A 56,753-nucleotide genomic window follows, 5' to 3' on the forward strand; every position below is an offset into this window, starting at 1 on the left:
GGGGGGGGCGCGCGCCTGTCGGGGCGCGCTTCTCTCGGCTCCTAGATGTGTGGTGTGGGTCCCCGATTGTGTGGCGTGGGGGGGGGGGGGGGGGGGGGGGGTCACCACCCCCCCCCCCCCGAGCCTCCCATGTTCGCAACGTCGCCCGGCTGGCCGAGGCCGGCCGGGCCGAACTGGTGGCGGTCGCCGACCCGCGCGGCGCCGCCGACCTGCCCGCGGACGTCCAGGTCTTCGATGGCCTGGACGAACTGCTGGCTGCTACCGCGGTCGACGTGGTGGTGATCTGTACGCCGATCCAGACCCACGTGCCACTGGCCGAACTGGCGATGCGCGCGGGAGCCGACGTACTGCTGGAGAAGCCGCCGACCGCGTCGCTGGCCGAGTTCGAGCAGCTGTCGGCCGTGGTGGCGGAGACCGGGCGGGCGTGCCAGGTCGGCTTCCAGGCGCAGGGGTCGGAGGCCACGCTGACGCTGGCCTCGATGATCGCCGACGGCCAGCTCGGTGAGATCCGTGGGATCAGCGCGACCGGGAAATGGGTGCGGAAAGCGCAGTACTTCCAGCGCGCCCGGTGGTCCGGCCGGCGGCGGCTCGACGGAATCGACGTGGTCGACGGCGCCGTCACGAACCCGCTCGCGCACGCGACCGCGGCGGCCCTGCTGCTGGACGGGTCGACCGGCGTCGACGACATCCGGTCGATCGAGACCGAGCTGTACCGCGCGAACCCGATCGAGTCCGACGACACCTCCTCGGTCCGGATCACCACCAGCCGCGGTACGCCGATCTTGATTGCGGTCACGTTGTGCGCGACGGAACACCTCGAGGCGTCGGTGATCGTGCACGGGTCCGAGGGGCGGGCGGTACTGACGTACCAGTCGGATCTGATCGGCGACACGAAGTACGGGCGGGCGGATCTGCTGGAGAACCTGCTCGCGCATCGCGCGGATCCCGCCGTACCGCTGTATGTGCCGTTGCAGGCGACCGGTGGGTTCACCCGGGTCGTCGAGGCGGTGCGGACGGCGGCCGACCCGCTGCCGATCCCGGGGGAGCTGGTGCGCTGGGAAGGGGAGGGGCTAGAACGCCGGCCGATTCTTCTCGACGTGGAGAAGTGGATCGACCGGGCCTCGGACGAGCTGGCCTTGTTCAGCGAGATCGGGGCGCCCTGGAGTACGCAAACAACACTGGAGAGCTGATGACGCAGAACCTCGGCTGTAACCATGCTGTCGGCCGGTCGATCCAGGTCACGGCGGGTGACGGCGAGTTGTTCACCTATGTCTACAACGCGGACGACCCGCAGTACGAGTCGCCGCGACCCTACTTCCACCCGATCCGGACGCTGACCGGCGATCTGGTCAGCGTGTACCGGCCGTGGGATCACTTGTGGCACAAGGGTCTCGCCTGGTCATTGCCGCACTTCGGCGCGGACAACTTCTGGGGCGGGCCGACGTACGCGAGGGAGGACGGCTACCAGCCGCGCGACAACAACGGCTCGCAGGACCACGACCGCGTCGACGCGCTCGACGTGTCGGACGACGAGGTCCGGTTCGCACACCACTTGTCCTGGCACACCCAGGGCGGCAAGCATGTGGTGGACGAGTCGCGGACGATCACGACACGACTGACCGACGACGGATGGGTGCTCGTCTACGAGACCGCGATGACGAACGTCTCGGGAGCCACCGTCCAGATCGGCAGCCCGACCACGGCCGGCCGTCCGAACGCGGGGTACGGCGGTCTGTTCTGGCGCGGACCGCGGTGCTTCACGAACGGCACGATCCTCGCCCCGCAAGGCAAGGGCCGTGACGAGCTGATGGGGCAGCGCGCGCCGTGGATGGGCTTCACCGCCCGTCAGGACGAGACCGACACGGCCTCCACCCTGATCGTCGCCGACGCGACCGACAACGTCCGGCACCCACCGGAGTGGTTCGTCCGCTCCTCGAACTTCGCCGCCGTCTGCCCGGCCCCGTGGTTCTCCGAGGAACTCCCGGTGGAAGCCGGCGCGACCCTGCGCCTGCGGTACGCCGTCCTGATCGCCGACGGCCTGTCCGACGACGACCGAGCCGCCACCCTCGCCGCCCAGGCCACGAAGGCCCTCGCGAGCTGAACCCCGGACCCCCACGCCATCACAATCCACCCGCCGACGCCCGGCCCCGCCTGGCGGGCGCCGCAAGCGGTGATTGTGATGGCCTGGGGGTTCGCCGCCACGCGCTGACCCAGCAACCAAGGGTTACCTAACCTAGGGTTGAGGGCATGAGCGAGCCCGTGCTGCAGATCCCGTTCGACGATGCGTTCCGGTTCGATCCGTCGCCGACCTTCGCGGAGCTCCGGGAGGGGCGGCCGGTGGCGCGGGTGCGGACGCTGGCCGGCGCCGAGGTCTGGCTGGTGACGCGGTACGACGACGTGAAACTGGTGCTCGCCGATCCCAGGTTCTCGCGGGCCGCCGTGGTGAAGCAGGGAGCGCCGCGGGTCGCGCTCGCGAAGCCGATGCCGAACAGCCTGACCACCACCGACCCGCCCGAGCACACCCGCCTCCGAAGGTTGGTGGTGCCAACGTTCGCGCACCGCAAGATCGAGCGGACCCGGCCATGGGTCGCCGAGTTGTCCGCGCAGCTCGCCGAGGACGTCGCGCGGGCCGGTGACGGCGCCGACATCCGGCAGCTGGTCGCGTTGCCGTTGCCGATCCAGGTGATCTGCCAACTGCTCGGCGTCCCGTACGCGGACCGCGCCCAGTTCCGCGAGTGGACCGAGCTCGGGTACAGCATGAAGATGGCCGAGAAGGACCTGGTCGAGGACGCGATGACCAACCTGACGGCGTACATCGAGGACCTGGTTACGAAGAAGCTGGCGAACACCTCGGCGCCGGCGGAAGACCTGCTCGACGAACTCGTCCGCGCTCGGGAGGAAGGGGATCGGCTCAGTCAGGAGGAGCTGATCGCGTTCGGGGTGAACCTGCTCGTCGCCGGTCACGAGACCTCGGCGAACCAGATCTCGAGCTGTGTCGCGACGTTGCTGCGCTGGCCGGAGAACTGGTCGCGGCTCGTGGACGACAACAGCTTGATCCCGTCGGCGATCGAGGAGCTGCTGCGCTTCAACCGGTTCAGCGAGGTCGGTCAGCTGCGCGTCGCGCTCGAGGACATCGAGTTGCACGGCGTACAGATCAAGGCCGGTGAAGGCGTGATGGCGGCGCTCAACTCGGCGAACCGGGACCCGCGGGCCTACGACGCCCCGGACGAGCTGCGGATCGATCGGAAGGACAACAAGCACATGTCCTTCGGCTTCGGACCGCACTTCTGTCTGGGCGCGCAGCTCGCGCGGATCGAGCTGCAGGAGTCCCTGCTGGCGTTGGTACGTCGCTTCCCGCGGATGAGTCTCGCGAAGCCGGCCGAAGAGCTCGAGTGGCGGCGCGTCCTGGTCAGCGGTCTCGCGGAACTGCCGGTGAACCTCAACCTCTGAGGTCCACCGGCAGCCGGTAGATCAGTTCTGCGAGACGAGCACGACGCCGTGCTCGGACTGGTACTGCTCGATGTACCTGCTCGCCATCGGCTCGCTGCACGCGATCGCATCGGCGATCTTCTTCGGGGTGAGCTCACCACGCTCCGGCGACCAGTCGGACAGCAGCGCCCAGGCACGTTGGCGCTTCTTTTCCAGAGGACTCAGTTCTTCCTCGTCCGTGGTCGTCGACTCCTCGACCACGGACTCCGGGTCGGGCAGGACCGGCTCGACCTTCGGCGTGGTGATCAGCGCGGGCGGCTGCGGGTCCGTCGGGCCGGCGAACGGCGACGGCGGCTTCGGCTTCTCCACCAGCGGTTCGGCCTTCGGCTGCGGGGCGAACGGCTTCAGCGAACCGTTGACGACGTGCTGCGGCTCGCTCTCGTCCTCGACGACGACCGCCTCGGACACGTTGCCGCTGTCGGTCGGGTCCGGGTCGACGATCGCCATCAGCTCGCCGGTCCAGGCGTCCTCGTCGCGCAGCGACATCCCGCCGTCCGCACGCCGCGGCTGCCCGCCTTCCAGCACCCACACGGCGGCCGGTACGGCGGGGCCGCCCTCGGGCTGCTCCGGCGGCGGCGAGATCGCCTTGGTCAGCTTGTTGGTGATGACCTCGTAGTTGATCCGTTCCTCGAGCATCCCGGCCAATCGGTCCGGGTCGTACGTCGTCTCGGCGATCTTCGCCAGCCGCTCGTCCTGGTGCTCGGAGCGGATGTACTCCGCGACGGTGCCGGCGATCGCCTCGCGGCGGCTCCGGTTGCGGATCTGGTGGTGCGCCGCCCGGAGGCTTTCGTACAAGGTGTAGCCGTGCTCGATCGCCAGCGAGCGCGCGAGCCAGGTGACGCGCGGCTCCCGGGCCCACTGGACGATGCCGTACACCGGGCCGGTGTCGCGCATCTGGCCGGCCTTGCGGAGTGCGTCGCGCCGACGGGCCGAGCTGTGGATCAGCCAGAGCACGTAGGCGAACGCGGACAGACCGCCGAAGCCGAAGGCGAGGAACCGCTCTTCCGGCCGCCAGTGGCCGACCACGTTGAAGACGACGGCGACGAGTGCCGCGAAGAACGACATCGCGCGATAGGCGTAGGCCTGCTCGCCCTTGCGCCGGCGCAGGTCGGCGAGCGCCGCGGTGGCGACACCACCGAGCTCGAGCACCGCGACCGCGGGGGTGACGAGGACGATCTTGAGCAGCGTCGAGAACCCGCTGTCCGGCCAGGGGATATGGGTCACGCCGGCCCAGACCTGGCCGACCAGAGCCGCGGCAGCCGCGGTCGCGTAGAAAGCGTAAGCGACTTTGTCCGCACCGGTGAGGGGTACGTTGACCAGTTCGCCAGTACTGGTTGTGCTGGTGTTCTCCTGCAAGACGTGCTCTCCTGACCGGTTTGGGCTCTCCGGCAGTTTCGTCGGGTGGGTGTACGGCGGCCCCCATAGCGCGCTGCACGAGGCTACCGGTTTCCGGCCCCATAAGGGGAGGCGAATCCGGAAACGTCTCGAACCTCCCCACTACCATCGGGGTTCACACACCCGAATTTCAAACGACCAATAGTGTCGGGGCATGATCCCGACGCTGCGATCGTTGCCCGACCCGTCCGCGCTGGCCGCCCACCTCGGGTCGGCGTACGGCCTGCGCTTCACCGGTTGCTCGTTGCTCCGGTCGCTGGTCAACGACGTCTACGTGCTGGCCACCGATGACGCTCGCTACGTGCTCAAGCTGTACCGCCGCGACTGGCGTGATCCGGACGAGATCCGTTGGGAGACAGGGCTTTCGGCGCATCTGCTCGCCGCCGGCGTCCTCGTCCCACGGCTCCGGTCGTTGCCGGACGGTGACACCGTCGGACTGCTCGAGACACCCGAGGGACCCCGGCCGTTCACCCTGTCCGAGCACGTCGAGGGCACCAAGCTCTACCCGCCTTTCACCGACGAGTTGTACGTCGCCTTCGGGGCCCAGCTCGCTGCTTTTCACGATGCCGCCGACAACTACACTTCGCCGTACTTTCGCCGACCGGTCGAGGCGGCGCAACGGCTCGACGAAGCGCTCGCGGACATTCTCGCCGTCGACGACGCGGAGGAAAACCTGCTCCGGTCACTCGCCGACGCAGTACGGAACAACGTCGCGCAGTACTCGAAGGCAGGAACCTGCCATGGTGATGCCTCGATGGACAATGTTTTGTTGACGGAACAGGGACTTCTGCTACTTGATTTCGATCTCGCCGCGGTCGGTCCACCGGCGGCGGATTTCTGCGGCGTCGCGACGACCCCGCACTGGGAGGCGTTCAAGGCGGGGTACCGCACCCGCCGGCCGATCGACGCCGAGGACGAGGCGATGATCCCGTACCTGCAGGTCGTCGGGCGGATGTTCAACCTGCGATTCCATCTCGTCGACAAGCCGCTGTTCCGCGGGGACGAGTCACGGGACGAGGGCTGGGCGGCCGGGGAGTACGACGGGTTGCGCGCGGCAGCCGCCGTACTGCTCTGAGGTTCCTCTGGGGTTCACAGCAAGGTCCCAGGGAACGTGGAGCGAGCTCGCGGGCAGGCTGCGCATCCTGAGGGTGTGAAGGTTGCGGCGCGGTCTCTGAGTGTGCGGGTCGCGGCGGCGATGGTGGTGCTGGTCGCGGTGGTGAGTGTCGTGATCGGTGGGCTGACGACCGCCGCGATCAGCTCGTACCTGACCAGCCAGCTCGACGGCAAGGTGACCGCGGCGCAGGGCCGGGCGATCGGCGCGCTGCAGAACGGCGGGCCGCCGCCGGACTCGCCGCACGGGCAGGACGCCGGCACGGTGACGGTCTATGCGGGGTCGTCGACCGCGGTCGGCAAGGTGATCACTAACGACGGGAAGCTCGCCGATCTCTCCGACGCGGCGATCGGTGTGCTCGACGATCTGCCGACCGGTGCGAACAGGACCGTCACGCTGCCCGGGCTCGGGAAGTACCGCGTGCGTGCGACGAACATCGGGCAGATCACCGTCGTCGCGGGTCTGCCGACGAAGGACATCCAGAACACGGTGAACAGTCTGATCGGCTGGGAAGCGTTGTTCGGCGGGATCGGCGTACTGACCGCCGGCGGTGTCGCGGTCTTCGTCGTACGGCGTCAGCTGCGGCCACTGCGGCGGGTCGCGCAGACCGCCCGTGAGGTAGCCGGTCTGCCGCTCGACACGGGCGAGATCGGGGTGACCGCCCGGGTGCCTGAGCAGCTGACCGACGAACGTACCGAGGTCGGTCGGGTCGGCGTCGCGCTGAACACGCTGTTGGGACACATGGAGGACGCGCTCGACGCGCGGCACCGCAGCGAGCAGCAGGTCCGGCAGTTCGTCGCCGACGCGTCGCACGAACTCCGGACGCCGCTCACCACGATCCACGGCTACGCGCAGCTGAGTCTGCACCAGCGCGATCCCGAGCTGTACACGCACGCGATGGGCAAGGTGATGATCGAGGCGACGCGGATGGCCTCGCTGGTCGAGGACCTGCTGCTGCTCGCCCGGCTGGACGCGGGCCGCCCGTTGGACAGCCGCCCGGTCGACCTGTCCCGGCTCGGCCGCGACTCGGTCGCCGACGCCGAGATCGTTGCTGCCAGCCACCATTGGGAGCTGGACCTGCCGACCGAGCCGATCGTGGTGATCGGCGACGAGCAACGGCTGCACCAGGTCCTCACCAACCTGCTCACCAACGCCCGCCGCCACACGCCACCCGGCACCACCGTGACGGTGGCCGCTCGCATCGCCGACCGGTTCGCGGTCCTCACCATTCACGACGACGGACCCGGGATCCCCGCCGAACTCCAGCCCGACGTGTTCCGCCGCTTCACCCGCGCGGACACCGCCCGTACCAGAACCAACGCGGGAACCGGCCTCGGTCTGTCCCTCGCCCAGTCGATCGCCCACGCCCACGACGGCACCCTGACGGTCCTCTCCGCGCCGGGCAGCACCACTTTTACGCTGGCGTTGCCTAGGCTCGTCACGTGACTGTGGAAACAGACGTGCCGATGCCCGATGGGCGAACCCTGCACACCTACGACACCGGCGGCGACGGTTTTCCGGTCCTGTGGAACCACGGGACCCCGAACGTCGGCGCGCCACCCGAGCCGCTCTTCGCCGCGGCCGACCGGCTGGGGCTGCGCTGGGTCTCGTTCGACCGTCCCGGGTACGGCGGTTCCACGATGCACCGCGGACGCACGGTCGCCTCGGTCGCCACCGACGCGGCCGCGGTCGCGGACTCGCTCGGGATCGACCGGTTCGCGGTCGCCGGGTACTCCGGCGGCGGAACCTTCGCCCTCGGCACGGCGGCTGTCCTGGGCGACCGGGTCAGCGCAGCGCTCACGCTGGCCGCGATCGCGCCGTATGGCGCCGAGGGGCTGAGTTGGTTCGACGGGATGGTGCCGTCGTCGATCGCCGCACTCGCGAGCGCGGCCGCCGGGCCCGAGGTCCGCGAGGTGCTGCACAACTCCGGCTTCGACTACGACGCGGGATTCACCGACGACGACCTGGCGATGTTCGGCGGGCCGTGGGGCTGGCTCGGCAAGGTCGCGGGACCTGGCCTCGACGCCGGCCCGTACGGGCAGATCGACGACGACGCGGCGTACACCCGGCCGTGGGGTTGCGATCCGGGAGCGATCACCGCGCCGGTCCTGCTGCTGCACGGCACCGCGGACCGCATCATCCCGGTGAGCCACGGGCGATGGCTCGCGGAGAACTGCCCGACCGCGACGCTGCAGGAGTCTGCGGGCGCGTCCCACTTCACGATCGTCGAGCACGCCGAGCCGGCGCTGGAGTGGCTCGCGGCGACGTGCCGCCGTACCGGCTGAAGCCTGGGTACGGCGGCCCGCGCGGCTGCTACTTGGTGCCGAAGCTGTAGATGGTGGTCGACTTGTAGGTCTCGCTGGGGCGCAGCACCGTCGACGGGAAGTTGGCGTGGTTGGGCGAGTCGGGGAAGTGCTGGGTCTCGAAGGCGAACGCGTCGCCCTGCCGGTAGGCCTTGTTCCCGATGCCGAGGAAGGTGCCGTCGAGGAAGTTGCCGCTGTAGAACTGGACCCCCGGCTGGTCGGTGCGCACCTCGATGGTGCGGCCGTGGTCGGGCTCCCAGAAGCGGCCCGCCAGCCGGAGACCGTCGTGGTCCGGCTGGCCACCGATCACGAAGTTGTGGTCGTACCCACGGCCGTAGATCAGCTGCTGGTGGTCGCCGCGCAGCCGCTTGCCGATCGCGGTCGGCTTACCGAAGTCGAACGGCGTACCGGCCACCGGGGCGATCTCGCCGGTCGGGATCAGCGTCGCGTCGACCGGCGTGTACTTCGGCGCGTTCAGCTCGAGCACGTGGTCGTAGATCGTGCCGTTGCCTTCGCCGAGCAGGTTGAAGTACACGTGGTTGGTCAGGTTGACGATGGTCGCCTTGCCCGCCACGGTCGCGTGGTAGTCGATCCGCAGGTTGTCGCGCTTGTCCAGCGTGTAGGTGACGGTGCTGGTGAGCTCACCGGGAAAACCCATCTCGCCGTCCGGGCTGACGTAGGTGAACGCGACGCCGACCGCCTGGTCGGTCTGCACGACCTTCGCCTTCCAGACCTTCTTGTCGAAGCCGATGGTCCCGCCGTGCAACGCGTTCTCGCCGTTGTTGACCGGGATCTGGTACGCCGTCCCGTCCAGCGTGAACTTGCCCTTGGCGATCCGGTTGCCGTAGCGGCCGATGGTGGCGCCGAAGTACGGGCTGAGCGCCGCGTAGTCCGGCAGGTTGTCGAAGCCGAGGCTGATGTTCTCGGTGTGACCGCGCCGGTCCGGGGCCTCGACCCGCTGGATGGTGGCCCCCCAGGTCAGCATCGAGATCGTCACCGCGCCGTTGGTGAACGTGTAGACGTCCACCTGCTGACCGTCGGGCGTGGTGCCGAACTTGTCCTTGTGGATCTCCAGCTTGCCGTGGTGTGCACCCATGCCGGTCAACTTATCCGGCGTACCAGCGCCGGAACTGGTTTGGGTACTGGCGTCGGCGGTGCTGCTGAGAGCGCCCGCGGCGGCGGCACCGAGGCCCAATGCGCCGGCGGTCCGGAGGACCTGACGGCGGGGCAGATGATCGGGCATCGCAATCCCCTCAATCGTTGTAGAGACGGACCTTCGCACGATAAGCGCGCCAGACCAGTGTTTGGAACAGTTCGGAACGGTGTGAATTCGTCCGATCTCTCCGGGGTTCACACAGGGTCTTCTGGATGGTGACCAGATCGGTCCGCTCTACGCCCCGATCGAGTCTTCAGTGGTACGCCGTTTGCGAGGCACGATGAGGTCATGAGCCGAACCGCACTGATCGTGATCGACGTCCAGGAATCGTTCCGGGTCCGCCCGAACTGGCAGCTGGTGAACCACCCCGACATCGCCGAGCGGGTCGACCGCCTGGTGCGTGCGACGCGCGCGAACGGCGACCTCGTGTTCTGGGTGCTGCACACCGAGCCGGGGACAGGCGGCGCCTTCGATCCGGCCGAGGGTCACGTCCGACTGATCGACGGACTGGAGCCGTTGCCCGGCGAGCCGATCCTCACCAAGACGTCGCACAACGCCTTCACCACAACGAATCTGCAGCAGTTGCTGACGCAGCAGGGCGTCGATCAGATCGTTGTCTGCGGCATCCGTACCGAGCAGTGCTGCGAGACCACGGCCCGGGTCGGCTCCGACCTCGGGTACGACGTCGTGTTCGTCACCGAGGCGACCGCGACGATGGCGCTCGCGCACTGGACGATCCGCGAGGAGGCGAGCGTCGAGGAGATCCTGGCCGACCCGCGGACCCTCACCGCGGAGCAGGTCGCCGAGCGGACGGAATACGTGCTGGCCGGTCGGTTCGCCACGATCCGGACCCTGGACGAGCTGACCGGCGTACCCGTGTCATCCTGACCGGATGCGCCCTACTCGTGTGGTCTTCGTACTGGTGCCGAAGGTGCATTTGCTGGATTTGGCCGGGCCCGCCCAGGTGTTCACCACGGCGAATGACCTGGGGTATGCGTATTCCGTCAGTTATGTGGCCGAATCCGAGGAGGTCATGACGGCTCAGGGGGTGCCGTTGCGGACCCAGATCGAGTGGCCCGAGGTCGGTCCGGAGGACCTGATCCTGGTCCCGGGCTGGCGGTCCCCACGGTTGTCGCCGGTGCCGCCGATCGGGCCCGGGACGAGGCAGCGCCTGCGCGAACATCACGCCGGCGGTGGGTCGGTAGCGAGCGTTTGTTCCGGGGCGGACGCGCTCGGCTGGGCGGGTCTGCTCGACGGCCGGCGCTTCACCACCCACCACGATCTGACCGAGGAGCTCGCCGCCCGGTACCCGCGAGCGACGATCGTGCGCGACGTCCTGTACGTCGAGGACGACCGGATCATCACGTCCGCCGGGATCGCCAGCGGGATCGATCTCGCACTCCACCTCGTCGCCATCGCCCGCGGCGCCGAGGCCGCCGCCCGAGTCGCCCGCGAAATGGTCGTCTACGCCCGCCGCAACGGCGACGAACTCCAGGACTCCGCGATGCTGCGGCATCGCGGCCATCTGAGCGACGTGGTGCACCGCGTCCAGGACGTCATCGATTCCCGGTACGCCGACAAGCTGCCACTCGCCGATCTGGCCGGTCAGGTCGGCGTCAGCGAGCGCACCCTGACCCGCGTCTTCAGCACCGCGACGGGTCTCACGCCGTTGCGCTACCAACAGGTCCTTCGCCTCGAACGCGCCGAACACCTGATCGGGCATGGCGCGACGGTCGAGTCGGCCGCGCGCAGGGTGGGCTTCGAAGACGCCCGGATGCTCCGCAGGCTGCGCTCCCGCCCAACTGTCTAGACCAGTACGAACTTTTTTCGAGAACCCCGCGTCTACTCGTGCACAACCACGAACGAGGGGGACGCACGATGAAGGTTGCTGGGGGCAAGTTGCGGGCGCTGGTCGCGGCCGGGGTGGCCGTTGGAGCGGCTGCCGCGGGGGTCGGCGTGGTGGGGATGCAAGGAGCGGATGCCGCGACGTCGAGCAGCGCGGCGGTGACCTCGCTGAGCCGGACGCAGCTGCTGACGGTCGGCGAGGTGAAGAAGGCGGACGCGCGACGGAACTGGTTCCGGCAGGTTGACAGGGGAATCCTGCCCAGGACGTACTGCGGTCCGGCGTCTACCGAGGGCAAGCACGTGTCGGCGCGGATGGCGCGCGGGTTCACCGACGAGATGGACGCGTACGGCGCGCAGTACGTCAGCCAGTACGCGAACGCGGCCACCGCGCGGGCGGCGTACAACTCGGTCATCGCGACGCTGAAGAGCTGCACGTACAGCAAGCCGGCGCCGACGCATGCCCGCAAGATCACCGAGAACCGGATGGTGAAGGGTGCCTCCGGCGACCGCACCCAGGTGATCCGCTGGTACGACTACCCGAAGCCCAATGACCCGGGCAGCGAGGCCGGCGGCTTCCCATACGCCGTCACGCTGAAGGGCCGGAACGTCTCGGTGCTGGCGTTCAGCGAGATGGGGCCGGGCGTGCCCGCGCCGAACTTCGACAAGCTCGCGCGGCAGGCAGCGGCCAAGGTCAGCCGCTGAGCGGGAGGTGACGGCCGGGGCTCCGGCCGCCACCGCTCGTTTCGCATGTCAGGGCAGCTTCGACGCCGCGGTCAGTTTGGTGATCGCGGCGCTCGGCTGTCCGCTGAGGAGGGCATGATCAGCGTCCGAGATCAGCTTGGACGCCGGCTCGGTGAGGTTCTGCCCGATGTGGTTCTGCGCGATCCAGCGAGCGACCCCGACGACCGCATCGTCCTCGCCGAACGTATCGGCCTTCGTGCGCTCGAGGAGCTTGGCCGACTGGGCCGCCGCGGCGAGGGCGATCGGTGCCTGCGGACCCGACCAGTCGCGAACCTGCAGTGCGGCACTCGCCGCGACCCCGGCGGCCACGGCGTACGGATCGTGCTTGCGCAGCAGGGTGTCGCGCGCCGCCATCAGCGCCTGCCGGGCGGCTGCTTGCGTGCTGAGACCCCAACCGAACGGGTACTGCGGGTTGTAGTTGGCGTCACCAACGTTCAGCGGCTGCTGGTCCTCCGCGCGCGGCCAGCTGACCGGGAGCCGGCCGGAGAAGGGCCGCTTGCCGAACAGTACGTCGGCGACGCCGGCGCCCTCGGTGCCGGGCAACCACGACGCCACCAGCGCGTTGATCTCGCCGAGCTGGTCCGCGATCACCTGCGGGCGTCCGGAGACGATGAGGACGACGCACTTCATCGCGCCGCAGACCTTGTCCACCGCAGCCTGGTCGGCGTCGGACAGTCGCAGGTCGTGACCGTTGCCGACGTCACCGATTCCTTCGGCGTACGGGCGTTCGCCGACCACGACAACGCCGACGTCATGACCTGCCATTGGAGCGGATGCATCGGCGCTGAACGTCGCCGAGGGTACGACCTGCTTGATGCCGTCGAGGATCGTCGTCCCGGTCGTGGTCGCACCCGAACCGCCCTGCCAGCTGATGCTCCAGCCACCCATCTGGTTGCCCAGGTCGTTCGCGTTGCTACCGGCGACGTACACCTTCGCGGTCGATGCCAGGGGCAACAGGTTGCCGTCGTTCTTCAGCAGCACCTGGGACTTCGCGGCCGCCTCCCGGCCGACTGCGCGGTGCGCCGCCGACCCGATCGTCGGGATGTTGGTGGTGTCGGCATACGGGTGCTCGAACAGGCCGAGCTTGAACTTCTCGGTCAGGATCCGCCGGACCGCGTCGTCGATCCTGGTCATCGGGATCCGGCCCGCGGTGACCTCGTCGGTCAGGCCCTGGGTGAAGCCCTGGTAGTTCGTCGGCACCATGATCATGTCCAGCCCGGCGTTGACCGAGGTCCGGATGTCGCTCGCGTAGTCGCCGGGCAGCTGGTCGATCGCCTGCCAGTCGCTGATCACGAACCCGTCGAAGCCCATCCGCTGCTTCAGCACACCGTTGATCAACTCGCCGTTGCCGTGCATCTTCACCGGCGCCGCGCCGTCGATCGCCACACTGGAGTACGACGGCATGACGGTGCCGATCCCGAGATCCACCGCGGTCTGGAACGGCGCGAGGTGCAGAGTTTCCAGCTGTTCCCGGGTCACCTGCGTGATGCCCTGGTCGATCTTGTACGAGCCGGTCGTCGAGGTCCCGTACGTCGTGCCGCCGTCGCCGACGAAGTGTTTGGCGGTCGCCAGCACGTGGTTGTTGCTTGCGAGCTGGCTGCCGTCCGGCTTGCCTTGCAGTCCGGTGATCACGGTCGCCATCGACTGCACGAGCGCCGGATCCTCGCCGTACCCCTCGTAGGCGCGTCCCCAGCGGTCGTCGCGGACCACGCACACGCACGGCGCGAAGTCCCACGGGATGCCGGTCGCGCGCACCTCGGTCGCGGTCACTTCACCGGTGCGTCGGGCCAGGTCCGGATCGCGGGTGGCGCCGATCGCGATGTTGTGCGGCAGGATCGTCGCGCCGACCACGTTGTTGTGGCCGTGCACCGCGTCGACGCCGTAGATCAACGGGATCTGCAGCCGGGTCGCCTGCGCGTTGAGCTGGAAGGTGTCGGTCATCGCCGCCCACGCCGCCGGGGTGTTCGGCGTCGGCACCGACCCGCCGCCGGACAGCAATGAGCCGAGCGCGTACGACGCGATGTCGGAACGGGAGCGCAGCGCGTTCCGTTCCGCCTGCGTCATCTGGCCGACCTTTTCCGCCAGGTTCATCCGGGCGAGCAGGTCGTCGACGCGCTTCCGGAGCGGCAGTTTCGGGTTCAGGTACGGCAGGGCGTGGGCGTCGATGACCACGACGGGCTGGGTCTGCGGTGGCTTCGCGCCGGTGACGGTGAGCTCCAGCGGAATGGTTTCCGCAGTTTCCGCGGAACGGTCTTTCCGGGTCGTGACGGAAACTCTCTGCGCGGTTCCGGAAACTGTTCCGGCCGGGAACGTCAGTGTTCCGGAAACGGGCGTGTAGTCGTCGGCGCCGGCCGTTCCGTTCCCGGTCCGGTAGTCGACGGTCACCGGCGCCTCGAGCGGCGCGCCGTCGGTGGTCGCCACGGAAACCTTCACCTGCGCCGTTCCGCCCTCCGCGACCGGATACACGCCGGCGTCGGTCAGCACGCTCGCCTTCAGCGCCGGGTCGGCCTTGCCGTAGACCTCGACCTGGTCGATCGCGAACTCACCCGGCGACCCGACCGGCATCGTGAACGCGTACCCCCACATGTGCGTCAGGTTCAGCACCTGGTCGATCCCGCCCACCGGCTGGTAGTCGCCGCGGTACACGAGCTGGCTGAACGGGATCTCGACCAGATGCCAGCCCTGCCAGTCGTCGGTGAAGCTGGCGTTCCACAACTCGGAGGCCTCGGCGTTCGCGCCGCCGTCCTTGATCTCGAAGAAGATCCGCTTCCCCGACCCGGGCGGCAACGGCGCGGTGTTCTGCCCGTACCACCAGAACCGGATCCCCCTGTACGCCGACCAGTCGCCGGGGTTCACGTCGTACGTGATGTCGTGACTGAAACCGCCCCAGCCGCTGATGTCGTACGTCCCGTGCAGCACCTTGTCGCCGGCCGGAGCGTCGGCGCGGGTCTGCAGCTCCAGCGTCGGCGGGTCGTCGGCGTCGCTGCCCCAGGTGAAGATCCCCGGGTTCGGCGGCGCCGCGAACGGCTCCCCACCTTCGAACGCCGCGAGCGTGATCGGCGCCGGATCGTCGGCCGCCGCGGGCACTTCCGCGAGCAACCCCGCCAACAGGGCGGTCACCGCGACCGCGGCAGCCGTACCCCTCCGACGCTTCCGCAGCGCAGAACCGGTCCACCTGAGCATGGGCGACTCCTCACGGGACACAACACGGGGGACGGCCCGTGTTGCGCCTGACTCTCAGTCCTCCTCAGACCCGGGTCAAGAGCTCGCCGGTTCCGGAACTAGAGCGCTCTCACGGAGCCGTCCATCACCACCGGCCCCATGTACGGCCGCGGCCCGGCCCTGTACTCGGACCGGACCAGCTCCGGAGCGTCGATCGCGACCTCCCCCAGCGAGGTGTTCCGATGAGCCGCCACCCACTCGATCAAGGCGGCAGGCGCCGGGATGTCGCCGGTGAAATGCAGCAGGTTGAGGTACCAGATGTCGCGCCGCTCGGTTTCCCACCACGCGTCCGGCCCGAGCTCGGCGGTCAGCAGATCGCTGAAGCGGTCGGCGCTGCCGTCGAGCGACTCGGCGCAGGCCATCACCGTGCCCGGCGTGAGCGTGAGCCCGGTGACGCGAAACCCGACCGGCCAGCTGCTTCCGGCGGCCGCGCGGTCGAGGGCAGCGTGGTAGCGGGCGATCGTCGGATCGCTCGGCGGGATGACGTCACGCCGGGGCTCCAGAGCGCGGACGGTCAGGTGCGCCGAACCGAGCTGCCCGGTCTCCCAGTGGCCCGGACCCGCCAACTCGGCCGCCTCCCGCGTGACGGCGTCGAGAGTGCGCGCCAGCTCGGTCCCGGACGAGGGCCGCAGTACGACGCTCACCGGCCAGCGCCCACCGTCGCGCGGAAGCTCGTCGCGAGCGTGGGTTCCGGCGGTGATCCGCGGTACGGCGGTGCTGAACAGTTGGTCGAACTTCGTCGAGTCGATGATCCTGCCTCCTTGGCAGGTACGACGCGAACTCCGGTCACTTGGTTGGAGGTCCTGAACGCGGTGATTCAGAAGCAGTAGTGGTCCGATTGAGAACGAATTCAGTACTCGTAGTCATGGACCCTGGCCGTCCCGGCCGGAAAGGATGGGGGCATGACTACACGATTCGGCGTCTTCGTACCGCAGGGCTGGAAGATGGATCTGGCGCAGATCGCCGATCCGATCGAGCAGTGGGAGGCGATGACGGATGTCGCCAAGCGGGCCGACGAGCAGTCCTGGGACTCGATCTGGCTCTTCGACCACTTCCACACCGTGCCGGAGCCGAGCGACAACACCACCTTCGAGTGCTGGAGCGCGACCGCGGCGCTCGCCCGCGACACCCAGCGGGTGAACATCGGCCAGATGGTCGGCTGCAACGGGTACCGCAACCCCTCGCTGTACGCCAAGATCGCGTCCACCGTCGACGTCGCCAGCCACGGCCGCCTGTACGCCGGGATCGGCGCGGGCTGGTACGAGCACGAGTGGAAGGCGTACGGCTACGAGTGGACCGACATCCCGCAGCGGATGGCGGCGTTCCGGGAAGCGACCGAGATCATCTACAAGATGTGGACCGAGGACAAGCCGGTCTACAACGGCAAGTACTACTCGATCGACGCCCCGATCAACGAGCCGAAGGGCGTCCGCAAGCCGCACCCGAGCTTCTGGATCGGCGGTGGCGGCCCGAAGGTCACGCTGAAGCTGGTCGCGCAGTACGCCGACGCGGCGAACATCGGCGGCGGCAGCCCGGAGACCTTCAAGGAGAAGGCGGACATCCTCCGCGGTCACTGCCAGAAGGTCGGCCGGGACTACGACGAGATCATCAAGTCGACGAACTTCAACGTGTTCCCGATCGACAAGGGTGACGACCCGACCAAGGCGACCGAGAAGGCGCTCGGCCCGATGAACCGCGAGCGGTTCGACCGGGACAACCTGATCGGCACCGAGGACGAGATCGCGGACAAGGTCGAGGCGGTCCTCGAGGCCGGCGCCGACTACGTGATCTTCTACGTGCCGGGTGTCGCCTACGACCTCGACCTGCTGGAGCGCGTCGAGCGGGTCACCAAGCGCTTCGCCTGACCGCCTCTCCGGCCGCTGGGTGACCGGCGGCCGGTCCTGACCATTACCGGTCATGGCGGGTGTACGTCAGCTCGATCGGTGGACCCGCGCTGACGGCAACTGTCAGGCTCCCGGCGACGGCCTCGCATGGGTCGGGGCGTCGGGAGGTGTCCACCTGTGTTGTCCCGAACGACCCGGACCGCGGCCGGCCTGCTGGCCGCGGTGGTCGCCGGTCCCCTGCTGCTGGCGACCACCACGGCCTCGGCCGGTCCACCTGACGGGCCGGCCGGTCCGGCCGCAGCGACACCGACGGCGGCGAATCCGACGCCCGGTGCGAGCAGCAAGCGGATCACGCTCGTCACCGGCGACGTCGCCGAGCTGACCACCAGCTCCAACGGCCAGGTCTCGGCCCGCCTGCTCGACGACGAGCCGTACTACTTCGGCACCTTCGACGGCGACCTCACCCTGGTCCCGGCCGACGCGTACCCGCTGCTGTCCGCGGGGCGCCTCGACAAGCGGCTCTTCAACCTGACCGAGCTCGCGGCCCAGGGGTACGACGACGCGAGCAGCGACCAACTGCCGCTGCTGGTCACCGCGCCGGAAACTGCCCGCGGAATCCGGAGTACACCGAGTACGCCGGCCGCCGCGAGTTTCCGGCGTACCCTGCCGAGCGTCGGCAGCACGGCGGTCAGCGTCCGGAAATCCGATGCGGAAACTTTCTGGAACGGAATCAGCGGACCGACCACGTTCAAGTCCAGCCAGGTCGGCAAGATCTGGCTCGACGGCCGCACGCACGCCACCCTCGACCGCTCGACGCAGCAGATCGGCGCCCCGACCGCCTGGAAGGCCGGGTACGACGGGCACGGCGTCAAGGTGGCCGTCCTGGACACCGGGTACGACGCCGGTCACCCGGACCTCGCCAAGCAGGTCGTCGCGGCGGAGAGTTTCGTCCCCGACCAGGCCGTGCAGGACCTGCACGGCCACGGCACCCACACCGCCTCGATCGTCGCCGGCCTCGGTACGGCGTCAGCCGGCAAGCGCAAGGGTGTGGCGCCGGGCGCCGAACTGCTGATCGGCAAGGTGCTCGACAACAGCGGCGGCGGGTACGACTCCGAGGCGATCGCCGGCATGGAGTGGGCGGTCCAGCAAGGCGCGAAGGTCGTCAGCATGAGCCTCGGCGGTCTGCCGTCCGACGGCACCGACCCGATGAGCGAGGCCGTCGACCGGCTGTCGAAGTCGAGCGGCGCCCTCTTCGTGATCGCGGCCGGCAACTCCGGCGCCGAGGAGACCGTCGGTGCTCCGGGCGCGGCGTCCGAGGCACTGACCGTCGGCGCCGTCGACCGGGACGACAGCCTGGCGAACTTCTCCAGCCGCGGTCCGCGTCTGGGCGACGGCGCGCTGAAGCCCGAGGTGACCGCGCCCGGCGTGGAGATCGCCGCCGCCCGGGCCGCCGGCACCGAGCAGGGCCACATCCTCGGTCAGTACTACACGCAGCTGAGCGGCACCTCGATGGCCACGCCGCATGTGGCCGGCGCCGCCGCGATCCTCGCCCAGCGCCACCCCGACTGGACCGGCCCGCAGCTCAAGGCTGCGCTGGCCTCGACGGCCGTCCCGTCCGCGGGCGCCCGCACCGACCAGCAGGGCCTCGGCCGGATCGACATCCCGAACGCGCTCGACCCCAAGGTTCTCCCCGACACCGCCAACCTGTTCCTCGGCGACCTCTCCTGGACCGGGCCGACCACCCCCGCGCCGGTCACCCGTACGGTTGCCTACCGCAATAACTCGACCCGTCCGGTGACGCTGAACCTCTCCGTCGACGCGCAGTCCCCGGCGAAGGTGCAGGCCGGTGTCACGGTCAGCCCGGCCCGTCTCACCATTCCGGCCGGCGGTACGGCTTCCGCGACCGTGACCGTGGATCTCGCGAAGACCGAGCCTGCCAAGTACGCCGGCGTACTGACCGCACGCACCGGCAACACGTCGTACCGGACCGGCGTCGGGTTCGCGGCCGGTGGGCGACTGAACCAGGTGACCGTGAAGGCAATCGGCCGCGACGGCAAGCCGGCGACCGTCAAGACCGGCTCGAGCGGTGTGCAGTTGTGGAACCAGGACACCGGCGACGTCAAGGCGATCGCCTTCGACGACACCGGCAGCCGGACCCTCGACGTGCCGACCGGGCGTTACAGCGTGATGGCGTTCGCGATGGGCGGCGACGAAGCAGACTGGACGAACTCGATCACCTTGCTCGGCGAACCGGACGCCTGGATCGACGGTGACCGGACGTTTGTCTTCGACGCCCGCAAGGCACACAAGGTCACGGTCACGACACCGCAGCGGGCTGACCCGGAGAGCGTCAAGATCGCCTGGCACCGCAAGGTCGGCAGCCGGGATGCGGTGTCCGGCTGGGCGTTCGACGGCGGGGTGGCCGGCGGTGTCTACGCACAGAGCTTCGAAAAGGTTGCCAAAGGCACCTTCCAGGTCGTGCAGCGGTGGGACCTCGCCCAGCCGAAGCTGACCGTCGACGTCAACGGCACCGGCAGCAGCTTCCGGCTGCCGACGCTGCGCGAGGGCGACCAACGGACCGTGTACGTCGGGTCCGAACAACTGCAGCTCGTGGACGGCGGCGACGGCACGGCGGCCGAGCTGACCGGGGCCAAGGGCAAGGTGGCGCTGATCCGGTTCCGGGCGCAGGACTTGACCGCCGAGCAGGTCCTGGCGGCGAAGGACGCCGGAGCCAAGGCGGTCCTGATGTACAACGAGGAACCCGGGTTCTGGTCGACTCTCGCCTGGGAGGGCATTCCCTTCTACTTGGTGAGAGCGCCGCAGGGTAAGCAACTGCTCGACCTGCTCGCCAAAGGCCCGGTGACTCTGAAGCTGAACGGCCTGCTGGACAGCATCTACCGGTACGACCTGGTGGTGGCGCCTTCCACGGTTCATGGGCCGTTGACGTACGACGTCGCGAAGCTGCACCCGGCCGAAGTAACGATGACGTACCACCGCAACGACACGTGGTTCCTGCACCGCGAACAGCGGATCGCCCACCTGCCCGGCGTCGCAACTGGACTGGGTGCCTCGCGCGAGGTGACCGGGCCGGTCACCCGAACCGACTATCTGGTCACCGATGTGAAGGGCGTGACCTGGGACGAGAGTCTGGTTGCGGGGGAGTGGAACGAGAGTGGGTTCGAGTCCACCATCCCGCGGGCCTACCGACCGGGCGAGCAGGTCTCGCGGGGCTGGTGGGAGTCGTTGACGCGTCCCGCCGTACCGGGGTTGTCGGCCGCGGCCGGGGACGAGGCGCAGGGGTGGCCGCCGGCGCGGTTCGAGAACACGCTGCGGATCGCGATCCCGCAGTACGTCAGCGGGGACCGGAGCGTCTTCGGCTGGGGTGACCGCGGGGACGTGACGAGCATGAAGCTGAGCAGCAACGGTGTGGAGCTGGGCAGCAAGAATTGGTCGGTCGCACAGTTCGTGGTGCCGGCGCGGGCCGCGTGGTACGACCTGACGCTGGACCAGAAGCGCGGGCCGGCGAGCTGGGCGAAGACGTCCACCTCGACGCACACGCAATGGCATTTCCTGTCCGTTCCGTCCAAGAGCCGGGCGGTGCTGCCGCTCGTGCAGGTCGACTACAAGCACACGAACGGCGTGCTCGAGCTGACGCCGCACTACCAGCCGGGCGTCCGTGGTGCGGAACTTTTCCGTACGACGGCGGAAATCTCCTTCGACGGAAAGACCTGGCAGAAACTGGCGCTGCGCGGAATCGGGACTTTCCGGGCGCAGGTTCCGGCGGGTTCCTACCCGAGCATCCGGGTGACCGCGACCGACCTGATCGGGAACAGCATCACCCAGACGATCGATCGCGCCTGGAGCTGAGCCGCACCTGAACGTCAAAAGGGCGACGCCACGAAGCCGGGGGGAGGTGCTCCGTGGCGTCGCCAGGGGCGCGCCAAGGGAGGGGTGGGGGCTGGCGCGCCGGTTCGGTGGGATCAGCTCCCGAGGATTCCTCCGCCCAGCACGCCGAGCAGTCCGAGCAGGGACAGCAGGTTGCGGATGACCTGGTCGACCGCCTTCGTGCCGCCGGTCTGGTAGGCGGAGACGCACTTCTGCAGCTGCGCCTGGGTCGGCTTGGTGATCGTCACCTTCGCCATCTCGGACTGGCAGTACGTGGTGGCTGTCTTCAGCTCGGTCAGCGTGCTGCCGACGGTGCCGACGATCAGTCCGGCGGCCGTCTTCAGCGTCGCCACCGCGGGCGGGGTCGCCGGGGTGGTCGGCTTCGTCGGGGTCGGCTTGGTCGGCGTGGGCTTGGTCGGAGTCGGTTTCGTCGGCGTCGGCTTGGTGGGCGTCGGCTTCGAGGTCGGGCGGTCCGTCGGCCGAACCGTCGTCGGACGGGTGTCGTCCCGCTCCTCGGTCGGTGTCGGCTTCACGCTCGGCGGCGGCGTGGTGATGTCGATCGCCTTCGGCAGGTTCTCGTCCGCCGGCGCGTCGATCCCCGGGTCGTCGATCTGGTCGCCGGCCTCGTCCACGTCGTCGCCCGACGTCCCGTTGCCGACCGCGATCCAGCTGCCACCGGCGTAGGCCTTGGCGATGCTGACCACGAGGTCGACGTACTGCTGGGAGTGGTTGTAGCGCAGGACGGCCGCGTTCAGGTCACTGGCCTTGGACAGGTCGGTCTTGCCGGAGCACAGGTACACAGCGGTCGACATCGCCGCGTCGTCGATGTCCTGCGGGTTCCGCACGCCGTCGCCGTCGCCGTCCACGCCCATCGCCCGCCAGGTGCCGGGGATGAACTGCATCGGCCCGACCGCGCGGTCGAACGCGCCGTCACCGTCGAACCCGCCGGCGTCGCTGTCGGAGATCCGGGCCGTGCCGGACGAGCCGTCCAGCCGCGGGCCGAAGATCCCCGGGACGGCGACGCCCTTGCTGTTCAGCGAGTTTCCGCCGAAGCGGCCGTGGTTCGACTCAACCCGGCCGATCGCGGCCACCAGCGTCCATGGCAGGTGACACGACGGATCCGCCTGGGCCAGCACCTGCTGCGCGCGGGAGTAGGCCTTCAGGGCGGCGTTCGGGATGCCGTTGCGGGACAGGCCAGAGACCACCTGGGTCGGCTGCTCGCCCGGGTCGACTCCGTGCCCGACCACACCCTGCACCGGCACGTTGGCCGGCTCGGGGATCGGCGACTTCGGAACGACGACCGGGGTGTTGCCCCCGGACAGACCATTTTCCAGCGACGCGGTCGCGATCGCCGGATCGTCCGTGGCGCTGACGGTGAACGCGCTCGCGAACAACGCCACCGGGATCAGCGGCGCCACCTGACGCCACCCGCTACCCGTGGCGCGGCGCTTGCCCTTCGCCATCGATGATTCCCCTCCGTGACTCATCGACTCGCCCGGCCCCACGCTGCGGACAGTCTTTGTGTCCTACGTCTTGTAATCACTGCCGGTTGCCGTCGTATCTGGTCTAACGTCCGCCCCGTTGCGTGGGTTACGCGCCGGACCAGACCGTCTACGTGCGGTGACCGGGTACCCATACTGGCGCGTAACAAAGCCCCTGTGAACCCCCTGGGAACGATCGGGGTCCGAAATCCGGCCGCCCCTGCCGCTCGGTCCGGAGCACCGGCAAGGGACAATGACGGTCGTGCCCGCACACACAGACAAGTCCGCCGCGCTCTTCGACAGGGCCTCCACCGTCACCCCGGGCGGGGTCAACTCTCCCGTCCGGGCGTTCCGCGCCGTCGGCGGCGTCCCGCGATTCATGGCATCCGGTGACGGATGTCACATGACCGATGTCGACGGCAACCGCTACCTCGACCTGGTGTCGTCGTGGGGCCCGCTGCTGCTCGGCCACGCCCACCCCGAGGTGATCGCCGCCGTCCAGGCCGCCGTCGCCCGCGGTACGTCGTACGGGACTCCGACCGAGAACGAGGTCCTGCTCGGTGAGGAGATCGTCGCCCGGACGCCGGTGGACAAGGTCCGGCTGGTGTCCTCCGGGACCGAAGCGACGATGTCCGCGCTGCGGCTGGCCCGCGGGTTCACCGGGCGCGCCAAGATCGTGAAGTTCGCCGGCTGCTACCACGGACATGTGGACGCACTGCTCGCCCAGGCCGGTTCCGGCGTTCTCACGCTGGGAATCCCGGGGACGCCGGGAGTCACCGAGGCGACGACCGCGGACACGATCGTGCTGCCGTACAACGACCAGGCGGCCGTCACCGCGGCCTTCGCGGAGTACGGCGACCAGATCGCGGCTGTGATCACCGAGGCGTCGCCCGGCAACATGGGTGTCGTTCCGCCGCGCGACAACTTCAACGCGTTCCTCGCAAGGACCTGCACGGAAAACGGTGCACTTTTCATTTCCGACGAGGTGATGACCGGCTTCCGGATCACCCGTTCCGGTTGGTACGGCGTGGACGGCGTACGGCCGGACCTGATGACGTTCGGAAAGGTGATGGGCGGCGGTTTTCCGGCCGCGGCGTTCGGCGGTCGCGCCGACGTGATGGCGAACCTGGCACCGGAGGGCTCGGTCTACCAGGCCGGCACGCTGTCCGGGAACCCGATCGCCACCACCGCCGGCCTGACCACGCTGCGGCTGGCCACCGACGAGGTCTACGCGAAGATCGACGAGACCTCGCTCACCATCCAGCGGCTGGTGTCGACCGCGCTGGACAAGGAAGGTGTGCCGCACGTCATCTCCGCGGCCGGGAACCTCTTCAGCGTCTTCTTCGTGGAGTCATCGGAGGGACCTGCCGAGATTCGGGACTTCGCCGGGGCGAACGCCCAGGTGCTGCCCCGGTTCACGGCGTTCTTCCATGCCATGCTGGACGCCGGTGTCTACCTGCCACCGAGCGCGTTCGAAGCCTGGTTCGTCAGTGCGGCGATCGACGACGACGCGCTGGCCGAGCTGGAGTCGGCGCTGGCGCCGGCGGCCCGTGCGGCAGCAGCCGTACAGAACTGAAGGGACAGCGGTGACCGAAACGACGGTCGTGCACCTGATGCGTCACGGCGAGGTGTACAACCCGACCGGTGTGCTCTACGGCCGGATCCCCGACTTCCACCTGTCCGAGCTCGGCCGGCAGATGGCCGACCGGGTCGCGGAGCACGTCGCCGGACGCGACATCGTGCACCTGGTCAGCTCCCCGCTGGAGCGGGCGCAGGAGACGATGGAGCCGATCGCCAAGACGTTCGGGATCACCCCGGACATCGACGAGCGGGTGATCGAGGCGGCGAACCTGTTCGAGGGCAAGAAGTTCGGCGTCGGTGACGGCGCGTTGCGGAACCCGAGCGCCTGGTGGCTGCTGCGGAACCCGCTGAAGCCGTCCTGGGGCGAGCCGTACCAGCAGCTCGTCCGCCGGATGCGGGACGCGATCGAGACCGCCCGGCAGAAGGGCGCCGGGCACGAGGCGCTGATCGTGTCGCACCAGCTGCCGATCTGGATCGTCCGGTCCGCGATCGAGGGCCGCCGGTTGGCGCACGACCCGCGCAAGCGGCAGTGCAGCCTCGCGAGTCTGACCTCCTTCACCTTCCACGGCGACCAGATCGTTTCGGTCGGGTACTCCGAACCCGCGAAGGATCTGTTACCGGTCAAGAACGCCAAGAAATTCGTCGGAGGGGCCTGATGCGTCGCGCGATGGCTCTCGCGGCCGGACTGATGCTTGCGGTGACCGCTTGCTCGTCCGGCCAGCAGGCGTCGCAGAACCGGCAGGGCCAGGCCGGCTTCGTCAGCGGGAACGGCAACGTGTCGATGTTCGCGGTGGCGGATCGCAAGCCGGCGCCGGTGCTGACCGGGAAAACGCTGGACGACAAGACCTGGACGTTGTCCGACCACGTCGGCAAGGTCGTCGTACTGAACGTGTGGGGTTCGTGGTGCCCGCCGTGCCGGAAGGAAGCGCCGGACATGGTTGCCGCGGCCAAGGAGCTCGGCGCGTCGGTGGAGTTCATCGGGCTGAACACCCGTGACCTCGACCCGGCGCAGGCGAAGAAGTACGTCCAGGAGTTCGGGGTGCCGTACCCGAGCATCTACGACCCGAACGGCAAGGCACTGCTGCGTTTCCGCGGCCAGATCTCGCCCAAGGCGATCCCGACCACCCTGGTGATCGACAAGTCCGGCAAGGTCGCCGGTCGCGTGGTCGGTGAGGTCACGAAGCCAACCCTTCTGGGCATGGTGGCGGACGCTAAATGAGGTTTGGCGCAGACTGATGGGACAGTGGTTCGCCGAGTCGATGACGGGCTCGATGCTGGTCGCGCTGCCGATCGCGGTGCTGGCCGGCGCGATCTCGTTCTTCTCGCCGTGCGTCGTACCGCTGCTGCCCGGCTACCTCTCCTATGTCACCGGCCTGTCCGCGGCCGAGCTCGGCTCCGAGAAGCGCGGCCGGATGCTCGCCGGTACGGCGTTGTTCGTGGCCGGCTTCTCGGCGGTCTTCATCCTCACCGGTGTGGTGTTCGGCACGGTCGGCGACGTACTCATCGAGCACCAGACGGCGATCACCCGGGTGCTCGGCGGGCTGACCGTCGTCCTCGGCGTGGTGTTCCTCGGTGGCTTCGGGTTCATGCAGCGGGACCTGCGGGTGCACCGGGTGCCGGCGGTCGGGATCGCGGCGGCGCCGCTGCTCGGCGTACTGTTCGGATTCGGCTGGACGCCGTGTATCGGGCCGACGCTCGGGACCGTGATGACGCTGGCCACGACCCAGGGCAGCGCCGGGCGCGGCGCGACGCTGGCGCTGGTGTTCAGCCTCGGACTCGGGATCCCGTTCATCGTGGCGGCGCTGGCGTTCCGGCGGATGCTGGCCGCGGTGACCTGGGTCCGCAAACACCAGCTGCTGGTGATCCGGATCGGCGGCGTACTGATGATCGCGGTGGGACTCCTGCTGCTGACGGGAGTGTGGGATGCGATGACCGCGGACCTGCGGCAGTGGGTCGCCAACTTCGGATCGGCGGTCTGAGATGACGGAAGTCAAAGATCGCATCGCCGCGGCATCCGGTCCGGACGAGCCGTCCGGCCCGCCGGCGATGGGTCTGGTCGGGTGGCTGCGCTGGACCTGGCGGCAGCTCACCTCGATGAAGACCGCGCTGGTGCTGCTGTTCCTGCTCGCGCTCGGCGCGGTGCCCGGCTCGCTGATCCCGCAGACGCCGATCGACCCGATCAAGGTGTCCGACTTCCTCACCGCGCACACGACGCTCGGCCCGCTCTACGACAAGCTCGGGCTCTTCGACGTCTACAAGTCCGCGTGGTTCTCGGCGATCTACCTGCTGCTGTTCATCTCGCTGATCGGCTGCGTCGTACCCCGCCTCGCGGTGTACTTCAGGGCCTTGCGGGCGCGCCCGCCGAAGCCGCCGCGGAACCTGAACCGCCTGCCCGGGTACCAGCGCTTCGAGCTCGACGAGCCCGGTGACGTGCTCGAGGTCGCGACCAAGGAGCTGAAGCGGCGGCGTTTCCGCGTCGAGACGTACGACGGTGCGGTCTCGGCCGAGCGTGGTTATCTGCGCGAGGCAGGCAACCTGCTCTTCCACTTCTCGCTGATCCTGGCGCTGGTCGGCGTCGCCTGGGGTTCGCTGTTCGGCTACCGCGGGACCGCGCTGGTTGTCGTGGGCAACGGATTCTCCAACTCCGTGGCGCAGTACGACGACTTCACGCCGGGCCGCGCGTTCGGCGGCGACGACGACCTGCCGCCGTTCTCGCTGACGGTGAAGGACTTCCAGGTGAAGTTCCAGCAGGACGGGCCGCAGAAGGGCGCGGCGCGCGAGTTCAAGGCGCAGCTGACGTACCAGGAGACCCCGGACGCGGCGGAGAAGTCGTACGAGCTGCAGGTCAACCACCCGCTGAAGCTGGACGGCAGCAGCGTGTACCTGCTCGGCCACGGGTACGCGCCGCGGGTGACGGTGCGCGACGGTCAGGGCAATGTCGCGTTCTCCGGGCCGGCGCCGTTCCTGCCGCAGGACTCGAACTTCTCGTCGTTCGGCGTGATCAAGGCTCCGGACGCCAGGCCGAAGACGCTCGGGTTCGAAGGGTTCTTCCTGCCGACCGCGGTGATCGACAAGGCCACCGGTCCGGTCTCGGTGTTCCCCGACGACCTCAACCCGGTGCTGGTGATGACCGGGTACTACGGCCGCCCGCAGCCGGAGAGCGGGAAGCCGGAGTCGGTGTACCAGCTGGACAAGTCGAAGCTGACGCAGTTCGAGCAGAACGGCGACAAGTGGCGGTTCCAGCTGGCCCCCGGGCAGAGCGTGGCGCTGCCGGACAAGGCCGGGTCGATCACCTTCGACGGCTACAGCCGGTGGGTCAAGCTGCAGGTCAGCCACACCCCGGGCACCGACCTCGCGCTGGCCGGCATCCTGCTGGCGATCCTCGGCCTGATGGGCTCGCTGTTCGTGCATCCCCGCCGTACCTGGGTGCGGGTCCGCGAGCAGGACGGGCGTACCGTTGTCGAGGTCGCCGGTCTGGACCGCGGCCCCGAGCGCGGCCTCGGCGACGAGATCCAGGCCGTCACAGAGCGTTTGAACCCCGCCGGCTCGAGTAACCAGGAGCAGCCATGACCCCGGAGAGCTACGCACAGGTCTCCAACTTGCTGATCCCGACCGCCACGGTGATCTATGCCTTGGCGATGGTCTCCCACGCGATGGAGTGGGCGGGTGGCCGCGCGGCGGTCGCGCAGCCGGCGAAGGCGAAGGCCAAGAAGCAGGAGGTGCTGGTCGCCTCCGACGGCGAGACGGTCACCGGCGGCGCCACCGACGTACCCAAGGCCGATGTGCCCCCGGTGCAGGAGCCGGCGTCGACCGAGCGGATGGATGCCGCGAGCCGGATCGGGCTGCTGCTGACCTGGCTGGCGTTCGTGCTGCACCTGGGTGGTGTGGTGACGCGTGGTCTCGCGGCGGGTCGGGTGCCGTGGGGGAACATGTACGAGTTCTCCATCACCGCATCGCTCGCGGTCGCGATCGTGTACCTGATCTTCGTGCAGCGCTACAAACTGCAGTACCTCGGGCTCGGCGTGACGTTCGTGATCGCCGCCGTCCTCGGTCTGGCGACGCTCGCGCTGTACACACCGGCCGGTCCGCTGGTCCCGGCGCTGCACTCGTACTGGCTGGTCATCCACGTGTCCGCGGCCGCGATCTCCGGTGGCGCGTTCACGGTCGGCGGGCTGGTCTCGGTGCTGTACCTGCTGAAGGCGCGGGCGGAGCGCAAGGTGCTGGCCGGTGGCACGATGTCGGCCTCGCTGCGGCGGCTGCCGAGCGCGGAAGTGATGGACGGTACGGCGTACAAGGTGCTGGCGTTCGCGTTCCCGCTCTGGACGTTCGGCGTGCTGGTGGCCGGGCCGATCTGGGCCGAGCACGCCTGGGGCCGGTACTGGGGCTGGGACCCCAAGGAGGTCTGGTCGTTGGTGACCTGGGTGGTGTACGCCGCCTACCTGCACGCCCGCGCGACCGCGGGCTGGCGGGGCCGCCGGGCCGCGATCATCGCGATCGTCGGCTGGTTCGTCTTCATCTTCAACTTCGTCGGCGTGAACCTGTTGGTGTCCGGCATGCACTCCTACGCTGGGGTGTGAGATGAAAGAGTTCGGCATCTACACCGGCCTGCGGGCGGTGCTGTTCGCCGCCTGCCTGGCGGTGCTGTACTTCGCGCTGCGCACCTGGCTGTCGGTCTGGCCGATCGCGCTGCTGGCGCTGATCGTCTCCTCGATCCTGTCGATCTTCGTGCTCCGCGCCGCCCGCGACCGGCTGGCCGGCAAGATCGAGACCCGCGCCACGAAGATGTCCGAGCGCCTCGAGCAGGCCCGCAGCGCCGAAGACGACGACTGACCCCTGGTTTGACCGGCATCGACCGGGCCGGCAGCGGTTCGCGCCGCCGGCGCCAGTCGGATGCGCCGTCACGCGGCGTCGAGGGCTTCGGTGATCTTCCGGATCATCTCCACCATGGCGGGTCCGGTACCGCCGCGCTCGGCCCGGGCGCCCGCCTCGACGGCGGTCAGGACGGTGCTGCGGAAGTTCCCGGCCTCGGCGGCGTCCTGCTGTCCGAGCAGGCCCATCGAGGCGGTCAGTGCCGGCAGCGCGGTGTCGGCGAGCTCGGCCGTCGACTTGCCCTTGAGCTTGACGCTCTTCTGCTTCTCGGCGAGCGCGTGCCCCACCGGGCCGGTCGCGGACGACAGTGCGAGCGCACCGGCGACGGCGATCTTGCCCGCCGACTTCATGCCGGCGGCGGTGATCAGCGCGATTGCGCCGTGCGCGGCGACGGCGAGGGTGAGCTTGTCCTGGTCGGTCAGGGTGATCTGGGAGGTGCTGGTGTTGTTGGTCATGGGTAGACCATCCCGCTCGCGCCTGACACCGGTCTGACGTCACCCTGACACGCCGGAGTCACGCCGTACCAGTGGATGACTGGTACGGAGAGTGACCTACGCCACTGGTGAATTTCTCCCAAAATCGTTTGTGCATTCCTTCACATGAGTCGTACCGTGACTGATGAAACGAAACCGTTTCGTTCTATCAGTGCTCTAGTGCTTACGCAGGGTGATGAAGGTGGATACAGCAGGCGTGCGGGTGCGACCGCGGGTCGAAGGCGGGCGTGAGGAGGAGATCCTCGACGCGACCGTCGCGGTGGTGGCCGAGCTCGGCTACGACCGGCTGACGATGGACGCGGTCGCGACGGCGGCGAAGGCCAGCAAGGCCACGCTGTACCGGCGCTGGTCCACCAAGGCCGAGCTGGTCGTGGACGCGGTCAGCCGGGCCAAGGGCTGCCCGATGCCGGAGGACGTCGACACCGGCAGCCTGCGCGGCGACCTGATCTCGATGGCCTGCGGCGACGGTGGGTTCACCGACGAGCTGCCGATGTCGGTGATCGCCGGCCTGCTCACCGCCCTGCACCGCGACGACGACCTGCAGAAGGCGTTCCGCGAGCGCTTCCTGGCGCCTCGGCAGGACGTCACCAACAAGGTGTACGAGCGCGCCGTCCAGCGTGGCGAGATCGCGCCGGACGTCGACGTCGACCTGCTGTCGGTGACGCTGCCCGCGGTGATCATCCACCACGCCTACATCCTCGGCGTCGAGCCGACCGACGACCTGATCCTCCGAGTGATCGACAACGTGATCCTGCCTGCGGCGCGGGGGTCGCAGGTGAGCTGACCGGTGTGGGGCCGGTCCGCGATTCAACCAGGCAAGTCTGCCCAAGAGGGGAAATAGTCATGTCCGAAGAAGTCATCAACGCCGATCCGCCGGAAGGCCGGAAGGTCGACGCGGTGACCACCGAGCCGAATGCGCACGGTCATCGCAATCTGGGGATCGCGCTGGCGCTGATCTGCATGGCGCAGCTGATGGTGGTGCTGGACGGCACCATCGTCAACATCGCCCTGCCGCACATCAAGGACGCGCTCGGCTTCACCGACGCCTCGCTGCCGTGGGTGGTCAACGCCTACGCGCTGGCGTTCGGTGGTCTGCTGCTGCTCGGCGGCCGGATCGGGGACATCCTCGGCCGCCGCAAGGTCTTCATCGTCGGTGTCGTGCTGTTCGGCCTGGCGTCGTTCGTCGGCGGTATCGCCCAGAGCGAGGGCGTACTGCTCGCCAGCCGGATCCTGCAGGGTGTCGCGGCCGCCGCGGCGTCCCCGAACGCGCTGGCGCTGATCACCACCACCTTCCCGGCCGGCAAGGAGCGCAACCGCGCGATGGCCGTGTACGCCGCGATGTCGGGTGCCGGCGCGGCCGTCGGCCTGATCCTGGGTGGCGCGCTGACCGAGGCGTCCTGGCGCTGGACGTTCTTCATCAACACGCCGATCGGCCTGATCGTGGCGGTGCTGGCGTTCCGGTTCCTGGGCGAGTCGGCCCGGCAGACCGGCAAGTTCGACATCCCCGGTGCGGTCACCGGCACCGTCGGTCTGACCTCGCTGGTCTACGGTCTGACGCACGCCGCCACGAACGGCTGGGGTGACACCTGGACGCTGATCTTCATCCTCGGCGGCCTGGCGCTGATCGGCGCCTTCCTCGCCATCGAGGCGCGCTCGCGGCACGCGCTGATGCCGTTCCGGATCCTCGCGAACCGGACTCGCGGCGTGAGCTTCTTCGTGATGCTGATCGTCGGTGCGGCGATGTTCTCGATGTTCTACTTCCTGGGCATCTTCGTGCAGAGCATCATGGGCTACAGCGCGCTGAAGACCGGTGTCTCGTTCCTGCCGTTCAGCGTCGGCATCGTGGTCGCGGCGCAGGTCGCGTCGGCGCTGGTGGCGCGGATGGACCCGCGCTGGATCGCCGGTGCCGGTGGCGTGCTGGTCGGCGCGGGCATGTTCGGGTTCAGCCGGTTGCAGGTGGACTCGACGTACCTGACGCACCTGTTGCCGTACATCCTGGTGCTGTCGTTCGGTATGGGCCTGATCTTCGTCCCGCTCACGCTGACCGCGGTCAGTGGCGTCGCGAACGAGGACTCCGGTGTCGGTTCCGCCGTACTGAACACGGTGCAGCAGATCGGTGGTGCGGTCGGCCTGGCGCTGCTGGGCACGATTTCAACCAGCGCGATCAAGGACAAGTTCGCCGAGCTGGCCCCGGGCCTGCAGAAGGCGGCCGAGTCCGGTCAGTCGCCGGAGCAGATCAAGCAGCTGCAGGGTCAGTTCACCGCGCTCGCCACCACGCACGGCTTCACCCGCGCGTTCCTGTGGTCCGCGTTCCTGGCGGTCGGCGCCGGGCTGGTCACGCTGATCGGCCTGTCGATCAAGCACAAGGACCTGGCCACCGACAGCGAGAGTGGCCCCGTCCACATCGGCTGACCGGCCTACTGAAACGCGAAGGGCCCGCTTCCCGGGAGGGGGGAAGCGGGCCCTTCGTCTGCTCCCGAGCGCACCTAGAGTGACAGGGTGGCCGACGAACCGAATCAGCACCAGCAGGGGACCGTGGCATCGATCGCTGCCGGAGTGAGCGGGTTCGTGAGCCGGCCGGGCGCGACGGTGCGGGTGATCGCGAAGCGCTCCGCGGCCGACTGGCAGCGCTACAGCCGCCGCGTCGGGAACACCTTCGCCGAGACCGAGCACCTGACCGAGACGCTGCGCCGCGGACTGCCCGGTATCGACCGCGGCCCCGGCTGGCGGTCCCAGCGGGCCGCGGTCGACGCCCTCGCGCATCAGGACGCGGAGTACGCGCTGGTGGCCGAGGTCGGCGACGACGGACCGATGACCGTCGTGACCTTCCGGCGGGACAACGACGACCTGGTAGTGGTCGGCGGTGGTACGACGTTCCCGTCGGCGCCGGCGGCGGTGCTCGAGGACGTCTCGCTACCGAGCGGCGAACAGGCCGGGTACGCCACGCAGTACGCGCTCGCATCGATCGCCGCGCGCGAGACGCTGAACCTCTCGCATCAGGTGTCGCCGGATACCTGGCACGGGCCGCGGGCGCTCGAGGCCCGGCGGATGATCTGGTCCAACGGGCAGGCGCGCAGCACGAAGTCGGCCGCGCAGACCTGGACGGCAGACGACGTACGGCACATCGCCGAGCAGGTGGCGCTCCGCCAGGCCGACGGCCGGGACCCATTCCCGCAGGTGCAGTCGGCGGTCGCCGGTGGACAAGGGCCACGGCGCTGGGCCACCGAGCTGAAGGGCTGGCTCGACCGGGGCGGCACGCTCGAGGTGTACGACCACGCCGACCCGGTGGATCGGGACGCGGCCGGTCTCGCCATGCTCGAGCTCGTCCCCGGGTCGCACCTGCTCGCCCAGAACCCGCTCCCGGACAAGCCCGGTGTGCGGACGCTGGTCGCGATGGCGGACGGCCGGCCACGAGGCCTGATCACGACCGGGCAGAAGGCCACCGGTGACGTGCACGTACTGCGTTTCCTCGGGACCGCCGACGTCGGCGCGAAGCGGGCGATCGAGTTCGCGATGCTGGAGAGCGCCGGCCTGCGCGGCGGCGCGGTCTCGTTCTCCGAGGCCGGTGCGATCGAGTACATGGGGAATCATGAGTACTCGGTCAGCTCTGCCGACGCCAAGTCCATCACCGCCCGGATGGAAAGCAACCTCCGGCATCTCGACAAGGATTCGGCGGCACGCCTGGCGGAGGTGCTGAAGGTCCTGGACACCCCCACCATCCCGTCCGCCGACCCGGCCGCGCTGGCGGCCGGCGTGCAACGGTTCCGGGAGGCCGGCGGCGACGTGCTGCTGCTCGGGTCGTCCGATCCGAAGCTGGCCGACCTGCAGGAGCGGGCGTCCGACGAAGTGTGGGCGGCGGCGGGAGACGCGGACGGATCGGTGCAGCCCGGCGTCGACGGCATGTGGCGCGCGTTGAACTCCGAGGAGAGCGACCAGCTTGTGGCGGTCGCCGTACTCGACGGGGCGCCCGTGGCCGCGGCGAGCGTCCGGAACGTCGGCCCGCGCTGGGAGCTCGGGACGTTCGGTGCCGTGCCGGGTGCCGACGACGCCTTGACCGCCGCGGTCGTCGACGGCGTGTACGAGCGGTCGTACCGGCAGACGCCGGTCGCCATGTTCCTGACCGACGCCGAGGCCGCGTCGGAGCAGCTGCCGGCGCTCGGTCTGCAGGTGACCGACGTCCGGCCGCTCGACGACGAGACCCGCGTAAAGGTCTTCCTCCCGGACGCCACCCGGGTCGCGATCGTGTCCGCGGAGGCGAAGTCAGGCTGGCCGACCGCGCGTGGGCTCGACCAGGTCTCCCAACTGCTCACGGACTTCCGGGAGGCCAACGGGTCGGTACGACGGCTGGACCACGCGGTCGACGCGGACCGGGAGCTGGCCGCGGAGATCGTCCGGGACGTGCAGAGCGACAACAAGGTCAAGCAGTCCGAAATCCCGGTCCCGCCGGTGAACGGGAACCGGGTGACGGTCGCGGCGCAGTCCGACGAGCACGGACCGGCGTACATCACCTTCGACGAGACGCCGGACGGGGGGATCGAGGTCGTCGACGTCGCGGCCAAGGGGTACGACTACACCGCCCGGGAGGCGACCCGGTACTGGTTCTGCGATCAGACCACGCAGCGCGGTCAGGAACCGGTGCTGCACGAGCGGATCAACGACGTCGAACGCGCTCGGGGAACCTGGGAGACCGCGCCGAGCCGGTACTTCGTCACCGGGATGCAGAACCGGCTCGGTGACCGGGCGGCCGCGCTGGTGACGCCTGCCACCGAACCGGAAGCTCCCGGCCCTCAGACGCTCGACCAGGGGTCGCTCGGTGTGCAAGGCGACGGACAGGCGCCCGGGCGACGTCCCGAAGGGCCGCGTGGACGGCGCGGCGACCTGGGGCGCTGATCGGTCAGAGTTGCTTGCGCATCACGAGTTCGCGGCTTACCCCGTTGAGCATCAGGTCGCCCGGTTCGTCGGTGTCGGTGAAACCGCTGCGCAGGTAGAGGTTGTGGGCAGGGTCGTTGCCGGGGACAACCGAGAGTTTCAGGGTGGCGGCGCCGATGCCGCGGGCCCAGTCCTCGATGGCGGCCATCAGTGCGTTGCCGACGCCCTTGCCGCGGCCGACGGGTGCGACCCACATCGATACCAGCTCCGCCGTACGCGGGTCTTCCTCGGGGAAACCGCCGGCCATCCCCGCGGGTACGCCGTCCAGCGACGCGATCACCTGGTAGCAGCCGGGCACACTCAACCGCTCCCGCCAGCGTTCCTCCGGCGCGTCGATCCAGTCCGCCAGCTGCGAGCCGAAGGCGTACGGCGCCTCGCTCAACGCCGCGAGCCGCAGCTCCCGCCAGGCCTTCCAGTCGTCCGGCCCGATTGCTTGTACGTCGATCACGCGCACAGGATCGCAGTCGGGCCGGACCGGAGACCACTCAGTTTTCGTCAGGGGCGGGGCGGGAACTTCGAGGACACCCAGTCGCGGACGCCGCCGAGCCCGTCGCCGAGGTCGCGGAGGAACTTGGCCAGCGGGTCCTGCGAGCGGTTGAACGCCTCGGTGTACGACTTGGCCGCGTTCTTCGCCTCCTGGGAGATCGAGGCGTTCGCGTCGTCCTGCCGCTTCGGGTAGTCGCCGGAGACGATCGTCGTGTACTCGCCCTCGTCGACCCAGCGGCGCAGCTCGTGGGCCCGGATGACGGCCATCGGGTGCGTCTGCGCCTCGAGCAGCAGCAGCTTCAGCACGCTGTCCCGCAGGTCGCCGGCGCTCTCGTACTCCGTGCCCTGGGCGAGGAACGCGGTGGTGTCGAGCTCGTTGAGCTGACCGCCGCTGGCGAGCTTCATCTGGACCCGCAGCGCGACCGCCGGGTCCTGCACGGCGAGCAGACCCGCCCGGTCGCCGGACAGCTCCGCCTTGCGGGACCACTCGTGCAGCGCGGCGATGATGGCCCGGATGCCCAGCGCTCCGATCGGCATCCAGTTGATCGCGCCGGTGAGACGCATCAGCCAGAGCAGCAGCGACTGGTACAGGGCGTGGCCGCTCTGGGCGTGGCCGAGCTCGTGGCCGAGGATGAACCGCAGTTCCTCCTCGTCCAGGCCCTTGATCAGGGAGCTGTTCACCACGATGAACGGCCGGTCCATGCCGATCGTGACCGCGTTCCAGATCGGGCTGTTGGTGACGAACAACTCCGGGAGTTGCCGTACGTCGAGCGTGGAGGCCGCCTCGGTGTAGAGCCGGTGCACGTTCGGGAACTGGCGGTCGTCGACCCGGATCGCCCCGCCGAGGAACTGGAGCCGGAACGCGCGCTCGTTGATCATCCCGGACATCTTCCGCAGGACGTAGTCGAAGCCCTTCAGCTGCCGCAGCGCCACCAACGCGCCCCGGTCCGCCGGGTGCTCCCACGCCCGCGAACTGACGTCGGTCAACGTCACCCGCTGCCGCGTCGGCCGGTCACTGTTCTCGCTCATCGATCCCCCTGCTGCCCAGTCGTCATGGGTTCCCAACCTAGCTCGCGGTCGGGTCCGATCGGGGTCGGAGCGCTGCCGCCAGCGCCAGCGTGGGGGTCCATCCGAGGGGGACGGACCACCAGCCCAGGCCCTTGTTCGCGGCGAAGGCGGTGGTGGCGAGGCAGAGCGCCGTACCGGCGAACCAGTACCAGGTGGCGTTCCAGCCCGGGTGGTGGCCCGGACGGCGGCTCGCGCGGCGGTGGCCGACCCAGGCGAGCAGGAGGGTGGCGGGCAGCGCGAGCGCGGTCGCCCCGAGGGTGAGTACGGCGAAGATCAGGGCGATGTCGCCGGGCGAGAACTCCACGGCTCCGAGCGGGATCATGAGACCGATCCTCGGCGTACGAGGTGGTGGTTGCAGAGCGTAGGAATACTCAAATCGGTCGCCACGTCTTAGCCTGGCCCGCATGAGTGAGGTTGACGGGGTGTGCCGCGAGGTCGATCGGCGTGACGAGAAGGCGCGGGCCTGGGTGTCCGAGGCGATCCGGATCGTCGACGCCGACGCGAACCGGAGCGCGGACACGCACCTGCACGTGTTCCCGATGCCGGACGGTACCGGCGTGGACCTGTATCTCAAGGACGAGTCCGTGCACCCCACCGGCTCGCTCAAGCACCGGCTCGCCCGGTCACTGTTTCTCTACGCGCTCTGCAACGGCTGGATCCACGAGGGCACCACGGTGATCGAGGCGTCGAGTGGTTCGACGGCGGTCAGCGAGGCGTACTTCGCCCGGCTGCTCGGCCTCCCGTTCGTCGCCGTGATGCCGCGCTCGACCAGCCCCGAGAAGGTCGAGCTGATCGAGTTCTACGGCGGCAGTTGCCACTTCGTCGAACGCTCCGGGCAGATCTACGGCGAGGCGAAGCGGCTGGCCGAGGAGACCGGCGGCCACTACATGGACCAGTTCACGTACGCCGAGCGCGCGACCGACTGGCGGGGCAACAACAACATCGCCGAGTCGATCTTCGGGCAGCTGTCGCTGGAGCAGCACCCGATCCCGACCTGGATCGTCGTCGGCGCCGGCACCGGCGGTACGTCGGCCACGATCGGCCGCTACGTCCGCTACCAGCGGTTCGACACGTCGGTCGCGGTCGTCGACCCGGAGAACTCGGCGTTCTACCCGGCGTTCGAAGCCGGCGACCACGAGTTCTCCACCGGCCGTCCGTCGCGGATCGAGGGGATCGGCCGCCCGCGCGTCGAACCCTCGTTCGTGCTCGGCGTCGTCGACCGGATGATCGCCGTCCCCGACGCCGCCTCGATCGCCGCGATGCGCTTCTGCTCCCGCGTCACCGGCCGGCTGGTCGGCGGCTCCACCGGCACCAACCTCTGGGGCGCACTCCGCCTGGCCGCCGAGATGCGCCGTACGGGCGTCCGCGGCAGCATTGTCACGCTCCTCTGCGACAGCGGCGAGCGCTACGGCAACACCTACTACGACGACGACTGGCTGCGGACGAGCAGCATCGACATCACGCCGTACACGACCACCCTCGAAACCTTCGCCACCACCGGCCTCTGGAAAGAACCGTCCTAGGTCACGGCAAGAGCGCGAGCTTGCCTGTCGTGGCGCGGGCCTCGAGTTCGGCGAGCGCTTTCGGCCCCTCGGTCAGCTCGTACGTCGTCGGCGCCCCGGGACCCAGGACTCCGGCCGCGAGCAGGCCGAACAGTTCGCCCATCACCGCGCCGAACAGTTGCGGCGCGGACTGGATCAGAATCCCGATGTTCAGCCCGATCAGCTGAACCTGGTGTTTGTAGACCAGGTCCCAGTTGCTGATCGCGGCCTCCCCGCCGACCAGGCCGAAGACGACCACCCGCCCGGTGACCCGCTTGGTGACAGCGAGGCTCGCCTCTAGCGTTGGGCCGCCGACGGACTCCAGCACCAGGTCGACTCCACCGGTCAACCGCAGTACCTCGGCAGCGAGGCCAGGACTGTGCGAGTCGAGGACATGGTCGGCGCCAAGCGCCCGTACGACGTCGTGCTTGCCTGGCCCGGCAGTGGCAATCACCGTGGCGCCGTAGTGCTTGGCCATGCGGACGGCGGCTTGGCCGGTGGCGCCGGCCGCGGCGTGGATCAGGACGGTTTCGCCGGCCGTCAGGCGCCCGAGCGGGCGGAGGGCTGCCAGTGCTGTGGGCCAGTTGACGAGCAGGCCCAGCGCTTGGTCGTCGTCCCACCCGGTCGGCACGGGGAGCGTCGCGACGGCGGGCAGTACGGCGTACTCCGCGAACGCGCCGCCGCCGATGCAGACGCCGACGACATGCACGCCGGGTGTGAGGTCGACGCCGTCGCCGACGGCAACCACTTCGCCGGTCGCCTCGATGCCTGCGATGTACGGCGGCTGCGGGCCGCCCGCGAAGGTGCCAAGCGCCTGCGAGATGTCAACGAAGTTCACCCCGGCGGCGGTCACCCGGACGAGCACTTCTCCCGGACCGGGACGGGGGACCGGGGCGTCGGTCAGCTTCAGATCCTGCGGCCCGGACGACGACGTCTGCACCAGTGTTTGCATCCCCACACACCTCTTTGTTGGTCGATCGACCAATAAAGCGTGTCACCGCGAAGTGAGGGGCGTCAAGATAAACTTGGTCGATCGACCAACAAACCTCGGAGGAGCCGATGGCCACCCGCGGCAGACCGCGTACGTTCGACCCTGACGTCGCGCTGCGCCAGGCCCTGGACGTGTTCTGGGAACGCGGCTACGAAGGCACCTCGCTGAGCGACCTGGCCGCGGCGATGGGCATCCGGTCGGCCAGCATCTACGCGTACTTCGGCAGCAAGGAAGACCTGTTCCGCCACGTCATGACCCTGTACGGCGCCACCGCCGGCGAACCGCCCCGCCGCGCTCTCCGGGACGGCCCGACCGCCCGCGAGGCGATCCACGCGATGCTGCGCGCGACCGCGGACCAGATCACGCATCCCGAGCACCCGCACTACTGCATGCTGATCCTCGCCGCCCCGACCGGCGCCGTCGAGAACCACGCCGTACGCCAGTTCCTCGCCGACGGCCGGTACGGCATGTACGAGGAGATCCGGGAACGCCTGGCCGCCGACGTACCGCATGCACGACTCGACGCGATCGCCCGCTACTACACGACCGTTGTCCAGGGCCTGTCCGTCCAGGCCCGCGACGGCGCCACCCGCGCCGACCTGGAGACCGTCATCACCTGCGCAATAGCCGCCTGGGATTCCCTGACGGAAAACGTCGCCTAGCGCGGTTACCAGTTCTTGTTGCAGACGATGACGGTGCGCGTGGTGTTGGCGGGGATGTTGAGGTAGGCGGTCTTGGGGGCAATCACGCCGTTGGCGAGACGCTTCACGGTCCAGATGCCGCCTCGGCCCTTGAAATAGTAGGTGCCGGTGTCATCGCGGACGCTGGTCTTGGCGCCGGGGCCGTCGACGGTCACCGTGGGGGAGCCGAACTTCGCGCAGTTGAAGACGAGCTTGAGGTAGGCCGCGTTGGACGCGGCCGAAGCTGCCGGGGCGGTGATGCCGGCGGCGGGGATGGCAGTCGCCAAGGCGAGCGCAGCAAGGACGATGGGGCGTACGACGCGACGCATCTGTTTTCCTTTTCGGAGAGTCGGGGGGCTTCGGCAGCACGCTAGGCCGCAGTCGCTACGCGCCGCTGCCCGTACTCCGCCCGTACTCCCTTCAGCTACCCAGTGCCAGTCCGATGCCGAGGCCGATGGCGTACAGGAGTTCGGTGAGGCCGGTGAACTTGAGGACTGGGATGAGGGCGGGGCCTACTGCGTCGCTGAGGATGATCCGGACGGACTTGATGGCCAGGGGGATGGCGATGAAGGCCAGGAGGGTCCAGGGGGTGGCGATCGCGGAGACGGCCGCGAGGAGGAACGCCAGGCCGGTCAGGGCGGCGTACAGGCGGCGGGAGTTCGCGGCGCCGAGGACGACGGCCAGGGTGCGTTTGCCGGTGACGGAGTCCGTCGGGATGTCGCGGAGGTTGTTGGCGACCAGCAGCGCGCAGGCGATGGAGCCGATCGAGACGGCGCCGGCCACGGCGGTCCAACTCAGGGTCTCCGCCTGGACGTACGTCGTTCCGAGGACGGCGACCAGGCCGAAGAACAGGAAGACGCTGACCTCGCCGAGCGCGCGATAGCCGTACGGGCGTTTGCCGCCGGTGTAGAACCAGGCGCCGAGCAGGGACGCGGCGCCGGCGACGAGGAGCCACCAGGTCGTGGTGGCGCAGAGCACGATGCCGAGGACGGCGCCGATGCCGAAGCAGGTGAACGCGGCGGTCTTGACTGCCCGCGGCGTGGCGACCTTGGAGCCGACCAGGCGGAGCGGGCCGACCCGGTTCTCGTCGGTACCGCGGATGCCGTCGCTGTAGTCGTTGGCGTAGTTCACGCCGATCTGCAGCGCCAGGGCGACGCCGAGCGCGAGCAGTGCCTTCCACCAGACGAAGCCGTCCAGGTACGCCGCCGCACCGGTTCCGACCAGGACGGGGGAGATCGCGGCGGGCAGAGTGCGGGGGCGGGCGCCTTCGATCCACTGGGCAGGGGTAGCCATGAGCGTCGATTCTGTCAGTCACACGGGCGACCGGCACCAGCGGCCCGCGCTGCGACCCGCTGGGTGTGGCCTGGGTCTCTGACGGCCAGGCATGCGGTCTGGGAACGGCGGCCGGGCCGTACGCTCAGAGTGACATGGCTACCTTGCGGCTGGTTCCCGGTACGGCGGATGCGGTGCTGTCCGCGTTGAGCGGCGTACTCGACGGGACCGGCACGCCGTTCGCGCCGGTGCCCGACGACGCGGCGGCGGCTGTCCGCGTGAAACAGGCAGCGGCGCCGGACGAGCCGCTCGAGGACGGCACCGCGGTCGTGCTGACCACGTCCGGGTCCTCCGGAGAGCCGAAGGGCGTGCTGCTGTCGCGGGACGCGCTGATCGCGTCCGCGGTGGCCACCCACGATCGACTGGGCGGTCCGGGTCAGTGGCTGCTCCCGATGAAGCCGTACTTCGTCGGCGGCCTGCAGATCCTCACTCGTTCTCTCGTCGCCGGCACTACACCGGTCATCCTCACAGACACCTTCAGCGCGGCGGCGGCTCAGCTGACCGGGGTACGCCGGTACACGGCGATGGTGCCGACCCAACTGGCCCGTTATCTCGAGACAGACCTGGACGCGCTGCGCTCGTTCGACGCGATCATCATCGGTGGCGCCTCGACGCCCGAGCCGCTCAAGGCGCGCGCCGCGGACGCCGGCGTGACCGCGATTCCGGCATACGGGATGACGGAGACCGGGAGCGGATGCGTGTACGCCGGGGTGCCGCTCGACGGCACGTCGATCGACCTGGACGACGGGCGGATCCTGATCAAGGGCAGCACGCTGTTCTCGGGGTACCGGTTGCGGCCCGAGCTCACCGCGGAGGTGCTGGGGAACGGGTGGTTCCGGACGCAGGACCGTGGCGAGCTCGTGGACGGTCGCCTGCGGGTCGTCGGCCGGGTCGACGACGTGGTGATCTCGGGCGGGGTCAACGTCACGCTGACGACTGTGCAGGCGCGGTTGCTGGAGCATCCGCAGGTGCAGGACGCCGTGGTGCTCGGCGTTCCCGACGCTGAATGGGGCACCCGGGTCGTGGCGTTCGTCGTAGGCTCGCCGGCCCGGGACGAACTGCGTGCCTGGGTCAGCCAGACCCTGCCGCGGACCTGGGCGCCGCGTGACGTGGTCGCGCTCCAGGCGTTGCCGATGCTTGCCTCGGGCAAGGTCGACCGGCAGGCGTTGCTGGACGGTGTGCGGTGATCACCTACTCGCTCGGCCTGAAGAACAAGTTCCGCGGCATCACCGTCCGCGAAGGCCTGTTGTTCGAAGGGCCGGCGGGGTGGGCGGAGTGGAGCCCGTTCCTGGACTACGACGACGCGACCTGTGTGTCCTGGCTGCGGGCCGCTCGCGAGGCAGCCGATGAGGGCTGGCCGGCGCCGGTGCGCGACCGGGTGCCCGTCAACTGCACTGTGCCGGCGCTCGGACCCGAGAAGGCAGCAGAGATCGTCAGAGCATCAGGCTGCGGTACGGCGAAGGTGAAGGTGGCTGAGCCGGGTCAAACGCCGGCCGACGACCTGGAGCGCGTTGAAGCAGTGCGCGACGCGATCGGCAGCGGGCGGGTGCGCATCGACGCGAACGGCGCGTGGTCCGTCGACCAGGCGGTGCAGAGCATCAGGCAGCTGCAGCGATTCGACCTGGAGTACGTCGAGCAGCCGACGGCCACCGTGGAAGAGCTGGCTAAGGTCAGGCGGCGCGTCGACGTACCTATCGCGGCAGACGAGTCCATCCGGCGAGCTGAGGACCCGTATCTGGTCAAGAAGCTCGACGCTGCGGACATCGCCGTACTGAAGGTGCAGCCTATTGGTGGCGTCCGTGCCTGTCTGGAGATCGCTGAGCAGATCGGTCTGCCCGTTGTCGTGTCGTCAGCACTGGAGACCTCGGTAGGGATCGCTGCGGGCGTTGCACTCGCCGCAGCGCTTCCAGAGCTCCCGTATGCCTGCGGACTCGCGACAGTGTCGATGTTCACCCAAGAGGTGGTGGCTGAACCGCTGCTGCCCGTCAACGGCTTCTTGCCGGTCAAACGGATCGCACCGGATCCCCAGCTGCTCGAGGCGGCGCGGGCGGATGCGGACCGGACCAAGGTGTGGGAAGAGCGCTTGTCCCGAGTAAGGAGTGCCGGATGAACCCGTCCACGGCTTTTGCGACGGTGGTCGTTGACGAACTGATCCGGTCCGGCGTCCGTGAGGCTGTGGTGTCGCCAGGCTCGCGCAGTGCACCCCTGGCCCTCGCCTTCGCGGCCGCCGACCGCGACGGGCGACTCCGGCTGCACGTCCGCATCGACGAGCGTACGGCGGGATTCCTCGCCATCGGACTGATGCGGGGCAGCGGGTTGCCGGTGCCGGTCGTGACAACCTCCGGTACTGCGGTGGCCAACCTGCACCCCGCTGTCCTCGAAGCCTCGCACAGTGGACTGCCGCTGATCGTGCTGAGCGCTGACCGGCCGCCGGCGCTCAGGGGAAGCGGTGCGAACCAGACGACCGACCAGCTGAAGGTGTTCGGCTCCGCGGTCCGGTTGTTCCACGAAATGGGCACTCCGGTCCGTGAGATCGGTCAGGTCGCCTACTGGCGTTCACAGGTCGCGCGGGCCGTGGCCAACGCGACTGGTGCCCGCTCCGCCGACCCAGGACCGGTGCAGCTCAACTGCCCGCTCAACGAGCCGCTTGTCCCCACAGAGGGACCTGACTGGCCGGAGCCGCTGCAGGGTCGCAGCGCTGGGCCCTGGACTGCTATCCGCGCCGCAGCCGGCCAACCCTCCGCTGTGTCGCCGGGACCGAAGACAGTGGTCGTGGCGGGCGATGGTGCGTCGCAGTCCGCCCGGCTGGTTGCCGAGGCAGGGCACTGGCCGTTGTTCGCGGAGCCGTCCAGCCGGGCCCGGACCGGTCCGTCGGTGATCTCGGCGTACCGCTTGTTGTTGCAGGCAAGCGATCTGGCGGGGGAGATCGAGCGGGTGCTGGTGTTCGGGCATCCGACCTTGTCGCGGCCGATCTCCAAGCTGCTCGCCCGCTCGGACGTCGAGGTGATCGTCGTGTCGCCGACCGGCCTGTGGCCCGACCCGGCCCGCCGCGCGGCGTCGGTGGTGACCGGGCTCGAGGTCACCGCGGCCGACACGACCGACTGGCTGGCGCGCTGGCAGCATGCCGACCAGCTCGCCCGCCCCGAGCTCGACAAGGTGCTCGCGGACGGCCTGAGCGGCCCGCGCGTCGCGGCGCTCGTCGGCGAAGCGGTCGGCGCCGACGGCATGCTGGTCGTCGCGTCCTCGAACCCGGTCCGCGACCTCGACCTCGCGACCGTCGTCCCGATCCGCACCATCGCCAACCGCGGCCTCGCCGGTATCGACGGCACGATCTCCACCGCCGTCGGCGCGGCGCTGGCGAACGCGGGACCGACGTACGCGCTGATCGGTGATCTCGCGTTCCTGCACGACAGCAACGGGCTCGTCATCGGCCCGGACGAGGCGCGGCCCGACCTGCGGATCGTCGTCGTCAACGACAACGGCGGCGGCATCTTCTCCACGCTCGAGCAGGGCGATCCGAACCACGCGACCCACTTCGAGCGCGTCTTCGGTACGCCGCACAACGTGGATCTCGCCGCACTCTGCGCCGCCAGCGGTACGCCGTACACGCGGGTGGAGACCGTGGACGAACTGCGGGCCGCGCTCGCGCTGACCGTCGCCGGACTGGACGTGGTCGAGGTACGGATCTCCCGCGACGGCCACCGCCCGCTCGGCGCGGCCATGGTCGCCGCGCTCAAGCAGCTGTAACGGGCACCTTCTCGGCCTGCTCGGTCTTGCGGGTCGGGTGCAGTGTGCGGAGGTGGTTGAGCAGCGGCACCACCATCGCGATGACCAGCGCGGTCGTCGTGAGGATCGGAATCGTCGCGCCGCGCAGCGACGAGTTGAGCGGTGCGGCGATCGTGAAGATGAGGCTGACCGCGGTGATGATCATCGTCAGCCGCCGGCCGGGCCGTGCGACGGCCAGGAACGGCAGACACCACAGGAAGTACCAGTCGTGGGCGCTGGGCCCCAGCACGACCACGGCAAGCAGTGCGACACCGACAGCCCGCGCGGCATAGTGGATCGACGACCGGAGACTCAGCCACGCGATCAGACCTAGCGCAGCGAGCATGCCGACCAGTCGGACGATCTGCAGTGCCTGTGTGGCCGCAGTGTCCTCACCCAGCCAGCCCAGTACGCCGGAAGCCGCCATACCGATCAGATTGGCGATCGAGAACGGTGAACGGACCAGACCGGGTACGTCGAGCGCTCCGAGCCAGCCAGAGCCCACACCGGTGAGTGCGCCGATGGTGACGAGCGTCAGCACCGATACGGCGCCGGCAATGGCCAGACTGGCGAACCGGTGCAGCCGTCCGGCCAGCGGGCTCATCACGGCGGCGATGGCGATCGCCACGAGTCCGCCCGGGAGCTTCACTGCGGCCGCTGCGCCGGCCACGACTGCCGCCGTACCCCATCGGCCGGTGAGGGCGAGTGCGAAGGCGCTGCAGGCCAGTCCGAGCATTAGTACGTCGTTGTGGGCCGCGCCGATGCCGTGGGTGATCAGCATCGGGTTCAGCACGACCAGCCAGGTCGCGAAGTTCGAGTCGACGCGACATGCGGTCGCCAGGCGCGGTACGGCCCAGGCGATGAGCACTATGCCCAGTACGGCGAGCAGGCGGTGCGCCAGCATCAGCAGGTACGGGTCCATGGTGAGGTGCGCGACCAGACCGCCGTACGCGAGGGGAAGCGGCCCGTACGGCGCGGGGGTCTGCATCCACATCGGGTCGACGGCCTCGATGATGTGGCCGGACAGGACGCCCGGACCGACGTCGTACGGGTTGTAGCCCTCGGCGACGAGTGCGCCCTGCGCCGCGTAGCTCCAGGCGTCCCGGCTGAACAGCGGGGGAGCCAGCAGCAGCGGTGCACTCCAGTACGCCGTCATGCGCAGCAGCGGGAACCGCTCGCCGGCCATGACCCGGCGCCCGACGGTCAGCCAGGCCCAGGCCATCAGCCCGAGCCCGGCGACCATGAACGTCAGTCCGACCATCCGGCCGGGGAGAGAATGCCGCAGATCGCCGGTGACAGGCAGCGCGGCGACCCAGGAGGACGGCGGCACCACCGACGTCACCAGGCTCGCCAGAGCGACTACGACAGACCCGACGATCCCGCGGACCATCGGCGATCGCATGGCCGCACCGTAGCGAAGCCATGCGACACGACGATGAACACTAGGCAGATTCCTTGCGGAAGGTCCTTGCGCCGACAGCCAGTCCGACGACCGTCAGCAGCACCACCCAGAACAGGCCCCACAGCGACGACGCGCTGCCGATGTCGCCGCGGAACAGGGCCCGGACGCCGTTCACCACGTGCTTCAGCGGGCTGATGTCGGACAGCCGCTGCAGCCAGGTCGGACCGATCTGCATCGGCAGCAGGATGCCGGACAGCAGCAGCAGCGGCATCGCGATGCCGTTCAGCAGCGGGGCCAGCGCGTCCTCGCTCTTGGTGATGAGCGCGACCGAGTACGACAGCGAGGCGAACGTGGCGCCGAGCAGCGCGACGATCACCAGCGACAGCAGTACGCCGCCCCACGGCGCCCGCAGACCGAGCGGGAGCGCGGCGACCAGCAGCAGCACCGACTGGACCACGAGTACGACGACGTCGCGCAGTACCCGCCCGGCCATCAGAGCGATCCGGGACGCCGGCGTCACGCGGTCAGCCTCGATGACGCCCGCGCGGTACTCCGCGATCAGGCCGAAGCCGACGAACATCGCGCCGAACATGCCGAGCTGGACGATCAGACCGGGGATGAACACCTGGTAGGCGTTCGTGGTCGTGCCCTGGCTGATCTGGGCGGTGATCGGCTTCAGCAGCGGGCCGAAGAGGAACAGGTACATCAGCGGCTGGCTGAGCATCAGGATCGACCACATCGGGTTCCGCAACGACAGGCGCATGGCGCGGTGGAACACGATCCAGGTCTCGCGCATGACGGTCATGCGACAACCTCTTCCTTCTTCTCCGTGGGGGCGGGGGTGTCCTCGTCGCGCAGTGAGCGGCCGGTCATCGTCAGGAACACGTCGTCCAGGGTCGGACGGTGTACCTCGACACCGTGCAGCTCGATGCCCTGGGCATCGATCGAGCGGAGCAGCGCGGGCAGGATCGAACCGCCGCGCGGGATCCGGAACCCGACCCCATCGCCGTCGGCCTCGATCTCGGCCGCGCCGTCGAGCTCCTGGACGATCTTCATCACCTCCGGCGCCTGGGTCGCGTCGGCGAGGCTGAGCCGGACGGCGTCACCGGAGACCTGCTGCTTGAGGTTGTCCGGCGTCCCGGAGGCGACGATCTTGCCGTGGTCGATGACCAGGATCCGGTCGCAGAGCGCGTCCGCCTCGTCCAGGTAATGGGTGGTGAGGAAGATCGTCGCGCCGCGGTCGCGGAGGCCGCGGATGTGGTCCCACAGGTTCGCCCGGGCCTGCGGGTCGAGACCCGTGGTCGGCTCGTCCAGGAAGATCAGCTTCGGGTTGTGGATCAGGCCCATCACGATGTCCAGCCGGCGCCGCTGGCCGCCCGACAGCGTCTTGCACTGGCGCCGCCACAGTCCGGGCAGGTCCAGTTCCTCGAACAGGCGCTGCCCGTCCGCCGCGGCCTTCGCCTTCGGTACGCCGTACAGCCGCGCGTGGTCGACCACCTCGTCACCGGCGACCGCCTCGGGGAGGGTGGAGCCGCTCTGCGGGACGTACCCGATCCCGCGGCGGACGCCGACCGGGTCCTTCGCGAGATCGCAGCCGGCGACGGTCGCGGTCCCCGCGGTCGGGGTGATCAGCGTGGCCAGCATGCGCATCGTGGTGGTCTTGCCGGCCCCGTTCGGGCCGAGAAAGCCGACGATCTCCCCGTCGGCGACATCGAGGTCAACTCCCTGCACGGCCTGCACCGGTCCGCGTTTCGTCTTGAAGGTGCGGACAAGCCCGCGAGCTTCGATCATCATGCGAGACAGTGTGGGTGATCAACTTTGACTAGTCAATCTTGATTAATCACCCTGGGGACATCTCCGGAGGCACTCAGGTGGTGGGTGGATCGGGGATCTCGCCCCAGTGCGTGACCATGCCGGGGTACGGCTTCCAGTCGGCCGGTTCGCCCGCGAACGCGTACGCGCCGTCCCGGATCCGGCCGAGGAAATCCCGGGTCCACCCCAGCTCACCGGTATCCCGGGCAGTGGTGATCCGGAACATCTCGACCACGTGGTTCGGCGTCCCGGGGTCCTCGAGGATCTGGCGCTCGGAGAACGGTTCGGCCTTCAGCCAGGCCTCCAGTTGGGTGATCCGGGCCTCGAGCGCGGCGACGACCTCGTCGCGGCGCAGCGACCACAGGAAGCTCAGCGCGGCCTGCATCTTGTCCGGGTGGAAGCCGTCGACGGTCCACAGCATGCCGCGGAGCAGCGAGAAGTACTCGGTCTCGCCGTCCGTGGTGAGCTTGTACGACGTCCGGCCGGGCCGGTGCACGCCGTCCTGCTCGAGCTCCTGGAGATAGCCGTGCTTGGCGAGCGTGCGCAGCCCGGTGTAGATAGAGCCCGGGTTGATGTTCGCCCACGCCTGCACGTTCCAGGTCATCAGCTCCCGCCGCAGCTGGTACCCGTACGCCGGCTGGAAGATCCGCACGACGCCGAGCAGCAACAACCGCGTGGTGGACATGGTCGCAGTGTAAATCCGGACGACCGTCCGCCCCGTGCAGGCGTACTCTCCGGGCATGGACGTCCGGGTGACCAGTGATCCGCGGAAATTCGAAGAAACCGTGTTCCCTTTCCTGCACAAGGATCCGGTGCTGCACACGATCATCATGAGCAACGTCCACGAGCGCGCGAACGGCATCGCGCGGCCCGAGTCCGAGCCGTCGTACTTCGTCTCCGTGCACGACCCGGACGTGGTCGGTGTCGCGATGCGTACGCCGGGACGCGGGGTGTACCTCGGTGCGCTACCGGCCGACCTCGCGGAGCCGATCGCCGACGCGTACGCCGACGTACTCGGAGAGCTGCCAGCCGTCGCGGGGGACCGCCCGGCCGCGCTGCGATTCGCCCGCCGTTGGTGTGAGCTCCGTGGCGGCCAGGCGACCGAGACGCGCGGTACCCGGCTGCACAAGCTGATCGAGCTCACGCCACTCCTGGCCGACGCCGGAGGCCCGCGGCCGATGCGGGCCGACGAGGTCGACATCGTCGCCGCCTGGGGCAAGGACGGCTTCGCCGAAGAACTGTCCAGCGGCTTCCGCGAATGGGCCGAGCGCCAACTGGAGCGCGAAACGATGTGGATCTGGGAGGCCGGCGGCAAGCCGGTCAGTATGGCCGGCTACCACACGGCCCTCTTCGGCGTCTGCCGCGTCGGCCCGGTCTACACGCCCCCGGAGCACCGGCGGCACGGGTACGCCGGTGCGCTCACCAGCCACGTCAGCGCGCTGATCCTTGCCGACAGCAACCAGGCCTGCCTGTACACGGACCTGGCCAACCCGACGTCCAACAAGATCTACCACCAGGCGGGCTACCGCCCGGTGGCCGACTTCGTCGACGTCGAGTTCAGCTGATCTCGACGGATTCGCCCGGGGTGAGACCCAGGTACGGGCGGTCGTCGGAGTTGAAGAACCGCGGGAACATGCTCAGGCCGATCTGGCTGAGCAGGCCGTCGTGGATGCCGACGAGCTGCTCCGCCCGGACGGACCGGGCGTAGTCGACAGCCGGCGGCAGGGCGAACCACGGGCCCGAGATCGGCACCAGGTTGGTGTGCACCGCACGGTCCGGCTGGGTGAACGAGTCGCCCGGGTGGTAGACGGCGTCGTCGATCAGGAAGCCGATGTTCTCGCACGGCACGCCCCACTCCGGCAGGATCACCGCGTGGTCCTTGCCGTAGGCACTGACCGAGAAGCCGGCCGCCTCGAACGACTGCCCGCCTTCGACCACCTGCACCCGGTCGCCCAGGGCGGTCAGCTGCGCGGCGACGCCGGCGTTCGTGTAGACGGGCACGTCGAGGGCCGCGACCCGGTCGACGTCGAGGTGGTCCTGGTGTTCGTGCGTGACCAGGATCGCGTCGGCCTTCTCGAAGGCGGCGTCCTCGCTGAACGCTCCCGGGTCGACGAGCAGCGTCTTCCCGTCCTTCTCCAGCCGGACACAGGCATGCGCGAACTTCGTGAGCTTCACCATCAGTCTCCCAACGCGTCTCTCATCGGCACCAGCTTGGCGTTCGTCTCGGCCAGTTCGGCGTCCGGGTTCGACCCCGCCACGATGCCGGCGCCGGCGAACAGCCGCACCCGGCGCGGGTCGTCGGGGTCGGCCTGGCCGCAGCGCAGCGCGATGCACCACTCGCCGTCACCCGCCGCGTCCATCCAGCCGACCGGTCCGCTGAACCGGCCGCGCTGCATACCCTCGATCTCACCGATCAGGTCGCGGGCCACCGGGGTCGGCGTACCGCAGACCGCCGCGGACGGGTGCAGGGCGGCGGCCAGTCCGAGGGCCGAGGCGCCGTTGTTCGCGACGCCGGCGACGCCGGCGACGTCGGTGGCCAGGTGCATCACGTTCGGCAGGTGCAGTACGAACGGGGTCTCCGGGACGTTCATCGACGTACAGTGCGGCTCGAGCGCGTCGGCGACCGAGCGGACCGCGAACTCGTGCTCCTCGAGATCCTTCGAGGACCGTGCCAGCGACGCGGCCAGCGCGAGGTCGTGCGCGTCGTCGCCGGTACGCCGGATCGTGCCGGCCAGTACGCGGGACGTGATCAGGCCCTTCTCCCGGCGGACCAGCAGCTCGGGTGTGGCGCCGATCAGCCCGTCGACGGAGAACGTCCAGCAGTTCGGGTACGCCGTCGCGAGCCGGTGCAGCGGCCAGCGCAGATCGATCGGCTGGTCGGCGATCGCGATCAGGTCGCGGGCCAGCACCACCTTGTCGAGCTCGCCGGCGGTGATCCGCCGGACCGCGTCGGCCACGATGCCGGACCAGTCGGTCCCGGTCCGGGCGCCGTCCGAGAACGCGACGTCGTGCACCGGGGACGGCTCGTGCACCATCAGGTGCGGCGCCGCGGCCAGCGAACTGGCCGGCGAGACCGTGGTCACCCAGGCGGTGTCACCGCGACGGCCGACGATCACCTCGGGAACGACCAGCTCACCCGGGTCCTGGTCGGTGAACCCGAAGGATCCGAAACAGACCAGTCCGGAGCCTGGTACGCCGACCTCGTCGCGGACCACGGCGGCGGCGGTGAGCTCCTGCCACCAGGCCTGGGCCTGCTGAAACCGGTTGCTCCCAGCAACGTCGAGGCGGGCGGCGACGCCCCAGCCGACGTGCCCGTCGGCGCGCCGGACCCAGGCCAGACCGCCGGCGGCCGGCAGATGATCCAGCAGGTCCGCCGAGACTCCCTCGACCGGCTGGCTCCTGATCACCAGGCGGGGAGCCTGGCTGCGGATCGGCTCAGACAAACTCACGGCACCACTCCTCGCTCGCGCTGCGGCCCCGGGTTGCGACGGCCGTCCCCCACCGTGGAGATGCACTCACGAAAGGCAAGGGTATGCCTGCCGGATGTCCAGCGAATTTCGGTGCCACTCCAGCCCGTGATCAACTAGACAGGTGAGCCGTGCCGACTTGACCAAGGATCCGCAGGCGGTAGCCGCCATGTTCGACAACGTGGCGGAGGGGTACGACCGGACCAACGCGGTCGCCACCATGGGGCTGGAGAAGCTCTACTGGCGGCCCGCGACGCTGGCCGAGATCGCCCCCCGGAAGGGTCTGAGGATCCTCGACCTGGCGGCCGGGACCGGGGCGTCGAGCATCAAGTTGCGGGAGGCCGGCGCCGAGGTGGTGTCGTGCGACTTCTCGGTCGGCATGCTCACGGTCGGCAAGCGGCGGTACCCCGAGCTCGACCTGATCGCCGGTGACGCGTTGCGGCTGCCGTTCGCCGACGAGACCTTCGACGTGGTGACGATCTCCTGGGCGCTGCGGAACGTGAACGACGTACCGCTCGCGCTGCGGGAGATGCTCCGGGTGACGCGGCCCGGCGGGCGGCTCGTCGTACTGGAGCAGTCGCACCCGACCTGGAAGCCGTTCCGGGTGGTGTACCTGGAGTACATGATGCGGGCGGTGCCGGCGGTGGCGAAGGTGGTGTCGACCAACCCGGAGGCGTACGAGTACCTGGCGGAGTCGACCCGCGCCTGGCTGCCGCAGGAGCCGCTGGCCCGGGCGCTCGAGGACGCCGGCTGGAACCGGGTGCAGTGGCGGAACCTGACCGGTGGTCTGGTGGCCATCCACCGCGGCGTGAAGCCGCGCTAAGGGAAAACGGGCCCAGTTAATTACGCAACGGAATTTAAGCGTAAATCGCTTGCCAACAAGGGCGTTGGGGCGAGTTTCGTGTCCACGTCAGGCAGTCCTAGACTGTCGGGTGTAGAGGCTTCGTGAATCACTTCACGAGCGCACACGCCCCCAACTTCCAGGCCGGGAAAGAGATGAGCCAGAGCGTGCCGAGCGGGCAGCAGGCGGAGACCGCCGATGTGATCGTCGTCGGCGCCGGACCGGCCGGATCGGCCGCGGCGTACCACCTGGCGAACGCCGGTCTCGACGTCCTGCTGCTGGAGAAGACCGCCTTCCCGCGGGAGAAGGTCTGCGGCGACGGGCTCACCCCGCGCGGCACCAAGCAGCTCATCAACATGGGCATCGACATCTCCGAGGACGCCGGCTGGATCCGCAACTACGGCCTCCGCATCCAGGGCGCCGGGCACCAGTTGCAGCTCGACTGGCCGGACCTGTCCAGCCACCCGAACTACGGCCTGACCCGGAACCGGATGGACTTCGACGACATGCTCGCCCGGCAGGCCGTGAAGGCCGGGGCGCGGCTGCGCGAGCGGACCAACGTCAGCGGCCCGGTCCTGGACGACCGCGGCCACATCGTCGGCGTCACCGCGAAGCCGGTCGACGACAACGGCCGGCGGGCCGGCGACGACGTCGAGTTCCGGGCGCCCCTGGTGATGGCGGCCGACGGCAACTCGTCCCGGCTGAGCATCGCCATGGGGCTGCACAAGCGTGACGACCGCCCGATGGGCGTCGCCGTCCGGACGTACTTCACCAGCCCGCGGACCAACGACGACTACCTCGAGTCCTGGCTGGAGCTGTGGGCCGACGACCCCAAGGAGCCGGGCCAGCAGGTCCTGCTCCCCGGGTACGGCTGGATCTTCGGGATGGGCGACGGCACGGTCAACGTCGGCCTCGGCATCCTGAACACCTCTGACGCGTTCGGCAAGGTCGACTACGCCGACCTGCTGAAGGCGTGGCTGAAGAACACGCCGGAGGAGTGGCAGTTCCGCGACGAGTTCCAGACCATCCCGATCCGCGGGGCGGCGCTGCCGATGGGCTTCAACCGGCAGCCGCACTACACCCGCGGCCTGATGCTGCTCGGCGACGCCGGCGGCATGGTCAACCCGTTCAACGGCGAGGGCATCCCGTACGCGATGGAGTCCGGGGCGTTCGCCGCCGAGGTCGCCGCCCAGGCGCTGCGTCGGCAGCCGAACCAGCGGGAGCGCGCGCTGTCGGCGTACCCGAAGGCGCTGAAGCAGGAGTACGGCGGCTACTACACACTCGGCCGGATCTTCGTGAAGCTGATCGGAAATCCGGAGGTGATGCGGCTGTGCACCAAGTACGGTCTGCCGCGCACCACGCTGATGAAGTTCACCCTGAAGTTGCTTGCGAACCTCACCGACCCGCGCGACGGGGACGTGATGGACAAGATCATCAACGGCCTCACCAAGCTCGCCCCCGCGGCCTGACCGGCGGGGCGAGTGAGCTGAGCCACAGCGGTACTGATAACACAGTCCTGGTAACGGGACTGTCCTGAAAGACACGACACACAAGACCACCGGCTGAAGGAGGGAGCACGCAGCGATGCACCCCTACACACCGATTCTCGCTCTGGCAGTGCTCGCGGCGCTCTTCGTAGCGGGCAGCATCGCCGTGAGTGCACTGGTCGGCCCGAAGCGGTACAACCGGGCCAGGCTGGACTCGTACGAGTGCGGTATCGAGCCGACTCCGCAGCCGGTCGGCGGTGGACGCTTCCCGGTGAAGTACTACATCACCGCGATGCTGTTCATCGTGTTCGACATCGAGATCATCTTCCTCTACCCGTGGGCGGTCGCGTTCGACCAGATGGCCCTGTTCGGGCTGGTCGAGATGGTCATCTTCATCGTCACCGTCTTCGTCGCGTACGCCTACGTGTGGCGCCGCGGCGGACTGGAGTGGGACTGACATGGGTCTTGAGGAACAGCTTCCGGCCGGCGTCCTGCTGAGCACCGTCGAAGGACTGCTCGGCTACATGCGTAAGGCCTCGTTGTGGCCGGCAACCTTCGGGCTGGCCTGCTGCGCCATCGAGATGATGACCACCGGCGCCCCGCGGTACGACGCCGCGCGGTTCGGCATGGAGGTCTTCCGGGCTTCGCCGCGGCAGGCCGACCTGATGATCGTGGCCGGCCGGGTGAGCCAGAAGATGGCTCCGGTGCTGCGCCAGATCTACGACCAGATGCCCGGCCCGAAGTGGGTGCTGGCGATGGGCGTCTGCGCGTCCTCGGGCGGCATGTTCAACAACTACGCCGTCGTGCAGGGCGTGGATCACGTCGTACCCGTCGACATGTACCTGCCCGGCTGTCCGCCGCGGCCGGAGATGCTGCTGGACGCCTTCCTGAAGATCCACGACCAGATCCAGCACATGAAGCTCGGCGCGCACAAGAAGGCGCTGCAGACCGAGCAGGAGGCCGCGGCCCTGACCGCCGCGCCGACGATCGAGATGAAGGGTCTGCTGCGGTGAGCGACTCCGAAAATCTTCCGGTTACCCCGGACGAGGCGCAGGTCTCGCGGCCGGAGGTCATCGAGGAGCGCGAGGGCATGTTCGGTGTCCGCGGCACCGGCGACACCTCTGGGTTCGGCGGTCTGAAGCGCGACGTCGTCCTGCCCGGCGCGACCCCGAAGCCGTACGGCGGCTGGTTCGACGGCGCCACCGAGCGCCTCGAGGGGCTCGTCGGTGACGGCGCGATCGAGAAGGTCGTCGTCGACCGCGGCGAGCTGACGCTGCACATCCAGCGCGAGAAGCTGGTCGAGGTCTGCCAGCACCTGCGCGACGACGAGGCGCTGCGGTTCGAGTTCTGCTCGGGCGTCAGCGGGGTGCACTACCCGCACGAGACCGGCCGCGAACTGCACGCCGTCTACCACTTCCTGTCGATCACCCACAACCGCCGGATCCGGCTGGAGGTGTCGGCGCCCGACGGCGACCCGCACATCCCGTCGATCGTCTCGGTCTACCCGGCCAACGACTGGCACGAGCGCGAGACCTGGGACTTCTTCGGCATCATCTTCGACGGACACCCGGCGCTGACCCGGATCCAGATGCCCGACGACTGGCCGGGTCACCCGCAGCGCAAGGACTACCCGCTCGGCGGTATCGACGTCGAGTACAAGGGCGCTGTCATCCCACCGCCCGACACGCGGAGGTCGTACAACTGATGACCACTACAGACCCTTACGCGACCACTCGGGACACCACCGAGGGCAAGGTCTTCACCGTCACCGGCCAGGACTGGGACTCGGTCGTGGCCGGCCTCGGCGAGGAGCCGGAAGAGCGCGTCGTCGTCAACATGGGCCCGCAGCACCCGTCCACGCACGGCGTGCTCCGGCTGATCCTGGAGCTCGACGGTGAGACGGTCACCGAGGCCCGCTGCGGCATCGGTTACCTGCACACCGGTATCGAGAAGAACATGGAGTTCCGCTCCTGGACGCAGGGCGTCACGTTCGTCACCCGGATGGACTACCTGTCGCCGTTCTACAACGAGGCGGCGTACTGCCTGGCCGTCGAGCGGCTGCTCGGGATCGAGGACGAGATCCCGGAGAAGGCCAACGTCATGCGGGTGCTCCTGATGGAGCTCAACCGGATCAGCAGCCACCTGGTCTGTATCGCCACCGGCGGTATGGAGATCGGCGCGCTGACCGTGATGACGATCGGCTTCCGCGAGCGTGAGAAGACCCTGGACCTGTTCGAGCTGATCACCGGGCTGCGGATGAACCACGCGTTCATCCGGCCGGGCGGCGTCGCGCAGGACCTGCCGCCGGGTGCGCTGGACTCGATCCGCGAGTACATCACCTGGATGAACAAGCACCTCCCGGAGTACGCCGAGCTCTGCAACGCGAACCCGATCTTCAAGCACCGGCTCGGCAACGTCGGGTACCTCGACCTGGCCGGCTGCATGGCGCTCGGGATCTCCGGCCCGACGGTGCGCTCGACCGGCTACGCGCTGGACCTGCGCAAGTCCCAGCCGTACTGCGGCTACGAGACCTACGACTTCGACGTCCCCACCTGGGACAGCTCGGACTCGTACGGACGCTTCCGGGTCCGGCTGCAGGAGATGCACGAGTCGCTGAAGATCATCGAGCAGTGCGTCAGCCGGCTGGAGAAGATGGAAGGCCAGCCGGTGATGGTGGCCGACAAGAAGATCGGCTGGCCGAGCCAGCTGGCCGTCGGCGCCGACGGGATGGGCAACTCGCTCGACCACATCAAGCACATCATGGGCGAGTCGATGGAAGCGCTGATCCATCACTTCAAGCTGGTCACGGAGGGCTTCCGGGTGCCGGCCGGGCAGGCCTACGTGGCGATCGAGTCGCCGCGTGGCGAACTCGGTGCGCACGTCGTCTCCGACGGCGGCACCAAGCCGTTCCGGGTGCACTTCCGTGACCCGTCCTTCGCAAACCTGCAGGCGATGCCGATCATGTGCGAGGGCGGCCAGGTCGCCGACGTGATCGTCGCCGTCGCCAGCCTTGACCCGGTGATGGGTGGAGTGGACCGCTAAATGGCCGAGAACCACACGACTTCTACCGACAAGACGGTGCCCTACAGCACCGGCGACTCGAAGATCACCGAGACCACGATCGCAGAGATGCGCGAGCTGGCCGCCCGGTACCCGGTCGGCCGGTCCGCGCTGCTGCCGATGCTGCACCTGGTGCAGTCGGTCGAGGGCCGGGTCACCCCGGAGGGCATCGAAGCCTGCGCCGAGGTGCTCGGGCTGACCGGCGCCGAGGTGTCGGCGGTGGCCACCTTCTACACGATGTACAAGCGCCGCCCGGTCGGTGACTACCACGTCGGCGTCTGCACCAACACGCTGTGCGCGGTGATGGGTGGCGACCTGATCTTCGAGCGGCTCAAGCAGCACCTCGACGTCGGGAACGACGAGACCACCGAGGACGGCAAGATCACCCTCGAGCACCTCGAGTGCAACGCCGCCTGCGACTACGCGCCGGTGATGATGGTGAACTGGGAGTTCTTCGACGACATGACGCCGGAGAG

52 protein-coding genes (1 of these 52 only partly in view) are annotated in these 56,753 nt (G+C 69.2%); 34 read left to right on the plus strand and 18 right to left on the minus strand.

The genetic code is table 11. The features are described 5' to 3' along the window. The first annotated feature begins 68 nt into the window (after positions 1-68). From ACWGID_RS01735 to ACWGID_RS01745, 3 genes are all read left to right on the plus strand, one after another. Positions 69-1,190 (plus strand): Gfo/Idh/MocA family protein, encoded by a 1,122-nt coding sequence (locus ACWGID_RS01735; protein WP_452193432.1) that lies wholly within the window; start codon positions 69-71, stop codon positions 1,188-1,190. Continuing rightward, positions 1,190-2,101, plus strand: coding sequence for a DUF6807 domain-containing protein (locus ACWGID_RS01740; protein WP_452193434.1), 912 nt, complete (start codon positions 1,190-1,192; stop codon positions 2,099-2,101). The genes ACWGID_RS01735 and ACWGID_RS01740 overlap by 1 nt, the downstream gene beginning before the upstream one ends. Before the next feature lie 146 nt (positions 2,102-2,247). Then, positions 2,248-3,450 (plus strand): cytochrome P450, encoded by a 1,203-nt coding sequence (locus ACWGID_RS01745; RefSeq protein ID WP_452193435.1) that lies wholly within the window; start codon positions 2,248-2,250, stop codon positions 3,448-3,450. Positions 3,451-3,471: 21 nt separating this feature from the next. Here the strand turns inward: ACWGID_RS01745 and ACWGID_RS01750 are convergent, their stop codons facing one another. Continuing rightward, complete coding sequence (locus ACWGID_RS01750; RefSeq protein WP_452193437.1) at positions 3,472-4,845, minus strand: hypothetical protein; 1,374 nt, start codon at positions 4,843-4,845, stop codon at positions 3,472-3,474. A gap of 193 nt (positions 4,846-5,038) precedes the next feature. Here ACWGID_RS01750 and ACWGID_RS01755 point away from each other — a divergent pair, with 193 nt between their 5' ends. The 3 genes from ACWGID_RS01755 (at position 5,039) to ACWGID_RS01765 (ending at position 8,280) form a co-directional block, all read left to right on the plus strand. Then, on the plus strand, positions 5,039-5,959 hold the full coding sequence (locus ACWGID_RS01755; protein WP_452193439.1) for a phosphotransferase enzyme family protein: 921 nt from the start codon (positions 5,039-5,041) through the stop codon (positions 5,957-5,959). 75 nt (positions 5,960-6,034) lie between these two features. Continuing rightward, complete coding sequence (locus ACWGID_RS01760; RefSeq protein WP_452193440.1) at positions 6,035-7,441, plus strand: sensor histidine kinase; 1,407 nt, start codon at positions 6,035-6,037, stop codon at positions 7,439-7,441. Beyond that, entirely contained in the window at positions 7,438-8,280 is an 843-nt protein-coding gene (locus ACWGID_RS01765; RefSeq protein WP_452193441.1) for an alpha/beta fold hydrolase, read from the plus strand. Before ACWGID_RS01760 ends, ACWGID_RS01765 begins: the two co-directional genes overlap by 4 nt. Before the next feature lie 28 nt (positions 8,281-8,308). On the opposite strand, the gene ACWGID_RS01770 is transcribed toward ACWGID_RS01765, so the two are convergent. Next, positions 8,309-9,541, minus strand: a complete 1,233-nt coding sequence (locus tag ACWGID_RS01770; protein ID WP_452193443.1) for an aldose epimerase family protein — start codon at positions 9,539-9,541, stop codon at positions 8,309-8,311. 201 nt (positions 9,542-9,742) lie between these two features. On the opposite strand from ACWGID_RS01770, the gene ACWGID_RS01775 reads away from it, so the two are divergent. From ACWGID_RS01775 to ACWGID_RS01785, 3 genes are all read left to right on the plus strand, one after another. Then, a complete protein-coding gene (locus ACWGID_RS01775; protein WP_452193445.1) occupies positions 9,743-10,342 on the plus strand; it encodes a cysteine hydrolase family protein in 600 nt (199 codons plus the stop codon). A 4-nt stretch (positions 10,343-10,346) separates the two neighbouring features. Next, entirely contained in the window at positions 10,347-11,264 is a 918-nt protein-coding gene (locus tag ACWGID_RS01780) for a GlxA family transcriptional regulator (protein ID WP_452193447.1), read from the plus strand. Positions 11,265-11,332: 68 nt separating this feature from the next. Next, positions 11,333-12,001: a hypothetical protein gene (locus ACWGID_RS01785; protein ID WP_452193448.1), complete on the plus strand. Its 669-nt coding sequence runs from the start codon at positions 11,333-11,335 to the stop codon at positions 11,999-12,001. Positions 12,002-12,049: 48 nt separating this feature from the next. Here ACWGID_RS01785 and ACWGID_RS01790 read toward each other — a convergent pair whose 3' ends face one another. Together ACWGID_RS01790 and ACWGID_RS01795 are read right to left on the minus strand one after the other, a co-directional pair. Next, entirely contained in the window at positions 12,050-15,223 is a 3,174-nt protein-coding gene (locus ACWGID_RS01790; RefSeq protein WP_452193450.1) for a glycoside hydrolase family 3 N-terminal domain-containing protein, read from the minus strand. Between the two features lie 98 nt (positions 15,224-15,321). After that, positions 15,322-15,906: a hypothetical protein gene (locus ACWGID_RS01795; RefSeq protein WP_452193452.1), complete on the minus strand. Its 585-nt coding sequence runs from the start codon at positions 15,904-15,906 to the stop codon at positions 15,322-15,324. 258 nt (positions 15,907-16,164) lie between these two features. On the opposite strand from ACWGID_RS01795, the gene ACWGID_RS01800 reads away from it, so the two are divergent. Both ACWGID_RS01800 and ACWGID_RS01805 read left to right on the plus strand, forming a co-directional pair. Continuing rightward, positions 16,165-17,127: an LLM class F420-dependent oxidoreductase gene (locus ACWGID_RS01800; RefSeq protein ID WP_452193453.1), complete on the plus strand. Its 963-nt coding sequence runs from the start codon at positions 16,165-16,167 to the stop codon at positions 17,125-17,127. 156 nt (positions 17,128-17,283) lie between these two features. Next, positions 17,284-20,973 carry a S8 family serine peptidase gene (locus tag ACWGID_RS01805; protein WP_452193455.1) on the plus strand — a complete coding sequence of 1,230 codons (3,690 nt, stop codon included), beginning with the start codon at positions 17,284-17,286 and terminating at the stop codon, positions 20,971-20,973. A 113-nt stretch (positions 20,974-21,086) separates the two neighbouring features. On the opposite strand, the gene ACWGID_RS01810 is transcribed toward ACWGID_RS01805, so the two are convergent. After that, on the minus strand, positions 21,087-22,454 hold the full coding sequence (locus ACWGID_RS01810) for a lytic transglycosylase domain-containing protein (RefSeq protein ID WP_452193457.1): 1,368 nt from the start codon (positions 22,452-22,454) through the stop codon (positions 21,087-21,089). Positions 22,455-22,725: 271 nt separating this feature from the next. Here ACWGID_RS01810 and hemL point away from each other — a divergent pair, with 271 nt between their 5' ends. The 7 genes from hemL to ACWGID_RS01845 are packed head-to-tail and all read left to right on the plus strand — an operon-like array spanning position 22,726 to position 28,883. Continuing rightward, the gene (gene hemL, locus ACWGID_RS01815; RefSeq protein WP_452193459.1) at positions 22,726-24,048 is read left to right on the plus strand and encodes a glutamate-1-semialdehyde 2,1-aminomutase; all 1,323 of its coding nucleotides are present in this window, start codon (positions 22,726-22,728) and stop codon (positions 24,046-24,048) included. A 37-nt stretch (positions 24,049-24,085) separates the two neighbouring features. Continuing rightward, positions 24,086-24,709, plus strand: a complete 624-nt coding sequence (locus ACWGID_RS01820; RefSeq protein ID WP_452193803.1) for a histidine phosphatase family protein — start codon at positions 24,086-24,088, stop codon at positions 24,707-24,709. Beyond that, a complete protein-coding gene (locus ACWGID_RS01825) occupies positions 24,709-25,272 on the plus strand; it encodes a TlpA family protein disulfide reductase (protein WP_452193460.1) in 564 nt (187 codons plus the stop codon). The genes ACWGID_RS01820 and ACWGID_RS01825 overlap by 1 nt, the downstream gene beginning before the upstream one ends. A gap of 16 nt (positions 25,273-25,288) precedes the next feature. Beyond that, on the plus strand, positions 25,289-26,032 hold the full coding sequence (locus tag ACWGID_RS01830; protein ID WP_452193462.1) for a cytochrome c biogenesis CcdA family protein: 744 nt from the start codon (positions 25,289-25,291) through the stop codon (positions 26,030-26,032). A 1-nt stretch (position 26,033) separates the two neighbouring features. Continuing rightward, on the plus strand, positions 26,034-27,623 hold the full coding sequence (resB, locus tag ACWGID_RS01835) for a cytochrome c biogenesis protein ResB (RefSeq protein ID WP_452193463.1): 1,590 nt from the start codon (positions 26,034-26,036) through the stop codon (positions 27,621-27,623). Then, complete coding sequence (ccsB, locus tag ACWGID_RS01840; protein ID WP_452193465.1) at positions 27,620-28,630, plus strand: c-type cytochrome biogenesis protein CcsB; 1,011 nt, start codon at positions 27,620-27,622, stop codon at positions 28,628-28,630. Before resB ends, ccsB begins: the two co-directional genes overlap by 4 nt. 1 nt (position 28,631) lies before the next feature. Next, complete coding sequence (locus ACWGID_RS01845; RefSeq protein ID WP_452193467.1) at positions 28,632-28,883, plus strand: DUF4229 domain-containing protein; 252 nt, start codon at positions 28,632-28,634, stop codon at positions 28,881-28,883. Between the two features lie 68 nt (positions 28,884-28,951). Here the strand turns inward: ACWGID_RS01845 and ACWGID_RS01850 are convergent, their stop codons facing one another. Then, positions 28,952-29,377: a hypothetical protein gene (locus tag ACWGID_RS01850; protein WP_452193469.1), complete on the minus strand. Its 426-nt coding sequence runs from the start codon at positions 29,375-29,377 to the stop codon at positions 28,952-28,954. A gap of 214 nt (positions 29,378-29,591) precedes the next feature. On the opposite strand from ACWGID_RS01850, the gene ACWGID_RS01855 reads away from it, so the two are divergent. From ACWGID_RS01855 to ACWGID_RS01865, 3 genes are all read left to right on the plus strand, one after another. Next, complete coding sequence (locus ACWGID_RS01855; protein ID WP_452193470.1) at positions 29,592-30,200, plus strand: TetR-like C-terminal domain-containing protein; 609 nt, start codon at positions 29,592-29,594, stop codon at positions 30,198-30,200. Between the two features lie 59 nt (positions 30,201-30,259). Beyond that, positions 30,260-31,828 (plus strand): MFS transporter, encoded by a 1,569-nt coding sequence (locus ACWGID_RS01860; RefSeq protein ID WP_452193472.1) that lies wholly within the window; start codon positions 30,260-30,262, stop codon positions 31,826-31,828. An 87-nt stretch (positions 31,829-31,915) separates the two neighbouring features. Beyond that, the gene (locus ACWGID_RS01865) at positions 31,916-34,306 is read left to right on the plus strand and encodes a hypothetical protein (RefSeq protein ID WP_452193473.1); all 2,391 of its coding nucleotides are present in this window, start codon (positions 31,916-31,918) and stop codon (positions 34,304-34,306) included. Between the two features lie 4 nt (positions 34,307-34,310). On the opposite strand, the gene ACWGID_RS01870 is transcribed toward ACWGID_RS01865, so the two are convergent. The 3 genes from ACWGID_RS01870 to ACWGID_RS01880 are packed head-to-tail and all read right to left on the minus strand — an operon-like array spanning position 34,311 to position 36,221. Then, positions 34,311-34,793, minus strand: a complete 483-nt coding sequence (locus ACWGID_RS01870) for a GNAT family N-acetyltransferase (protein ID WP_452193475.1) — start codon at positions 34,791-34,793, stop codon at positions 34,311-34,313. A gap of 47 nt (positions 34,794-34,840) precedes the next feature. Next, positions 34,841-35,860, minus strand: a complete 1,020-nt coding sequence (locus tag ACWGID_RS01875) for a M48 family metallopeptidase (protein ID WP_452193477.1) — start codon at positions 35,858-35,860, stop codon at positions 34,841-34,843. Between the two features lie 37 nt (positions 35,861-35,897). Beyond that, positions 35,898-36,221, minus strand: a complete 324-nt coding sequence (locus ACWGID_RS01880) for a hypothetical protein (RefSeq protein ID WP_452193479.1) — start codon at positions 36,219-36,221, stop codon at positions 35,898-35,900. A gap of 82 nt (positions 36,222-36,303) precedes the next feature. On the opposite strand from ACWGID_RS01880, the gene ACWGID_RS01885 reads away from it, so the two are divergent. Beyond that, complete coding sequence (locus tag ACWGID_RS01885) at positions 36,304-37,422, plus strand: PLP-dependent cysteine synthase family protein (RefSeq protein WP_452193481.1); 1,119 nt, start codon at positions 36,304-36,306, stop codon at positions 37,420-37,422. A gap of 1 nt (position 37,423) precedes the next feature. Here the strand turns inward: ACWGID_RS01885 and ACWGID_RS01890 are convergent, their stop codons facing one another. Beyond that, positions 37,424-38,392, minus strand: coding sequence for an NADPH:quinone oxidoreductase family protein (locus ACWGID_RS01890; protein WP_452193483.1), 969 nt, complete (start codon positions 38,390-38,392; stop codon positions 37,424-37,426). A gap of 107 nt (positions 38,393-38,499) precedes the next feature. On the opposite strand from ACWGID_RS01890, the gene ACWGID_RS01895 reads away from it, so the two are divergent. Beyond that, complete coding sequence (locus ACWGID_RS01895; protein WP_452193484.1) at positions 38,500-39,093, plus strand: TetR/AcrR family transcriptional regulator; 594 nt, start codon at positions 38,500-38,502, stop codon at positions 39,091-39,093. Between the two features lie 5 nt (positions 39,094-39,098). Here ACWGID_RS01895 and ACWGID_RS01900 read toward each other — a convergent pair whose 3' ends face one another. Both ACWGID_RS01900 and ACWGID_RS01905 read right to left on the minus strand, forming a co-directional pair. After that, complete coding sequence (locus ACWGID_RS01900; RefSeq protein ID WP_452193486.1) at positions 39,099-39,440, minus strand: hypothetical protein; 342 nt, start codon at positions 39,438-39,440, stop codon at positions 39,099-39,101. A 91-nt stretch (positions 39,441-39,531) separates the two neighbouring features. Further along, a complete protein-coding gene (locus ACWGID_RS01905; RefSeq protein ID WP_452193488.1) occupies positions 39,532-40,404 on the minus strand; it encodes a 1,4-dihydroxy-2-naphthoate polyprenyltransferase in 873 nt (290 codons plus the stop codon). Between the two features lie 134 nt (positions 40,405-40,538). Between ACWGID_RS01905 and menE the strand changes: the two genes are divergently transcribed. Genes menE through menD form a run of 3 tightly spaced genes read left to right on the plus strand, consistent with a single transcriptional unit; the run spans position 40,539 to position 44,190 of the window. Beyond that, the gene (menE, locus tag ACWGID_RS01910) at positions 40,539-41,630 is read left to right on the plus strand and encodes an o-succinylbenzoate--CoA ligase (protein ID WP_452193490.1); all 1,092 of its coding nucleotides are present in this window, start codon (positions 40,539-40,541) and stop codon (positions 41,628-41,630) included. Next, positions 41,627-42,553 carry an o-succinylbenzoate synthase gene (locus ACWGID_RS01915; protein ID WP_452193492.1) on the plus strand — a complete coding sequence of 309 codons (927 nt, stop codon included), beginning with the start codon at positions 41,627-41,629 and terminating at the stop codon, positions 42,551-42,553. Before menE ends, ACWGID_RS01915 begins: the two co-directional genes overlap by 4 nt. Further along, positions 42,550-44,190, plus strand: coding sequence for a 2-succinyl-5-enolpyruvyl-6-hydroxy-3-cyclohexene-1-carboxylic-acid synthase (gene menD / locus ACWGID_RS01920; protein WP_452193494.1), 1,641 nt, complete (start codon positions 42,550-42,552; stop codon positions 44,188-44,190). Before ACWGID_RS01915 ends, menD begins: the two co-directional genes overlap by 4 nt. Here menD and mptB read toward each other — a convergent pair. From mptB to ACWGID_RS01940, 4 genes are all read right to left on the minus strand, one after another. Then, complete coding sequence (gene mptB, locus ACWGID_RS01925; protein ID WP_452193495.1) at positions 44,177-45,610, minus strand: polyprenol phosphomannose-dependent alpha 1,6 mannosyltransferase MptB; 1,434 nt, start codon at positions 45,608-45,610, stop codon at positions 44,177-44,179. The two genes, menD and mptB, sit on opposite strands and share 14 nt — an antisense overlap. Positions 45,611-45,650: 40 nt before the next feature. Beyond that, positions 45,651-46,415, minus strand: coding sequence for an ABC transporter permease (locus ACWGID_RS01930; protein WP_452193497.1), 765 nt, complete (start codon positions 46,413-46,415; stop codon positions 45,651-45,653). Further along, on the minus strand, positions 46,412-47,404 hold the full coding sequence (locus ACWGID_RS01935; RefSeq protein WP_452193498.1) for an ATP-binding cassette domain-containing protein: 993 nt from the start codon (positions 47,402-47,404) through the stop codon (positions 46,412-46,414). Before ACWGID_RS01935 ends, ACWGID_RS01930 begins: the two co-directional genes overlap by 4 nt. A gap of 73 nt (positions 47,405-47,477) precedes the next feature. Further along, the gene (locus ACWGID_RS01940; RefSeq protein WP_452193500.1) at positions 47,478-48,107 is read right to left on the minus strand and encodes a PadR family transcriptional regulator; all 630 of its coding nucleotides are present in this window, start codon (positions 48,105-48,107) and stop codon (positions 47,478-47,480) included. Between the two features lie 55 nt (positions 48,108-48,162). Here ACWGID_RS01940 and ACWGID_RS01945 point away from each other — a divergent pair, with 55 nt between their 5' ends. Continuing rightward, on the plus strand, positions 48,163-48,987 hold the full coding sequence (locus tag ACWGID_RS01945; RefSeq protein WP_452193502.1) for a GNAT family N-acetyltransferase: 825 nt from the start codon (positions 48,163-48,165) through the stop codon (positions 48,985-48,987). Here ACWGID_RS01945 and ACWGID_RS01950 read toward each other — a convergent pair. Next, positions 48,980-49,600 carry an MBL fold metallo-hydrolase gene (locus tag ACWGID_RS01950; protein ID WP_452193504.1) on the minus strand — a complete coding sequence of 207 codons (621 nt, stop codon included), beginning with the start codon at positions 49,598-49,600 and terminating at the stop codon, positions 48,980-48,982. The two genes, ACWGID_RS01945 and ACWGID_RS01950, sit on opposite strands and share 8 nt — an antisense overlap. Beyond that, positions 49,600-50,871, minus strand: a complete 1,272-nt coding sequence (locus ACWGID_RS01955) for an isochorismate synthase (RefSeq protein ID WP_452193506.1) — start codon at positions 50,869-50,871, stop codon at positions 49,600-49,602. Before ACWGID_RS01955 ends, ACWGID_RS01950 begins: the two co-directional genes overlap by 1 nt. 142 nt (positions 50,872-51,013) lie before the next feature. Between ACWGID_RS01955 and ACWGID_RS01960 the strand changes: the two genes are divergently transcribed. The 7 genes from ACWGID_RS01960 to nuoE all read left to right on the plus strand — a co-directional run. After that, on the plus strand, positions 51,014-51,712 hold the full coding sequence (locus tag ACWGID_RS01960) for a demethylmenaquinone methyltransferase (protein WP_452193508.1): 699 nt from the start codon (positions 51,014-51,016) through the stop codon (positions 51,710-51,712). A 173-nt stretch (positions 51,713-51,885) separates the two neighbouring features. Then, positions 51,886-53,199, plus strand: coding sequence for a geranylgeranyl reductase family protein (locus ACWGID_RS01965; protein WP_452193510.1), 1,314 nt, complete (start codon positions 51,886-51,888; stop codon positions 53,197-53,199). Between the two features lie 115 nt (positions 53,200-53,314). Then, positions 53,315-53,674, plus strand: a complete 360-nt coding sequence (locus ACWGID_RS01970; RefSeq protein WP_452193512.1) for an NADH-quinone oxidoreductase subunit A — start codon at positions 53,315-53,317, stop codon at positions 53,672-53,674. A 1-nt stretch (position 53,675) separates the two neighbouring features. Then, positions 53,676-54,230, plus strand: coding sequence for a NuoB/complex I 20 kDa subunit family protein (locus tag ACWGID_RS01975; RefSeq protein WP_134120407.1), 555 nt, complete (start codon positions 53,676-53,678; stop codon positions 54,228-54,230). Next, on the plus strand, positions 54,227-54,922 hold the full coding sequence (locus tag ACWGID_RS01980) for an NADH-quinone oxidoreductase subunit C (RefSeq protein ID WP_452193513.1): 696 nt from the start codon (positions 54,227-54,229) through the stop codon (positions 54,920-54,922). Before ACWGID_RS01975 ends, ACWGID_RS01980 begins: the two co-directional genes overlap by 4 nt. After that, a complete protein-coding gene (locus ACWGID_RS01985) occupies positions 54,922-56,259 on the plus strand; it encodes an NADH-quinone oxidoreductase subunit D (protein ID WP_452193514.1) in 1,338 nt (445 codons plus the stop codon). Before ACWGID_RS01980 ends, ACWGID_RS01985 begins: the two co-directional genes overlap by 1 nt. Further along, a protein-coding gene (gene nuoE / locus ACWGID_RS01990) for an NADH-quinone oxidoreductase subunit NuoE (RefSeq protein WP_452193515.1) crosses the window boundary here: on the plus strand, positions 56,260-56,753 show its 5' portion. Its footprint extends 226 nt past the window's final position; only the first 494 of its 720 coding nucleotides appear in the window; the start codon lies at positions 56,260-56,262; its stop codon lies off the right edge, out of view.

Source organism: Kribbella sp. NPDC054772 (genome assembly GCF_053611945.1).

Bases quoted from the DNA above. Each gene is read 5' to 3' on its own strand.
- ACWGID_RS01740 (WP_452193434.1), top strand. From the start codon at position 1,190: ATGACGCAGAACCTCGGCTGTAACCATGCTGTCGGCCGGTCGATCCAG.
- ACWGID_RS01745 (WP_452193435.1), top strand. From the start codon at position 2,248: ATGAGCGAGCCCGTGCTGCAGATCCCGTTCGACGATGCGTTCCGGTTC.
- ACWGID_RS01755 (WP_452193439.1), top strand. From the start codon at position 5,039: ATGATCCCGACGCTGCGATCGTTGCCCGACCCGTCCGCGCTGGCCGCC.
- ACWGID_RS01770 (WP_452193443.1), bottom strand. From the start codon at position 9,541: ATGCCCGATCATCTGCCCCGCCGTCAGGTCCTCCGGACCGCCGGCGCA.
- ACWGID_RS01775 (WP_452193445.1), top strand. From the start codon at position 9,743: ATGAGCCGAACCGCACTGATCGTGATCGACGTCCAGGAATCGTTCCGG.
- ACWGID_RS01780 (WP_452193447.1), top strand. From the start codon at position 10,347: ATGCGCCCTACTCGTGTGGTCTTCGTACTGGTGCCGAAGGTGCATTTG.
- ACWGID_RS01785 (WP_452193448.1), top strand. From the start codon at position 11,333: ATGAAGGTTGCTGGGGGCAAGTTGCGGGCGCTGGTCGCGGCCGGGGTG.
- ACWGID_RS01790 (WP_452193450.1), bottom strand. From the start codon at position 15,223: ATGCTCAGGTGGACCGGTTCTGCGCTGCGGAAGCGTCGGAGGGGTACG.
- ACWGID_RS01800 (WP_452193453.1), top strand. From the start codon at position 16,165: ATGACTACACGATTCGGCGTCTTCGTACCGCAGGGCTGGAAGATGGAT.
- ACWGID_RS01810 (WP_452193457.1), bottom strand. From the start codon at position 22,454: ATGGCGAAGGGCAAGCGCCGCGCCACGGGTAGCGGGTGGCGTCAGGTG.
- hemL (WP_452193459.1), top strand. From the start codon at position 22,726: ATGACGGTCGTGCCCGCACACACAGACAAGTCCGCCGCGCTCTTCGAC.
- ACWGID_RS01820 (WP_452193803.1), top strand. From the start codon at position 24,086: ATGCGTCACGGCGAGGTGTACAACCCGACCGGTGTGCTCTACGGCCGG.
- ACWGID_RS01825 (WP_452193460.1), top strand. From the start codon at position 24,709: ATGCGTCGCGCGATGGCTCTCGCGGCCGGACTGATGCTTGCGGTGACC.
- ACWGID_RS01830 (WP_452193462.1), top strand. From the start codon at position 25,289: ATGGGACAGTGGTTCGCCGAGTCGATGACGGGCTCGATGCTGGTCGCG.
- resB (WP_452193463.1), top strand. From the start codon at position 26,034: ATGACGGAAGTCAAAGATCGCATCGCCGCGGCATCCGGTCCGGACGAG.
- ccsB (WP_452193465.1), top strand. From the start codon at position 27,620: ATGACCCCGGAGAGCTACGCACAGGTCTCCAACTTGCTGATCCCGACC.
- ACWGID_RS01845 (WP_452193467.1), top strand. From the start codon at position 28,632: ATGAAAGAGTTCGGCATCTACACCGGCCTGCGGGCGGTGCTGTTCGCC.
- ACWGID_RS01850 (WP_452193469.1), bottom strand. From the start codon at position 29,377: ATGACCAACAACACCAGCACCTCCCAGATCACCCTGACCGACCAGGAC.
- ACWGID_RS01855 (WP_452193470.1), top strand. From the start codon at position 29,592: ATGAAGGTGGATACAGCAGGCGTGCGGGTGCGACCGCGGGTCGAAGGC.
- ACWGID_RS01860 (WP_452193472.1), top strand. From the start codon at position 30,260: ATGTCCGAAGAAGTCATCAACGCCGATCCGCCGGAAGGCCGGAAGGTC.
- ACWGID_RS01875 (WP_452193477.1), bottom strand. From the start codon at position 35,860: ATGAGCGAGAACAGTGACCGGCCGACGCGGCAGCGGGTGACGTTGACC.
- ACWGID_RS01880 (WP_452193479.1), bottom strand. From the start codon at position 36,221: ATGATCCCGCTCGGAGCCGTGGAGTTCTCGCCCGGCGACATCGCCCTG.
- ACWGID_RS01885 (WP_452193481.1), top strand. From the start codon at position 36,304: ATGAGTGAGGTTGACGGGGTGTGCCGCGAGGTCGATCGGCGTGACGAG.
- ACWGID_RS01890 (WP_452193483.1), bottom strand. From the start codon at position 38,392: ATGCAAACACTGGTGCAGACGTCGTCGTCCGGGCCGCAGGATCTGAAG.
- ACWGID_RS01895 (WP_452193484.1), top strand. From the start codon at position 38,500: ATGGCCACCCGCGGCAGACCGCGTACGTTCGACCCTGACGTCGCGCTG.
- ACWGID_RS01900 (WP_452193486.1), bottom strand. From the start codon at position 39,440: ATGCGTCGCGTCGTACGCCCCATCGTCCTTGCTGCGCTCGCCTTGGCG.
- ACWGID_RS01905 (WP_452193488.1), bottom strand. From the start codon at position 40,404: ATGGCTACCCCTGCCCAGTGGATCGAAGGCGCCCGCCCCCGCACTCTG.
- menE (WP_452193490.1), top strand. From the start codon at position 40,539: ATGGCTACCTTGCGGCTGGTTCCCGGTACGGCGGATGCGGTGCTGTCC.
- menD (WP_452193494.1), top strand. From the start codon at position 42,550: ATGAACCCGTCCACGGCTTTTGCGACGGTGGTCGTTGACGAACTGATC.
- mptB (WP_452193495.1), bottom strand. From the start codon at position 45,610: ATGCGATCGCCGATGGTCCGCGGGATCGTCGGGTCTGTCGTAGTCGCT.
- ACWGID_RS01930 (WP_452193497.1), bottom strand. From the start codon at position 46,415: ATGACCGTCATGCGCGAGACCTGGATCGTGTTCCACCGCGCCATGCGC.
- ACWGID_RS01935 (WP_452193498.1), bottom strand. From the start codon at position 47,404: ATGATGATCGAAGCTCGCGGGCTTGTCCGCACCTTCAAGACGAAACGC.
- ACWGID_RS01940 (WP_452193500.1), bottom strand. From the start codon at position 48,107: ATGTCCACCACGCGGTTGTTGCTGCTCGGCGTCGTGCGGATCTTCCAG.
- ACWGID_RS01945 (WP_452193502.1), top strand. From the start codon at position 48,163: ATGGACGTCCGGGTGACCAGTGATCCGCGGAAATTCGAAGAAACCGTG.
- ACWGID_RS01950 (WP_452193504.1), bottom strand. From the start codon at position 49,600: ATGGTGAAGCTCACGAAGTTCGCGCATGCCTGTGTCCGGCTGGAGAAG.
- ACWGID_RS01965 (WP_452193510.1), top strand. From the start codon at position 51,886: ATGAGCCAGAGCGTGCCGAGCGGGCAGCAGGCGGAGACCGCCGATGTG.
- ACWGID_RS01970 (WP_452193512.1), top strand. From the start codon at position 53,315: ATGCACCCCTACACACCGATTCTCGCTCTGGCAGTGCTCGCGGCGCTC.
- ACWGID_RS01975 (WP_134120407.1), top strand. From the start codon at position 53,676: ATGGGTCTTGAGGAACAGCTTCCGGCCGGCGTCCTGCTGAGCACCGTC.
- ACWGID_RS01985 (WP_452193514.1), top strand. From the start codon at position 54,922: ATGACCACTACAGACCCTTACGCGACCACTCGGGACACCACCGAGGGC.